The 55,706-nt window shown below is 37.4% G+C and carries 67 protein-coding genes and 2 other annotated features; of the genes, 66 read left to right on the top strand and 1 reads right to left on the bottom strand.

All coding sequences use genetic code 11. From position 1 onward, the window contains the following. Window positions 1-405: 405 nt before the first annotated feature. The 65 genes from ADJ83_RS13140 to rpsI all read left to right on the top strand — a co-directional run bounded on the left by ADJ83_RS13140 (window position 406) and on the right by rpsI (window position 53,382). Window positions 406-870, top strand: a complete 465-nt coding sequence (locus ADJ83_RS13140; RefSeq protein WP_268817845.1) for a CtsR family transcriptional regulator — start codon at window positions 406-408, stop codon at window positions 868-870. Between the two features lie 30 nt (window positions 871-900). Beyond that, the gene (locus ADJ83_RS13135) at window positions 901-1,449 is read left to right on the top strand and encodes a UvrB/UvrC motif-containing protein (RefSeq protein ID WP_031537871.1); all 549 of its coding nucleotides are present in this window, start codon (window positions 901-903) and stop codon (window positions 1,447-1,449) included. Between the two features lies 1 nt (window position 1,450). Continuing rightward, the gene (locus tag ADJ83_RS13130; protein ID WP_031537872.1) at window positions 1,451-2,509 is read left to right on the top strand and encodes a protein arginine kinase; all 1,059 of its coding nucleotides are present in this window, start codon (window positions 1,451-1,453) and stop codon (window positions 2,507-2,509) included. Window positions 2,510-2,531: 22 nt separating this feature from the next. Continuing rightward, complete coding sequence (gene clpC / locus ADJ83_RS13125) at window positions 2,532-4,982, top strand: ATP-dependent protease ATP-binding subunit ClpC (RefSeq protein WP_031537873.1); 2,451 nt, start codon at window positions 2,532-2,534, stop codon at window positions 4,980-4,982. 180 nt (window positions 4,983-5,162) lie between these two features. Continuing rightward, window positions 5,163-6,542, top strand: a complete 1,380-nt coding sequence (gene radA, locus ADJ83_RS13120; protein ID WP_031537874.1) for a DNA repair protein RadA — start codon at window positions 5,163-5,165, stop codon at window positions 6,540-6,542. A gap of 398 nt (window positions 6,543-6,940) precedes the next feature. Beyond that, entirely contained in the window at window positions 6,941-8,014 is a 1,074-nt protein-coding gene (locus tag ADJ83_RS13115; RefSeq protein ID WP_031537875.1) for a PIN/TRAM domain-containing protein, read from the top strand. 17 nt (window positions 8,015-8,031) lie between these two features. Next, the gene (gene ispD, locus ADJ83_RS13110) at window positions 8,032-8,721 is read left to right on the top strand and encodes a 2-C-methyl-D-erythritol 4-phosphate cytidylyltransferase (RefSeq protein WP_031537876.1); all 690 of its coding nucleotides are present in this window, start codon (window positions 8,032-8,034) and stop codon (window positions 8,719-8,721) included. Window positions 8,722-8,771: 50 nt separating this feature from the next. Continuing rightward, window positions 8,772-9,254, top strand: a complete 483-nt coding sequence (ispF, locus tag ADJ83_RS13105; protein ID WP_048717923.1) for a 2-C-methyl-D-erythritol 2,4-cyclodiphosphate synthase — start codon at window positions 8,772-8,774, stop codon at window positions 9,252-9,254. Between the two features lie 92 nt (window positions 9,255-9,346). Beyond that, window positions 9,347-10,804: a glutamate--tRNA ligase gene (gene gltX / locus ADJ83_RS13100; protein WP_048717921.1), complete on the top strand. Its 1,458-nt coding sequence runs from the start codon at window positions 9,347-9,349 to the stop codon at window positions 10,802-10,804. Window positions 10,805-10,846: 42 nt separating this feature from the next. After that, window positions 10,847-11,082: a binding site (T-box leader), on the top strand. 436 nt (window positions 11,083-11,518) lie between these two features. After that, complete coding sequence (cysE, locus tag ADJ83_RS13095; RefSeq protein WP_048717919.1) at window positions 11,519-12,169, top strand: serine O-acetyltransferase; 651 nt, start codon at window positions 11,519-11,521, stop codon at window positions 12,167-12,169. Further along, the gene (gene cysS / locus ADJ83_RS13090) at window positions 12,169-13,569 is read left to right on the top strand and encodes a cysteine--tRNA ligase (protein WP_048717917.1); all 1,401 of its coding nucleotides are present in this window, start codon (window positions 12,169-12,171) and stop codon (window positions 13,567-13,569) included. The genes cysE and cysS overlap by 1 nt, the downstream gene beginning before the upstream one ends. 3 nt (window positions 13,570-13,572) lie before the next feature. Beyond that, the gene (locus ADJ83_RS13085; protein ID WP_048717914.1) at window positions 13,573-13,980 is read left to right on the top strand and encodes a Mini-ribonuclease 3; all 408 of its coding nucleotides are present in this window, start codon (window positions 13,573-13,575) and stop codon (window positions 13,978-13,980) included. A 12-nt stretch (window positions 13,981-13,992) separates the two neighbouring features. Then, window positions 13,993-14,736, top strand: a complete 744-nt coding sequence (rlmB, locus tag ADJ83_RS13080; RefSeq protein ID WP_048717913.1) for a 23S rRNA (guanosine(2251)-2'-O)-methyltransferase RlmB — start codon at window positions 13,993-13,995, stop codon at window positions 14,734-14,736. Between the two features lie 2 nt (window positions 14,737-14,738). Continuing rightward, window positions 14,739-15,248: an NYN domain-containing protein gene (locus tag ADJ83_RS13075; RefSeq protein ID WP_048717912.1), complete on the top strand. Its 510-nt coding sequence runs from the start codon at window positions 14,739-14,741 to the stop codon at window positions 15,246-15,248. A gap of 70 nt (window positions 15,249-15,318) precedes the next feature. Next, complete coding sequence (gene sigH / locus ADJ83_RS13070) at window positions 15,319-15,978, top strand: RNA polymerase sporulation sigma factor SigH (RefSeq protein ID WP_048717910.1); 660 nt, start codon at window positions 15,319-15,321, stop codon at window positions 15,976-15,978. A gap of 107 nt (window positions 15,979-16,085) precedes the next feature. Next, entirely contained in the window at window positions 16,086-16,229 is a 144-nt protein-coding gene (gene rpmG, locus ADJ83_RS24925; RefSeq protein ID WP_081836646.1) for a 50S ribosomal protein L33, read from the top strand. Window positions 16,230-16,276: 47 nt separating this feature from the next. After that, window positions 16,277-16,459 (top strand): preprotein translocase subunit SecE, encoded by a 183-nt coding sequence (gene secE, locus ADJ83_RS13065; RefSeq protein WP_031537887.1) that lies wholly within the window; start codon window positions 16,277-16,279, stop codon window positions 16,457-16,459. Window positions 16,460-16,630: 171 nt separating this feature from the next. After that, a complete protein-coding gene (gene nusG / locus ADJ83_RS13060; RefSeq protein WP_016204544.1) occupies window positions 16,631-17,164 on the top strand; it encodes a transcription termination/antitermination protein NusG in 534 nt (177 codons plus the stop codon). Window positions 17,165-17,331: 167 nt separating this feature from the next. After that, complete coding sequence (rplK, locus tag ADJ83_RS13055) at window positions 17,332-17,757, top strand: 50S ribosomal protein L11 (RefSeq protein ID WP_031537888.1); 426 nt, start codon at window positions 17,332-17,334, stop codon at window positions 17,755-17,757. A 114-nt stretch (window positions 17,758-17,871) separates the two neighbouring features. Further along, entirely contained in the window at window positions 17,872-18,561 is a 690-nt protein-coding gene (rplA, locus tag ADJ83_RS13050) for a 50S ribosomal protein L1 (protein ID WP_031537889.1), read from the top strand. Window positions 18,562-18,617: 56 nt separating this feature from the next. Then, window positions 18,618-18,769, top strand: a sequence feature (ribosomal protein L10 leader region). Window positions 18,770-18,801: 32 nt separating this feature from the next. Beyond that, the gene (rplJ, locus tag ADJ83_RS13045; RefSeq protein WP_031537890.1) at window positions 18,802-19,302 is read left to right on the top strand and encodes a 50S ribosomal protein L10; all 501 of its coding nucleotides are present in this window, start codon (window positions 18,802-18,804) and stop codon (window positions 19,300-19,302) included. 55 nt (window positions 19,303-19,357) lie between these two features. Further along, window positions 19,358-19,717, top strand: a complete 360-nt coding sequence (gene rplL / locus ADJ83_RS13040) for a 50S ribosomal protein L7/L12 (protein WP_016204548.1) — start codon at window positions 19,358-19,360, stop codon at window positions 19,715-19,717. Between the two features lie 283 nt (window positions 19,718-20,000). Continuing rightward, window positions 20,001-20,606: a class I SAM-dependent methyltransferase gene (locus ADJ83_RS13035; protein ID WP_031537891.1), complete on the top strand. Its 606-nt coding sequence runs from the start codon at window positions 20,001-20,003 to the stop codon at window positions 20,604-20,606. Between the two features lie 248 nt (window positions 20,607-20,854). Beyond that, complete coding sequence (gene rpoB, locus ADJ83_RS13030; RefSeq protein WP_048717906.1) at window positions 20,855-24,415, top strand: DNA-directed RNA polymerase subunit beta; 3,561 nt, start codon at window positions 20,855-20,857, stop codon at window positions 24,413-24,415. A gap of 206 nt (window positions 24,416-24,621) precedes the next feature. Next, window positions 24,622-28,221 carry a DNA-directed RNA polymerase subunit beta' gene (gene rpoC / locus ADJ83_RS13025; protein ID WP_048717903.1) on the top strand — a complete coding sequence of 1,200 codons (3,600 nt, stop codon included), beginning with the start codon at window positions 24,622-24,624 and terminating at the stop codon, window positions 28,219-28,221. Between the two features lie 212 nt (window positions 28,222-28,433). Continuing rightward, window positions 28,434-28,682 (top strand): 50S ribosomal protein L7ae-like protein, encoded by a 249-nt coding sequence (locus ADJ83_RS13020; protein ID WP_031537894.1) that lies wholly within the window; start codon window positions 28,434-28,436, stop codon window positions 28,680-28,682. Between the two features lie 100 nt (window positions 28,683-28,782). Next, window positions 28,783-29,205 carry a 30S ribosomal protein S12 gene (gene rpsL / locus ADJ83_RS13015; RefSeq protein WP_016204553.1) on the top strand — a complete coding sequence of 141 codons (423 nt, stop codon included), beginning with the start codon at window positions 28,783-28,785 and terminating at the stop codon, window positions 29,203-29,205. 40 nt (window positions 29,206-29,245) lie between these two features. Next, window positions 29,246-29,716, top strand: coding sequence for a 30S ribosomal protein S7 (gene rpsG, locus ADJ83_RS13010; RefSeq protein WP_031537895.1), 471 nt, complete (start codon window positions 29,246-29,248; stop codon window positions 29,714-29,716). Window positions 29,717-29,763: 47 nt separating this feature from the next. Further along, complete coding sequence (fusA, locus tag ADJ83_RS13005; RefSeq protein ID WP_031537896.1) at window positions 29,764-31,839, top strand: elongation factor G; 2,076 nt, start codon at window positions 29,764-29,766, stop codon at window positions 31,837-31,839. A gap of 118 nt (window positions 31,840-31,957) precedes the next feature. After that, window positions 31,958-33,145 (top strand): elongation factor Tu, encoded by a 1,188-nt coding sequence (gene tuf / locus ADJ83_RS13000; RefSeq protein WP_031537897.1) that lies wholly within the window; start codon window positions 31,958-31,960, stop codon window positions 33,143-33,145. A gap of 557 nt (window positions 33,146-33,702) precedes the next feature. Next, window positions 33,703-34,011, top strand: coding sequence for a 30S ribosomal protein S10 (gene rpsJ, locus ADJ83_RS12995; RefSeq protein ID WP_009336571.1), 309 nt, complete (start codon window positions 33,703-33,705; stop codon window positions 34,009-34,011). 39 nt (window positions 34,012-34,050) lie between these two features. After that, window positions 34,051-34,677, top strand: coding sequence for a 50S ribosomal protein L3 (rplC, locus tag ADJ83_RS12990; RefSeq protein WP_048717899.1), 627 nt, complete (start codon window positions 34,051-34,053; stop codon window positions 34,675-34,677). Between the two features lie 28 nt (window positions 34,678-34,705). Beyond that, the gene (gene rplD, locus ADJ83_RS12985; RefSeq protein ID WP_031537900.1) at window positions 34,706-35,329 is read left to right on the top strand and encodes a 50S ribosomal protein L4; all 624 of its coding nucleotides are present in this window, start codon (window positions 34,706-34,708) and stop codon (window positions 35,327-35,329) included. Then, window positions 35,326-35,613 carry a 50S ribosomal protein L23 gene (gene rplW / locus ADJ83_RS12980; RefSeq protein WP_031537901.1) on the top strand — a complete coding sequence of 96 codons (288 nt, stop codon included), beginning with the start codon at window positions 35,326-35,328 and terminating at the stop codon, window positions 35,611-35,613. The genes rplD and rplW overlap by 4 nt, the downstream gene beginning before the upstream one ends. 30 nt (window positions 35,614-35,643) lie before the next feature. Next, window positions 35,644-36,474, top strand: coding sequence for a 50S ribosomal protein L2 (gene rplB, locus ADJ83_RS12975; protein ID WP_016204561.1), 831 nt, complete (start codon window positions 35,644-35,646; stop codon window positions 36,472-36,474). Window positions 36,475-36,534: 60 nt separating this feature from the next. Then, on the top strand, window positions 36,535-36,813 hold the full coding sequence (gene rpsS / locus ADJ83_RS12970; protein WP_016204562.1) for a 30S ribosomal protein S19: 279 nt from the start codon (window positions 36,535-36,537) through the stop codon (window positions 36,811-36,813). Window positions 36,814-36,831: 18 nt separating this feature from the next. Continuing rightward, on the top strand, window positions 36,832-37,173 hold the full coding sequence (gene rplV / locus ADJ83_RS12965; protein WP_016204563.1) for a 50S ribosomal protein L22: 342 nt from the start codon (window positions 36,832-36,834) through the stop codon (window positions 37,171-37,173). A 3-nt stretch (window positions 37,174-37,176) separates the two neighbouring features. Then, window positions 37,177-37,833, top strand: a complete 657-nt coding sequence (rpsC, locus tag ADJ83_RS12960; RefSeq protein WP_031537903.1) for a 30S ribosomal protein S3 — start codon at window positions 37,177-37,179, stop codon at window positions 37,831-37,833. A 1-nt stretch (window position 37,834) separates the two neighbouring features. Next, window positions 37,835-38,269, top strand: a complete 435-nt coding sequence (gene rplP / locus ADJ83_RS12955) for a 50S ribosomal protein L16 (RefSeq protein WP_031537904.1) — start codon at window positions 37,835-37,837, stop codon at window positions 38,267-38,269. Continuing rightward, window positions 38,259-38,462, top strand: coding sequence for a 50S ribosomal protein L29 (gene rpmC / locus ADJ83_RS12950; protein ID WP_003351417.1), 204 nt, complete (start codon window positions 38,259-38,261; stop codon window positions 38,460-38,462). The genes rplP and rpmC overlap by 11 nt, the downstream gene beginning before the upstream one ends. Window positions 38,463-38,482: 20 nt before the next feature. After that, window positions 38,483-38,746, top strand: a complete 264-nt coding sequence (gene rpsQ / locus ADJ83_RS12945; RefSeq protein WP_031537905.1) for a 30S ribosomal protein S17 — start codon at window positions 38,483-38,485, stop codon at window positions 38,744-38,746. A 38-nt stretch (window positions 38,747-38,784) separates the two neighbouring features. Continuing rightward, complete coding sequence (rplN, locus tag ADJ83_RS12940; protein ID WP_031537906.1) at window positions 38,785-39,153, top strand: 50S ribosomal protein L14; 369 nt, start codon at window positions 38,785-38,787, stop codon at window positions 39,151-39,153. Window positions 39,154-39,189: 36 nt separating this feature from the next. Beyond that, window positions 39,190-39,501 (top strand): 50S ribosomal protein L24, encoded by a 312-nt coding sequence (gene rplX, locus ADJ83_RS12935; RefSeq protein WP_016204568.1) that lies wholly within the window; start codon window positions 39,190-39,192, stop codon window positions 39,499-39,501. A gap of 27 nt (window positions 39,502-39,528) precedes the next feature. Next, the gene (gene rplE, locus ADJ83_RS12930; RefSeq protein WP_031537907.1) at window positions 39,529-40,068 is read left to right on the top strand and encodes a 50S ribosomal protein L5; all 540 of its coding nucleotides are present in this window, start codon (window positions 39,529-39,531) and stop codon (window positions 40,066-40,068) included. A 25-nt stretch (window positions 40,069-40,093) separates the two neighbouring features. Continuing rightward, a complete protein-coding gene (rpsN, locus tag ADJ83_RS12925; protein WP_009499044.1) occupies window positions 40,094-40,279 on the top strand; it encodes a 30S ribosomal protein S14 in 186 nt (61 codons plus the stop codon). 30 nt (window positions 40,280-40,309) lie between these two features. Continuing rightward, complete coding sequence (gene rpsH / locus ADJ83_RS12920; RefSeq protein WP_016204570.1) at window positions 40,310-40,708, top strand: 30S ribosomal protein S8; 399 nt, start codon at window positions 40,310-40,312, stop codon at window positions 40,706-40,708. Window positions 40,709-40,739: 31 nt separating this feature from the next. Continuing rightward, entirely contained in the window at window positions 40,740-41,276 is a 537-nt protein-coding gene (gene rplF / locus ADJ83_RS12915; protein WP_031537908.1) for a 50S ribosomal protein L6, read from the top strand. A gap of 32 nt (window positions 41,277-41,308) precedes the next feature. Then, window positions 41,309-41,671, top strand: coding sequence for a 50S ribosomal protein L18 (gene rplR / locus ADJ83_RS12910; RefSeq protein ID WP_031537909.1), 363 nt, complete (start codon window positions 41,309-41,311; stop codon window positions 41,669-41,671). 24 nt (window positions 41,672-41,695) lie between these two features. Continuing rightward, the gene (rpsE, locus tag ADJ83_RS12905; protein WP_016204573.1) at window positions 41,696-42,196 is read left to right on the top strand and encodes a 30S ribosomal protein S5; all 501 of its coding nucleotides are present in this window, start codon (window positions 41,696-41,698) and stop codon (window positions 42,194-42,196) included. A 13-nt stretch (window positions 42,197-42,209) separates the two neighbouring features. Continuing rightward, the gene (gene rpmD, locus ADJ83_RS12900) at window positions 42,210-42,392 is read left to right on the top strand and encodes a 50S ribosomal protein L30 (protein ID WP_031537910.1); all 183 of its coding nucleotides are present in this window, start codon (window positions 42,210-42,212) and stop codon (window positions 42,390-42,392) included. A gap of 33 nt (window positions 42,393-42,425) precedes the next feature. Then, on the top strand, window positions 42,426-42,866 hold the full coding sequence (rplO, locus tag ADJ83_RS12895) for a 50S ribosomal protein L15 (RefSeq protein ID WP_031537912.1): 441 nt from the start codon (window positions 42,426-42,428) through the stop codon (window positions 42,864-42,866). After that, complete coding sequence (secY, locus tag ADJ83_RS12890) at window positions 42,866-44,161, top strand: preprotein translocase subunit SecY (RefSeq protein WP_031537913.1); 1,296 nt, start codon at window positions 42,866-42,868, stop codon at window positions 44,159-44,161. The genes rplO and secY overlap by 1 nt, the downstream gene beginning before the upstream one ends. Window positions 44,162-44,222: 61 nt before the next feature. After that, window positions 44,223-44,873 carry an adenylate kinase gene (locus ADJ83_RS12885; RefSeq protein WP_031537914.1) on the top strand — a complete coding sequence of 217 codons (651 nt, stop codon included), beginning with the start codon at window positions 44,223-44,225 and terminating at the stop codon, window positions 44,871-44,873. An 832-nt stretch (window positions 44,874-45,705) separates the two neighbouring features. Further along, complete coding sequence (gene infA, locus ADJ83_RS12880) at window positions 45,706-45,924, top strand: translation initiation factor IF-1 (RefSeq protein ID WP_016204578.1); 219 nt, start codon at window positions 45,706-45,708, stop codon at window positions 45,922-45,924. Window positions 45,925-45,961: 37 nt separating this feature from the next. After that, complete coding sequence (gene rpmJ, locus ADJ83_RS12875; RefSeq protein ID WP_000868344.1) at window positions 45,962-46,075, top strand: 50S ribosomal protein L36; 114 nt, start codon at window positions 45,962-45,964, stop codon at window positions 46,073-46,075. A 22-nt stretch (window positions 46,076-46,097) separates the two neighbouring features. Further along, entirely contained in the window at window positions 46,098-46,463 is a 366-nt protein-coding gene (gene rpsM, locus ADJ83_RS12870; RefSeq protein WP_031537915.1) for a 30S ribosomal protein S13, read from the top strand. A gap of 22 nt (window positions 46,464-46,485) precedes the next feature. After that, window positions 46,486-46,875, top strand: coding sequence for a 30S ribosomal protein S11 (gene rpsK, locus ADJ83_RS12865; protein WP_048717891.1), 390 nt, complete (start codon window positions 46,486-46,488; stop codon window positions 46,873-46,875). Between the two features lie 172 nt (window positions 46,876-47,047). Next, the gene (locus ADJ83_RS12860; RefSeq protein WP_048717889.1) at window positions 47,048-47,992 is read left to right on the top strand and encodes a DNA-directed RNA polymerase subunit alpha; all 945 of its coding nucleotides are present in this window, start codon (window positions 47,048-47,050) and stop codon (window positions 47,990-47,992) included. 57 nt (window positions 47,993-48,049) lie between these two features. Then, window positions 48,050-48,412 (top strand): 50S ribosomal protein L17, encoded by a 363-nt coding sequence (gene rplQ, locus ADJ83_RS12855; protein ID WP_048717887.1) that lies wholly within the window; start codon window positions 48,050-48,052, stop codon window positions 48,410-48,412. 581 nt (window positions 48,413-48,993) lie between these two features. Continuing rightward, the gene (locus ADJ83_RS12850; protein WP_048717885.1) at window positions 48,994-49,833 is read left to right on the top strand and encodes an energy-coupling factor ABC transporter ATP-binding protein; all 840 of its coding nucleotides are present in this window, start codon (window positions 48,994-48,996) and stop codon (window positions 49,831-49,833) included. Then, window positions 49,809-50,681, top strand: coding sequence for an energy-coupling factor ABC transporter ATP-binding protein (locus ADJ83_RS12845; RefSeq protein ID WP_031540204.1), 873 nt, complete (start codon window positions 49,809-49,811; stop codon window positions 50,679-50,681). The genes ADJ83_RS12850 and ADJ83_RS12845 overlap by 25 nt, the downstream gene beginning before the upstream one ends. Further along, window positions 50,681-51,475, top strand: a complete 795-nt coding sequence (locus ADJ83_RS12840; RefSeq protein WP_048717883.1) for an energy-coupling factor transporter transmembrane component T family protein — start codon at window positions 50,681-50,683, stop codon at window positions 51,473-51,475. Before ADJ83_RS12845 ends, ADJ83_RS12840 begins: the two co-directional genes overlap by 1 nt. A gap of 11 nt (window positions 51,476-51,486) precedes the next feature. Then, entirely contained in the window at window positions 51,487-52,227 is a 741-nt protein-coding gene (gene truA / locus ADJ83_RS12835; protein WP_048717882.1) for a tRNA pseudouridine(38-40) synthase TruA, read from the top strand. A gap of 302 nt (window positions 52,228-52,529) precedes the next feature. Continuing rightward, a complete protein-coding gene (rplM, locus tag ADJ83_RS12830; RefSeq protein ID WP_016204587.1) occupies window positions 52,530-52,967 on the top strand; it encodes a 50S ribosomal protein L13 in 438 nt (145 codons plus the stop codon). 22 nt (window positions 52,968-52,989) lie between these two features. Then, the gene (rpsI, locus tag ADJ83_RS12825; protein WP_016204588.1) at window positions 52,990-53,382 is read left to right on the top strand and encodes a 30S ribosomal protein S9; all 393 of its coding nucleotides are present in this window, start codon (window positions 52,990-52,992) and stop codon (window positions 53,380-53,382) included. Window positions 53,383-53,500: 118 nt separating this feature from the next. Here the strand turns inward: rpsI and ADJ83_RS12820 are convergent, their stop codons facing one another. Further along, the gene (locus tag ADJ83_RS12820) at window positions 53,501-54,214 is read right to left on the bottom strand and encodes a site-specific integrase (protein WP_053094371.1); all 714 of its coding nucleotides are present in this window, start codon (window positions 54,212-54,214) and stop codon (window positions 53,501-53,503) included. Between the two features lie 155 nt (window positions 54,215-54,369). Here ADJ83_RS12820 and ADJ83_RS12815 point away from each other — a divergent pair, with 155 nt between their 5' ends. Beyond that, window positions 54,370-55,590, top strand: coding sequence for an ISL3 family transposase (locus ADJ83_RS12815; RefSeq protein WP_081836520.1), 1,221 nt, complete (start codon window positions 54,370-54,372; stop codon window positions 55,588-55,590). The last annotated feature ends 116 nt before the right edge of the window (window positions 55,591-55,706 follow it).

Below are 55,706 nucleotides of genomic sequence, written 5' to 3'. Positions count from 1 at the left end.
TAGTTGGGGGTTCTCCCCCTGTGAGAGTAGGACGTCGCCAGGCTGTCAAAAAGTTCTAAAAGCATTATGCTTTTAGGGCTTTTTTTATTTTAATTATCCCTTTTTATATTTACCCCAAATGTTTTAATCTTTTAAGTTTCTTTCGCTTGATAAATATAAATATATATTATTTTTTTATTCAATAAGATAAGCCTCGGCAAATTATTTAAACTTGAAAATTGTGATAAATCAGACTATAGTTAATATAATCTTTATACATACTCTCCTTTCTGGCATGAAAGAATGATGATAGTAGGTTTGGAATCACTAAAAAATGGGAAAATTAATAAAACGTCTTCCTTGCTAAATATTATTTTTATCGTGTATAATTATAGTCAAATATAGTCAAAGTCAGAAGGGGGAGGCTTGGTGAGAAATATTTCGGATATAATTGAGCTTTACTTAAAAGAAGTATTAGAAATGAGCGAAAAATCATTAGTGGAAATAAAGCGAAGTGAAATTGCCGATAAATTTGAGTGTGTCCCATCACAAATTAATTATGTTATTAATACTCGTTTCACTATTGAAAAGGGGTATGTAGTTGAAAGTAAACGTGGTGGCGGTGGTTTCATTCGAATTATGAAGGTTCAAACACATGATCATGCCCATTTAATTGATCAATTACTATCCCTTATTCAAAGTCGGATACCTCAAAACAGTGCGGAAGATTTAATTCTTCGACTAGTAGAAGAAGATGTTATTAATAAGCGAGAAGCAAAGATTATGTTAAGTGTAATCGATCGCTCTGTATTATATTTAGAATTACCTTATCGAGATGAATTAAGAGCAAGATTATTAAAGGCGATGTTAACATCATTAAAATATAAATAACATCCCAGTTTTTAAATTGAGGTGAGAAACATGATGTGTTCTGAATGTAATCAAAGACCAGCTACTTTACATTTTTCAAAAAATATTAATGGGAATAAGACAGAGTTTCATCTCTGCGAGCATTGTGCACAAGAAAATGGTGATATGTTTATGATAAACGGAACAACTGGTTTATCTTTAAACAGTTTATTAGCGGGGTTACTAAATATAGAGCCAAGTTTTCAACACATCACTGAGGATACTTATAAGCGACAACAGCCTTTACAGTGCAAAGAGTGTCAGATGACATTTTCTCAATTCAGGAAAGTTGGTAAATTAGGCTGTCCTCACTGTTATGATACATTTAAAGAACAATTGCTGCCATTCATTAAACGATTGCATGGTGGTAATGTAGAGCATAAAGGGAAAATTCCAGAACGAATAGGTGGTCATTACCTCATTAAAAAGGAAATTGACCAGTTGCGAATAGAGCTCAAAGATCTAATTAATAGGGAAGAGTTTGAAAAAGCAGCAGTTATTCGAGATGAAATAAAGCATAAAGAACAACAGTTAACTTCTTTTAATGAGGGAGGGGAGTAACGTGTCTTTAGAAAAATTTATAAGTAAAGCACGGACTTCATGGATGAGTTCCGAGGGACCTGACTCTGAAATTGTGCTTACCTCTCGGATTCGATTAGCTAGGAATATACAGAACGTGAATTTTCCTCTTTTATTTTCAAAAGAAGAAGCTGATAATGTGATTCAGCAGGTGGAGGATTCTCTATTAAAGCAATTCAATCAAGAACTAGAATTGCTTGCAATGAGTGAGTTAAACACATTAGAGAAAAGAGTTCTAGTAGAAAAGCATCTCATTAGTCCTCAGCTTGCTGACCAATCTCCTAATGGAGCTGTAATATTATCAGAAGATGAAGAGTTAAGCATAATGATTAACGAAGAAGATCATATTCGAATTCAGTGTATAAAGCCTGGTCTCCAAATAGATGAAGCATTTAAAGAAGCTGATTCAATGGATGATTTAATAGAAAAAAAGATAAATTATGCTTATCATACAGAAATGGGATATTTAACAAGCTGTCCGACTAATATAGGAACAGGTTTAAGAGCTTCTGTAATGATGCATTTGCCAGGAATGGTGTTAACGCAACAAATGAGTCGAATTATTCCGGCTATTCAACAGCTTGGCTTAGTGGTTAGAGGTATTTATGGAGAAGGTAGTGAGGCACTTGGAAATATTTTTCAGATATCCAATCAAATAACATTAGGAAGATCTGAAAAAGACATCATGGAGGAACTAAAAAGTGTCGTTATGCAGTTGATTGAGCAAGAAAAAGGAGCAAGAAATGCATTAGCACAAACCTCCAACATACAATTAGAAGATAGAGTTTTCCGCTCCTATGGAATATTATGCAATAGTCGTATTATGGAAACAAAGGAAGCAGCTAAATGCCTTTCCGATGTTCGATTAGGTATTGATATGGGATATATCAAAAATATATCAAAAAGTATCCTTAATGAATTAATGATTCTTACCCAGCCAGGGTTTTTACAACTTTACGCTGGAGAACAAATGAATCCAACTGATCGCGATATTCGTCGTGCATCCTTAATAAGAGAAAGATTAAAATTGGAAACAGAATAAAGATTCTAAGGAGGATGAAAGTATGATGTTTGGCCGATTTACAGAAAGAGCGCAGAAGGTATTGGCACTTTCCCAGGAAGAAGCAATTCGCTTAGGTCATAATAATATTGGTACAGAGCATATTTTACTTGGGTTAGTTCGTGAAGGGGAAGGAATCGCAGCAAAGGCTTTACAGGCGCTTGGATTAGGTGCAGAAAAAATTCAAGAGGAAGTAGAAAACTTGATCGGCCGTGGGCAAGATGCAGCACAAACTATTCATTATACACCAAGAGCTAAAAAAGTAATAGAACTGTCGATGGATGAAGCAAGGAAATTAGGTCATTCATATGTAGGTACAGAACATATCCTTTTAGGGTTAATAAGAGAAGGAGAAGGGGTTGCTGCTAGAGTATTAAATAATTTAGGTGTAAGCCTAAATAAAGCTCGCCAACAAGTACTTCAATTACTTGGAAGTAGTGAGTCTGGCAACCATCCAGGTGGATCGGCAGCTAGTGCTAATACCCCAACTCTAGATAGTTTAGCTCGTGATTTAACAGCTATTGCAAGAGAAGGAAGCCTAGATCCGGTTATTGGTAGAAGCAAGGAAATCCAACGTGTTATTGAAGTGTTAAGCAGACGAACAAAAAATAACCCTGTATTAATTGGGGAACCTGGTGTTGGTAAAACAGCTATTGCTGAAGGCCTTGCACAACAAATTGTTCAAAATGAAGTTCCGGAAATATTAAGGGATAAACGTGTTATGACATTAGATATGGGGACAGTTGTGGCTGGTACGAAATACCGTGGTGAATTTGAAGACCGTTTAAAGAAGGTAATGGATGAAATTCGCCAAGCTGGTAATATTATTCTATTCATCGATGAGTTGCATACGTTAATTGGTGCTGGTGGAGCAGAAGGTGCAATTGATGCTTCCAATATTTTGAAACCATCTCTAGCGCGTGGGGAGCTTCAATGTATTGGTGCTACTACATTAGATGAATATCGTAAATATATTGAAAAAGATGCGGCATTAGAAAGAAGATTCCAGCCTATTACAGTAGATGAACCTACAAGTGAAGAATCTATTCAAATTTTAAAAGGTTTAAGAGATCGCTATGAGGCACATCATCGTGTTTCAATTACAGATGAAGCAATTGATGCAGCTGTAAAATTATCTGATCGCTATATTTCTGATCGCTTCTTACCAGATAAAGCAATTGACTTGATTGATGAGGCTGGTTCTAAGGTCCGTTTAAGATCTTATACAACTCCTCCTAACTTAAAAGAGTTGGAAGTAAAGTTAGAGGAAGTACGCAAAGAAAAGGATGCTTCTGTTCAAAGTCAAGAATTCGAGAAGGCGGCATCTTTACGTGATACGGAACAAAGATTGAGAGAACAGTTAGAAGAGACGAAGAAGAATTGGAAAGAAAAGCAAGGACAAGAGAATACAGAAGTGACAGTGGAAGATATTGCGAGTGTTGTTTCTAGCTGGACTGGAATCCCTGTATCTAAGCTTGCACAAACAGAAACAGATAAGTTATTAAACATGGAAAATATTCTTCACAATCGAGTAATTGGTCAAGAAGAAGCAGTAATTGCGATTTCTAAAGCAGTAAGACGTGCTAGAGCTGGATTAAAAGATCCAAAGAGACCAATTGGTTCCTTTATTTTCCTTGGTCCTACTGGGGTGGGTAAGACGGAGCTTGCTCGTGCCCTTGCGGAGTCTATGTTTGGGGATGAAGATGCGATGATTCGTATCGATATGTCTGAATACATGGAGAAGCACTCTACTTCAAGGCTAGTAGGATCTCCTCCAGGGTATGTCGGATATGAAGAAGGCGGACAATTAACGGAGAAAGTAAGAAGAAAACCATACTCTGTCGTGCTTTTAGATGAAATTGAGAAGGCACATCCAGATGTATTCAATATCTTACTTCAAGTTCTAGAAGATGGTCGACTTACAGACTCAAAAGGAAGAACGGTTGATTTCCGTAATACTGTCTTAATAATGACATCTAATGTTGGTGCTTCTGCGTTGAAACAAAATAAATATGTTGGTTTCAATGTTCAGGATGGAGACCAAGATTATAAAGATATGAAGGGTAAAGTAATGGAAGAGCTGAAAAGAGCATTCCGTCCAGAGTTTTTAAATCGTATCGATGAGACAATTGTTTTCCATGCATTAGAGAAAAAGCATTTAAAAGAAATCGTTACTTTAATGGCAGATCAATTAGTTAAACGCCTAGTAGAACAGGACATTCAACTATCTATTACAGAAGCGGCAAAAGAAAAAATAGCGGAAGAAGGCTATGATCCAGAGTATGGAGCAAGACCACTTCGTCGTGCGATACAAAGACATGTAGAGGACCGATTATCGGAAGAGCTTCTAAAAGGAACCGTATTAACTGGTCAACAGATTGAGTTAGATGTAGAGAATGGTGAGTTCACAGTAAAGGTCAATGGAGCAGAGCCAGCAGTAAATTTACAAAAATAATAAACGAGTAAATGAATATAAGTGACACACGTATTACAGCTTCCTGCGTGTGTCCTTTCTTTATTTAATAAAATATAGGTGTAAGATTACCATCTAAGTATTTTCGTATAGCAACATACCGGGAATACATATCATTAAGGTAGAAGAAGAAATGAGTATACAAGGAAAAGGGTGCTGAATATGGCCAAAAGGAAAACAAAATTTCTTTGTCAGGATTGCGGATATGAATCTGCAAAATGGATGGGGAAATGTCCAGGATGTGGCAACTGGAATACCATGGTGGAAGAAGTAGAGAAAAGCGCTGTTCAAAGAAAAGGAGCGTTTGCCCACACAGCTACCAGTACGATTGCTGCAAAACCGATTCCTATAACAAGCATTGAAACTGTTAATGAACCTAGAATTTATACAGATTTAATCGAATTAAATCGTGTGCTTGGAGGAGGAATAGTTCGAGGTTCACTCGTATTAATAGGGGGCGATCCAGGGATAGGGAAGTCTACGCTTTTATTACAAGTTTCTTCTCAATTGGCACAGAAGAAGCATTCCGTTTTATACGTATCTGGGGAGGAATCTCAGAAGCAAACAAAATTAAGAGCAGATCGGTTAGGTGTAGTTTCAGACCATTTGCTTGTTTATTCGGAAACCAATCTAGAAGAAATAAGTAGAACGATTGAAAATACGAATGTAGAGTTTGTTGTTATTGATTCGATTCAAACAATCTATCATCCCGAAGTTACTTCTGCACCTGGAAGTGTTTCTCAAGTTAGAGAATGTACAGCGGAATTGATGCGAATTGGAAAAACAAAAGGAATAGCAATTTTTATTGTAGGACATGTTACAAAAGAAGGATCTATAGCAGGTCCAAGATTGTTAGAACATATGGTGGACACTGTTTTATATTTCGAGGGAGAAAGACATCATACATATCGCATTTTGCGGGCAGTAAAGAATCGATTTGGGTCTACCAATGAGATGGGCATTTTTGAAATGAAAGAATTTGGTCTTGAAGAAGTAGAGAATCCATCTGAAATTTTCCTAGAAGAGCGTTCACAAGGTGCCGCGGGTTCAACAGTTGTAGCATCAATGGAAGGGACGAGACCTGTTCTTGTTGAAATCCAAGCATTGATTTCACCGACGAGCTTTGGTAATCCAAGGAGGATGGCGACTGGGATTGATCATAATAGAGTCCCGCTTTTAATGGCAGTGTTAGAAAAAAGAGTAGGAATGTTATTACAGAATCAGGATGCTTATTTAAAGGTAGCTGGTGGGGTAAAACTGGATGAGCCTGCTATTGATTTAGCAATCGCAGTAAGTATTGCGTCAAGCTTTAGAGATAAACCAACTAAAGCTACGGATTGCATTATAGGAGAAGTTGGATTAACTGGGGAAGTTAGAAGAGTTTCTCGTATTGAGCAAAGAGTACAGGAGGCTGCAAAACTTGGGTTTGAACGTGTTATTATTCCAAGCAATAATTTAAGCGGTCTAAAGGCACCAGAGGGAATAAAGGTTGTGGGAGTTAGTTCAGTGGCAGAGGCATTAACAGCCGCTTTTGGGGACTAATTAAGAAAAAATACATTGATGTGAATTTTTAGTTGTGTTAAAATGGAGTATTTAATTATTTGACAGCGATTTATTTTTAATGCTAATCTAGTTTTATCAAATAAAATAGATATTTATCTCTCTGTCTGTGTTATCTTTTCAATTTACAGTTGGGAATTATATGTTTTTCTATGTATCTTCCTTTATCAATAATTTTTATAGATAGATACGAAGGAAGTATTTACAGTATATTATTATTTCCCGCGCAATGTATAAGGATTGCATCAAAATTAACACTAGTATTTGGCATAGTCATCATATCTATAAAAATAACTTTTTCATTACAAATAAAAAATTCCTGTAATATTAGGTTTCAAATCTGGGAATTTGTTTATAATGTGAAAGAGGAGGTGGAAGTATTGTTAAAACGCATTGTTCAAATTTGTTTTTTAATTATTGGAGGAACAATAGGATTTTTATTCATTCCTGATTTATTCTCCATAATGTCTATTGATCATAATCTTATTAATAACGCATATGTGTCAGCAATACTTGGTGCCATTATTTTTTATCTTATTACTTTTTGGGCGATTGATTATATTGTTAACTTTATCAAGTTCTTGGAAGAATCGATTGTAAAGGCTCCAATAACAGATATTATTTTTGGTAGTGTTGGAATAGGATTTGGGTTAACTTTGGCCTTTTTAGTAGGGTATGCGTTAACATCTGTTCCTGTGCTTAATAATGTCGCGCCAATTCTTTTGTCATTACTTTTTGGATATTTAGGTTTTCAAGTTGGCTTTAAGAAGAGAGATGAACTGTTAACGCTCTTCACAGCAAGAAAGAAAAAAGTAGTGGAAGAAGAACCCTTAAAAGTTGAAAAAAGTAATTTAAAAATATTGGATACTAGTGTTATTATTGATGGGAGAATTGCGGATATTTGCCAAACAGGGTTCCTAGAGGGCACCATTGTTATTCCGCAATTTGTTCTTGGAGAGCTTCAGCATATAGCAGATTCATCAGATGCGCTTAAACGTAATCGAGGAAGAAGAGGGTTAGATATTCTTAATCGGATACAAAAAGAGTTAGCGATTAAAGTGGAAATTTACGAAGGTGATTTTGAAGATATCACAGAAGTAGATAGTAAACTAGTTAAATTAGCTAAATTGACTAATGGTGTTGTTGTAACGAATGATTTTAACCTAAATAAAGTTTGTGAACTGCAGAAGGTTGCTGTTCTTAATATTAACGACTTGGCAAATGCCGTAAAACCGGTTGTTCTTCCTGGAGAAGAGATGAAAATCCAAATTATCAAAGACGGGAAAGAACATAATCAAGGTGTTGCATATCTAGATGATGGAACAATGATTGTTGTGGAAGAAGGACGCAATTATATTGGAAAACATATAGATGTTCTTGTAACAAGTGTCTTGCAGACGTCTGCGGGTCGAATGATTTTTGCTAAACCAAAGTTATTAGAAAAAGCATTGTAAGAATAGGGGTTAGTAACATGGCTTATGAAGTCATTATTCCGGCAGCTGGACAAGGGAAACGAATGGGATTAGGAAAGAACAAACTGTTTCTTGAGTTAGACCATTTACCAGTATTTATTCATACCTTACTTGTTTTCGAAAATGATCCAAACTGTAATGGAATTTGGTTGGTAGTTAGTTCAGACGATAAAAAACAAATGAGTGAACTAGTAAAGAAATATGCAATTATGAAAGTTGCTGCACTAATTGAGGGTGGTAGTGAAAGACAACACAGTGTCTACCATGCAGTAAAGGAAATATCGGATGATACGATCGTTCTTGTTCATGATGCGGCTAGACCTTTTATTCAAACAGATCAAATAGCTAGATTGACAAAGGTTGCAGAGGAAAGTGGCGCAGCTGTTTTAGCAGTACCAATTAAAGATACTGTCAAAAGGGTTGATGGTGATTTGGTAGTGGAAACAGTTGAGCGTTCAAGCTTGTGGGCTATTCAGACCCCACAAGCTTTTCGCATTTCCATTTTAAAAGAGGCACATGAAAAGGCGGTTGTAGATACATATATAGGTACAGACGATGCTAGTTTGGTGGAGAGATTTGGACAAGCTGTTCACATTGTTGAAGGAAACTATGACAATATTAAATTGACGACACCGGAAGATTTATACTTTGCTGAAGCAATAGTAGCGAAGCGAAAAATAAAGAACTAGCGAGAGAGTAATATTTTTTAATAAGGGAAAAAGACTGGAGGATTTTTAAGATGTTTCGGATTGGACAAGGTTTTGATGTTCATCAATTAGTAGTCGGCAGGCCGCTTATTATCGGTGGGATAGAAATACCGCATGAAAAGGGACTGCTCGGACACTCTGATGCAGATGTTTTACTACATACGATTGCGGATGCCTGTTTAGGAGCTATTGGAGAAGGAGATATTGGAAAGCATTTTCCAGATACGGATGATGCATTTAAAGATGCTGATTCAGCAAAACTATTGCAGCATGTATGGCAAATAGTGAAGGAAAAAGGCTATAAATTAGTAAATGCTGATTGTACGATTATGGCACAGCAACCTAAAATGGCACCCCATATTCAGGCAATGCAAGCAAGGATTGCGGAGTTGCTCGAAACAGAACAGGAAAATGTAAATGTAAAAGCGACTACTACAGAGAAATTAGGGTTTACTGGAAGAGGAGAAGGAATTGCATCACAAGCGGTTGTATTACTCCAAAAAAGAAATGGATAAATGATAGGTAATTAAGGACGAAACCTTTTAAAGGAAAAAGCAAAGTGATAGAATAGATTAGAAAAAGCGTAAGTAATCAAGGAGGCACAAGCATGTCTAACGAAATTCGTGTTCGTTATGCTCCAAGTCCAACGGGACATCTGCATATTGGGAATGCGCGTACAGCATTATTTAATTATTTATTTGCACGTAGTAAAGGCGGAAAGTTTATTATCCGCATTGAAGATACTGATAAAAAAAGAAATATTCAAGGTGGAGAAGAAAGCCAGCTGAAATATTTAAAATGGCTTGGAATGGACTGGGATGAAAGTACGGATGTTGGTGGTGAATATGGCCCGTATCGTCAGTCTGAAAGAAATGATATTTACAAAAAGTACTACACAGAATTATTGGAAAAAGGACTTGCTTATAAATGTTATTGTACGGAAGAGGAAATTGAAGCAGAAAGAGAAGAACAAGTAAGCAAAGGAGAAACACCTAAGTATTCAGGCAAATGTCGCCATTTAACAAAAGAACAACAGGGGAAATTAGAAGCTGAGGGAAGACAGCCTAGTATTCGAATTCGTGTTCCTGAAAATGTTGTTTATGAATTTAATGATATGGTTAAAGGGGAAGTTTCTTTTGAATCAGAAACAATTGGCGATTATGTCATTGTTAAAAAGGACGGGACTCCAACATATAACTTTGCTGTGTCTATTGATGATCATTTAATGGATATCACCCATGTTTTACGTGGAGATGATCATATTACCAATACACCAAAACAATTGATGCTCTATGATGCATTTGGTTGGGAAAGACCGATATTTGGGCATATGACATTAATTGTCAATGAAAGCAGAAAGAAATTGAGTAAGCGTGATGAATCAATTATTCAATTTATTGAGCAATATGAAGAACTAGGCTATTTACCTGAAGCGTTATTCAATTTTATTGCTTTATTAGGCTGGTCTCCAGAAGGCGAAGAGGAATTATTCTCTATTGAAGAATTTATTCGTATTTTTGATCCAGCGAGATTGTCTAAATCTCCTGCGCTATTTGATCAAAATAAATTGGCATGGATGAATAATCAATATATTAAAAAGGCAAATATAGAAACTGTTGTGCGTCTAGCTGTTCCACATTTAGAAAAAGCTGGCTTAGTGAATGAAAATCGTTCTGCTGAAGAAGAGGCATGGGTAAATAATTTGGTTGCTTTATACCAAGAACAAATGAGCTGTGGAGCAGATATTGTAGACTTATCTACTTTGTTCTTCAGTGACGAAATTCATTATGATGAAGAAGCAAAAGAAGTTTTAGCTGGGGAACAAGTTCCTGCAGTAGTACAAGCCTTTAAAGAAGCATTAGCTGAAATGTCGGAATGGAGTGCTGATCAGATAAAGGCTTCCATTAAAGCAGTTCAAAAGGCTACCGGTCAAAAGGGTAAAAACTTATTTATGCCAATTCGAGTTGCTACAACAGGACAAACGCATGGACCAGATTTACCAAAAGCCATTGAGCTTCTAGGAAGAGAAAAAATTGATGCAAGATTAACAGCATTAATTAGTTAACATTTCTAGGGAAATGTAATATAGTAATAGGAAAGCTATATAGAAAAATCGTAGATGAGGAAAAGTAAAAAAGGAGAAGCTTATTAGAGAGAATCATCACCCGGCTGAAAGTGATTCAAGTAACCTCTTTTTTGAAGTGCGCCTCAGAGTCCTATATCGAAAAAATGTTTTAGTAGATAGAGGCGGAACCTATCCGTTAACAGGGATTGAGTGGAGATTATCGTTTACGAGCGATAGTCTAAACAGAGTGGAACCGCGCCTCAAAAAGCGTCTCTGTCTTTTTTAGACAGAGACGCTTTTTTTATGGATTTATCCCATTCTTAATGGACAGTAATTCTCCTAAAAGCTTATGGAAAATAAGAAGATAAGTGGGAGGTTAACTTTCCGTAAAGGTCCCATTGGTTCAACAAACCATCGGGAGAGGGCCCTCGACTAATGAAGGTTTCTTTATTCATTAAAGGTAAGAGCGAACTTGCTATTTGGAGGGAGTACGTTTACCTTGTGGTGATAGATTTGTTTTTAGAGTATTGTCTGTATGGAGAGTCGGGAGAATTTCTAAGTTCTAATTTTATATTAACAATAATGGTATTAAACTGATGTATCTTTTGCATAAAAATAATTATTTTAGGAAATGAAGCGAAAGAACAACGATCCATTTTTAAGGAGTATGACTGTTAGAAAGCAGAATATAGTTGCAAATGGGGGGAGATTAGTATGTTTCGGCGCATAAAAGAGGATGTTGCAGTTGTGTTTGAACAAGATCCTGCTGCAAGAAGCTCAATAGAGGTTATCTTAACCTACTCAGGGTTGCATGCCATATGGTTTCATCGAATTGCTCATTTTTTATATAGACATAAAAGGTTCTTCCTAGCTAGGGTCATCTCACAATTTTGCCGCTTTTTGACAGGTATTGAAATACACCCAGGAGCAAAGATCGGAAATCGACTATTTATTGATCACGGAATGGGCGTTGTCATAGGGGAGACGTGTGAAATTGGGGATAATGTCACCATTTTTCAGGGAGTAACGCTTGGGGGAACAGGGAAAGAAAAAGGAAAAAGACATCCGACTGTTAAGGATAATGCGCTGATTGCCTCCGGAGCCAAAGTATTAGGATCAATTGTTATTGGGGAAAATGCGAAAATCGGTGCTGGTTCCGTTGTGCTTAGAGACGTACCAGCAAATTCAACGGTTGTAGGTATTCCGGGGAGAGTAAAGGTACAAGATGGTATTAAAATAAAGAAAGACTTAAATCATTGTGATTTACCAGATCCAGTTGCTGATCGACTAAAAGAAATGGAAATGGAAATTACTCAATTAAAAGAACAACTAAAAGAATTACAGGATGAAAGGAGTTATAAGTAATGTCTATTCAAATATATAACACTTTATCAAGAGTAAAGGAGGACTTTGTTCCACTTGAAGAGGGAAAGGTAAAAATGTATGTGTGTGGACCAACAGTCTATAATTATATCCATATTGGTAATGCTCGTCCTGCTATTATTTTTGACACAGTTCGTCGCTATCTAGAATTCCGTGGTTATGATGTACAATACGTATCCAACTTCACTGATGTGGATGATAAATTGATTAAAGCAGCAAATGAACTTGGAGAAACAGTACCGGTTATTGCTGACCGCTTTATCCATGCATACTTTGAGGATGTTTCCGCATTGGGCTGCAAAAAAGCTGATTCGCATCCCCGTGTAACAGAGAATATGGATATTATTATCGATTTTATTGCTGCATTAATTGAAAAGGGCATTGCCTATGAGTCAGAAGGTGATGTCTATTATCATACAAGAGCTTTTAATGGATATGGTAAGCTCTCTCATCAATCCATTGATGAACTGCGCTCAGGTGCTAGAATTGCAGTAGGAGAGAAAAAACAAGATTCATTAGATTTCGCTCTATGGAAGAAGGCGAAAGATGGAGAGATTTTCTGGGAAAGTCCTTGGGGGCAAGGGCGTCCGGGGTGGCATATCGAATGCTCTGCAATGGTCCGCAAATATTTGGGTGATACCATTGATATCCATGCAGGCGGGCAGGATTTGGCATTTCCCCATCACGAAAATGAAATTGCTCAGTCTGAAGCATTAACTGGAAAGACTTTTGCTAATTATTGGATGCATAATGGATATATTAATATTGATAATGAGAAGATGTCTAAGTCGCTTGGGAATTTTATTACGGTAAACGATATTATTAAAATTCATGATCCACAAGTGTTAAGATTCTTTATGCTATCTGTTCATTATCGCAATCCAATTAACTATAGTGAAGAGGTATTGGAAAAGACAAGAGCTGGTTTAGAAAGAATTCGGACTTCTTATGAAAACTTAAAGCATCGCAGTACAGCAAGTACAGATCTTACTGATACAAATGACGAATGGATTGCTAAAATTGCTGATCTTCGAAAACAATTTGTTGAAAGTATGGATGATGATTTTAATACAGCGAACGGAATATCTGTTCTATTTGAATTATCGAAGCAAGCAAACTATTACCTACTTGAAAAGACAACATCACCTGCTGTTATTCATGCTTTTATGAATGAATTTGAAGAATTATTTGGAGTGCTTGGTCTATCCCTATCTCTTGATGAGGAATTATTAGATGAAGAAATAGAAGCACTGATTGAAAAAAGAACACAAGCAAGAAAGGATAGAAATTTTGCCCTTGCTGATCAAATTAGAGATCAATTAAAGGCAATGAATATCATTTTAGAGGACACAGCACAAGGTATACGATGGAAAAGAGGGTAAAAGATGCTTCTCTATGAAAAAAAAGTAGATGAAAAGCAATTGAACAGCCTTGCCCTTGCCTATATGGGTGATGCTGTTCTTGAAATATATGTAAGAAGACATTTGTTATATAGCGGAAAAGTGAAGCCAAATCAGCTTCATAGGGAAGCTACCAGATATGTATCAGCTAAAGGACAGGCAAAAGTAGTGCATCACCTCCTTGAAAAGGAATTTTTTTCGGAAGAGGAAATAGCAGTATTAAAGAGGGGAAGAAATGCAAAATCGGGTACGGTCCCTAAAAATACGGATGTACAGACATATCGATATAGTACTGGTTTTGAAGCGGTATTAGGATATTTATATTTAGCGATGAAAGAAGAGCGACTTGAGGAAATAATCCAAGCGGCTTTTTCTATCATTGAAAGCAAATAGGAGGAGCAAAAAGTGTCTAGTGACTTTATTGTTGGAAAAAATGCAGTAATTGAAGCATTAAAATCAGAAAGAGATGTAAATAAAATACTTATTGCCGAAGGATCCCAAAAGGGCCAAATGCAAACAGTAATCGGTTTAGCTAAACAGGAAAATGTACTCGTTCAATTCGTTCCCAAAAAAAAATTAGATAGCTTGGTAGATGCGAATCATCAAGGGGTTGTAGCGCAAGTGGCTGCCTATCAGTATGCAGAAATAGATGATTTGTTTGCATTAGCAGAAAAGAAGCAAGAAACACCCTTTTTCTTGTTGCTTGATGAAATTGAGGATCCGCATAATTTAGGATCTATCATGAGAACGGCTGATGCAGTAGGTGCGCACGGCATTATTATTCCTCGGAGACGGGCAGTAGGTTTAACGGCAACTGTAGCCAAAGCTTCCACAGGTGCTATTGAGCATATTCCTGTTGTACGTGTGACAAATATGGCAAGGACGATAGAGGAACTTAAGACGAGAGGAATATGGATTGCAGGAACAGATGCAAAAGGAAGTGAAGATTATCGGAGATTCGATGGAACGATGCCATTAGGATTAGTGATTGGTAGTGAAGGAAAAGGCATGGGAAGGCTGATTAAGGATAAATGTGATTTCCTTATTCATTTACCTATGGCTGGAGCTGTCACTTCGTTAAATGCTTCTGTTGCAGCCGCACTTTTAATGTATGAGGTATATCGGAAACGCCATCCACTTGAGGGATAAAAATGGATATTCTTATCGTCGATGGATATAACATTATTGGAGCTTGGCCAGAATTAAATGCGCTAAAACATAAAGATCTTGCAGCAGCAAGGGATGCTTTGGTTAGTAAAATGGCGGAGTATCAGGGATATTCAGGATATCGAGTAATAGTTGTATTTGATGCCTATTATGTGAAGGGGACAGAGAAAAAGTATAAAGATTACAAGGTGGAAGTCATTTTTACTCGGGAAAACGAAACAGCTGATGAACGGATTGAAAAGCTTGCTATTGAGCTAAATAACAGAAAAACACAAATACATGTTGCGACATCAGATTTTACGGAACAGTGGGCGATTTTTGGACAAGGTGCCCTGCGAAAATCAGCCCGGGAATTGTGGATAGAGATGGGTGGCATGGAGCAGGAAATAGGGAAAAAAGTAAAAAAAATAAAAGAAAAAAAGCCTGTTGCTAAGATTCCGCTTTCGAGAGAAATAGAAGAAATTTTCGAAAAATGGCGCCGTGGAGAGAAATGAGTTGTTGACGCTCAAAAAAAAGCTAGAGTATAATGGATTTATCCATGATTGCACGGTCGGGGGGATCTGTATGAGTACTGACAACTGGACTAAGAGTAACGAATATATTAGAAATTATATGGAACTTGAAGATGAAGTGTTAGTGGAATTGGTGCACAAAGGGGAAAGTGATGCTTTAGATTACTTAATTCAAAAGTATCGTAACTTTGTGCGAGCTAAAGCCAGATCCTATTTCTTAATCGGAGCAGACAAAGAAGATATTGTACAAGAAGGAATGATTGGTCTTTATAAGGCGATTCGTGACTTTAAAGAGGACAAACTCTCCTCATTTAAAGCTTTTGCAGAACTATGTATAACACGCCAGATTATAACTGCTATTAAAACGGCAACTAGGCAAAAGCATATTCCTTTAAATTCTTATGTTTCTTTGGACAAGCCTATCTATGATGAAGAATCTGATCGAACATTAATGGATATTATATCTGGTGCAAAGGTTCTTGATCCAGAAGAATTAATCATTAATCAGGAAGAATATGATCATATCGAGATAAAAATGTCTGAATTATTGAGTGATTTAGAAAGAAAAGTATTGTCTCTATATCTTGATGGTCAATCTTATCAGGAAATTTCTGAAGAATTAAATAGACATGTAAAGTCTATTGATAATGCTCTACAACGAGTGAAGAGAAAGTTAGAGCGATATTTAGAAATAAGAGAATTTTCGCTTTAAGCATCAATGTTTTTTTGAAATAGCAAATATTTACTGATATTGACATCTTATGCGTGTCCATGATACAGTTTGAGAAGATATAAAGGACGTAGTAGGTGTAATGTGAAATGAGAAAAAAGCTTGTGTTAGCATGTGAAAAATGTGGGTCAAGAAATTATTCTACTGTGAGTAACAATGGAACAGACCGTTTGGAGATAAAGAAATTTTGTCAAAATTGTAATGCTCACACCGTTCATAAAGAAACAAAATAACGATTTTTTAGAATAAATTACCCGCACTTAAAGATGGAGGTAACAAAATGCAAAGTGCTGTTAAGTATTTTCGCGAAGTTGGTAGAGAGTTAAGAAAGGTTAGTTGGCCAAGAAAGAAAGAGTTAACTAATTATACGCTCACAGTTCTTGTAACTGTTGTCTTTTTTGCTATCTTCTTTGCGGTTGTTGATTTAGGAATTTCTGAACTTATTCGTTTAATACTTGAATAACAGTTGTCTACTCATGGTATAATGGTAAAACGATAGGAAACATTTACAAAAGCCCGGTAACGGGTTTTTTCATTTGCTGAAAAATAAATGAATTGTTCCTTACAGATACTATAAAAAAACAGCACGAAAAAATAAAGTTACAGGGAGGGACGGACGAAAAAGTCCTCTTTTATGGAAAAAAACTGGTATGTAGTGCATACGTACTCCGGATATGAAAATAAGGTGAAAGCCAATTTAGAAAAAAGGGTAGAAACAATGGCGATGCAAGATAAAATTTTCCGCGTTGTGGTACCTGAAGAAGAAGAAACCGATATTAGAAATGGTAAAACAAAAGTAGTAAAAAGAAAAGTTTTCCCAGGTTATGTGTTGGTAGAAATTGTTATGACAGATGATTCTTGGTATGTAGTTCGTAATACCCCTGGTGTAACTGGGTTCGTAGGCTCTGCTGGATCGGGCTCGAAACCAACTCCGCTTTTGCCGGAAGAAGTCCAAGTGATTCTGAAGAGAATGGGTGTCGAGGAACAAAGAATTGAAATTGAGTTCGAATTAGGGGAAACAGTGAAGGTGAATGAAGGTCCATTTGCTAACTTTACTGGGACTGTTGAGGAAATTGATAAGGATAAGGCAAAGGTTAAAGTACTAGTAAATATGTTTGGAAGAGATACCCCTGTGGAACTCGATTTTACACAAATTGAAAAATTTTAACTAGAAAACTTGAAATGATATTAAAAAAGTGTTACTATTTCATAGGTCAGTATATCTCATAAAGAGATAGGATATTGTCAAATTTCTTTATTTCATATAAAGACGAAAAGTTGAGTGGGAGGGGAAACCCCTATTACCACATCACGGACTTTAAGGAGGTGTGTCTCGTGGCTAAAAAAGTAATTAAAGTTGTTAAATTGCAAATCCCAGCAGCTAAAGCGAATCCGGCACCACCAGTTGGTCCTGCATTGGGTCAAGCTGGCGTAAACATCATGGGATTCTGTAAGGAGTTTAACGCTCGTACAGCTGAACAAGCTGGTTTAATAATTCCTGTTGAGATTACGGTTTTCGAAGACCGTTCATTTACATTTATTACAAAAACTCCACCTGCTGCAGTTTTACTTAAAAAAGCAGCTGGTATCGAGTCTGGTTCTGGTGAACCAAATCGTAATAAAGTAGCAACTGTTAAGCGTGATAAAGTACGCGAGATTGCTGAAACAAAAATGCCCGATCTAAATGCAGCTAGCGTTGAATCCGCTATGCGCATGGTTGAAGGTACTGCCCGCAGCATGGGTATTGTTATTGAAGACTAAACCTATATATGGTTAGTGTTGATTAAGGTTGTGACGACGGTAAATCTTTAGTCGCAACCTTTATTCGTGGGAGGTAATTCCGCTAAAACCACAATTCAAGGAGGAAATAAAGTTATGGCTAAAAAAGGTAAGAAGTATTTAGAAGCTATCAAACTTGTTGATCGTACTAAAGCTTACCCAATTCAAGAAGCAATTGAATTAGTAAGAAAAACTAGCACTACAAAATTTGATGCATCTGTTGAGGTTGCTTTCCGTCTAGGCGTTGACCCTAAGAAAGCTGACCAACAAATCCGTGGAGCAGTAGTTCTTCCAAACGGAACTGGTAAAACTCAACGCGTTTTAGTTTTCGCTAAAGGTGAAAAATTAAAAGAAGCTGAAGCAGCAGGAGCAGACTATGTAGGCGATGCTGAATATATAAATAAAATCCAACAAGGTTGGTTTGATTTCGACGTAATCGTTGCAACACCAGACATGATGGGTGAAGTTGGTAAACTTGGTCGTGTATTAGGACCTAAAGGTTTAATGCCAAACCCTAAAACTGGAACAGTTACATTTGATGTAACGAAAGCAGTTAACGAAATTAAGGCTGGTAAAGTAGAATACCGTGTAGATAAAGCTGGTAACGTACATGTTCCAATCGGTAAAGTATCATTTGATGATGCTAAACTAGTTGAAAACTTCCAAACTATCTTTGATACAATGTCAAAAGCAAAACCAGCAGCTGCAAAAGGAACTTACATGAAGAACGTTTCTGTTACTTCAACAATGGGTCCTGGCGTAAAAGTAGATCCTTCTACTGTTTGATAAAAATTGGTATTTGACAAAATGAGATGGATATCATATACTTCATCTTGTTGAAAAAATAAATAACATTTGTACCGTAGACAGTAGGTGCTAAAATTTTAGCTTAATGTCCTGCCGAGGTAATACGATAGATTATTTGATCAGTTGTGAGAACGACTATTGTATACACCTCCATGTCTAAATGATATGGAGGATTTTATTTGTCGGTATAAATGTAGAAATTCTACAGGAGGTGTAAAGATGAGCAGCGTAATCGAACAAAAGCAACAAATAGTATCTGATATTGCTGAAAAATTCAAAGCGAGTAAATCAACAATCGTTGTTGACTACCGTGGTTTGACTGTTTCAGAAGTAACTGAACTTCGTAAACAACTTCGTGAAGCAGGAGTAGAGTTCAAAGTTTTCAAAAACTCTTTAACTCGCCGTGCTGCAGAATCTGTTGAATTAGCAGGTTTAAACGAATCTCTAACTGGTCCTAACGCTATTGCGTTCAGTACAGAGGATGTTGTTGCACCAGCAAAAATTTTAAACGACTTCGCAAAAAAACACGAAGCGTTAGAAATTAAAGCAGGAGTAATCGAAGGAAACTTAGCAACAGTTGAAGAAGTGAAAGCTCTTGCTGAACTTCCATCACGCGAAGGTTTACTTTCTATGTTACTCAGCGTTCTTCAAGCACCAATCCGCAACCTTGCTCTTGCTACAAAAGCAGTTGCAGATCAAAAAGAAGAACAAGGCGCTTAATATTTTATACGGAAACGTATCATAAAAAACCCAAAATACAAGGAGGAAAAATATAATGTCTAAAGAACAAATCTTAGAAGCAGTTAAAAATATGACTGTTTTAGAATTAAACGATTTAGTAAAAGCAATTGAAGAAGAATTTGGAGTAACTGCTGCAGCTCCTGTAGCTGTAGTTGCAGGTGGCGGAGAAGCTGCTGCAGAAAAAACTGAGTTTGATGTAGTTCTTGCATCTGCTGGAGATCAAAAAATCAAAGTTATCAAAGTTGTACGTGAAATCACAGGTCTTGGTCTTAAAGAAGCAAAAGAACTTGTTGACAACACTCCAAAAGCAGTTAAAGAAGGAGCTTCTAAAGAAGAAGCTGAAGAAATCAAAGCTAAACTTGAAGAAGTTGGAGCTAACGTTGAAGTTAAGTAATGTTAGTTAAAAAAAGAAGCTCGCTATAATAGCGGGCTTTTTTTTCCTAAAGTGTATGAGGCTTAAGAAGCATCTAGTTACAATCAGTCCAGTAGGAAATGGCTTTTTTTGAAACCATCTTTTGTTAGGTTAATTATGTGAGAAGATTTGGTGGGGTCAGCTAACTGTATGTGATAGCTTAAAAGTCATCTACGCTTTTTTTAATTCATTGCAAGAATAGCTTGCTTTGCAATTAATCCTCAAGTAGTCTTCCTTATATAAATTCTCCTAAGGAGGTGTTCGTATGACAGAACATTATTATTCCCGAACCCAGAATGTAAATAGCGATCCAAATTACTGGAATTTTACACTTAAAGGTAATACAATACGTTTTAAAACAGATAATGGGGTTTTCTCCAAAAGAGAAGTTGATTTTGGCTCTAGGCTATTAATTGAAACCTATACATTTCCAAAAATAGATGGAGATATTTTAGATGTGGGTTGTGGTTATGGTCCATTAGGTCTTTCTATTGCAAAAGCAAATCCAGATAGAATGGTTCATATGGTAGATGTTAATTTAAGAGCGATTGAATTAGCACAAGAAAATGCGCAACAAAATAGTATTGAAAATGTTCAAATTTATGAAAGTGATCGACTTCTTGATGTGAAAGGGACTAAGTTTGCGTCTATCTTAACAAATCCTCCGATTAGAGCAGGAAAAAAAGTAGTCCATGATATTTTTGAACAAAGCTATGAACATTTAGCAGCAAATGGTGAGCTTTGGGTAGTGATTCAAAAGAAGCAAGGAGCTCCATCGGCGATTGCAAAGTTAGAAGCGTTTTTTAAAGAGGTAAATATAGTAGAAAAGAAAAAAGGGTATTTTATAATTCAAGCAAAAAAGATTGACTAGTCCTTTTTGTTGTGATAGCATTGTATAATGCCAATATAATATTTTTCTGAAACTCACAATTTTATCCATCTTATTGTATAAAATTGGTGTAAGAAGGAAAAACTAACAGAATAATATTAGAAATATGAAAATGTGGTTTTTTGATTGGAAAACCCTTTTTCTTTTTGTCTTATAAAAACAGGCTTTTAAGCCTATTTTATAAGATGTTAATAGATGTACTATAACGTTTGATTTGAGGGGTGAATCAGTTGACAGGTCAACTTGTTCAGTATGGACGACACCGCCAGCGGAGAAGCTACGCACGTATTAGTGAGGTTTTAGAATTACCAAATCTTATTGAAATCCAAACCTCTTCCTATCAATGGTTTTTAGATGAGGGATTGCGAGAAATGTTCCAGGACATTTCACCTATTGAAGATTTTACTGGCAATTTATCACTTGATTTCATTGATTACAGCTTAGGTGATCCTAAGTATTCAGTGGAAGAATCGAAAGAGCGAGATGTTACATATTCTGCACCTTTGCGTGTGAAGGTCCGTCTTGTGAATAAAGAAACAGGAGAAGTAAAAGACCAAGATGTATTCATGGGTGATTTCCCGCTTATGACTGAAACTGGTACTTTTGTTATTAATGGTGCGGAACGTGTTATCGTTTCTCAGTTAGTACGTTCTCCAAGTGTATATTATAATGGGAAACTCGATAAAAACGGGAAAAAAGGATTTACCGCAACGGTTATTCCTAACCGTGGAGCATGGCTAGAGTATGAAACAGATGCAAAGGATGTTGTATATGTACGTATTGACCGTACACGTAAACTTCCGGTTACTGTTCTGTTGCGTGCATTAGGATTCGGTTCTGATCAGGAGATTCTTGAACTGATTGGTGACAACGAATATTTACGCAATACTTTAGAAAAGGATAACACTGAAGGAACAGACAAAGCGCTACTAGAAATTTATGAGCGTCTGCGTCCTGGTGAACCGCCTACTGTTGAAAACGCAAAAAGTCTATTGGTATCAAGATTCTTTGATCCAAAAAGATATGATCTTGCAAATGTAGGACGCTATAAAATTAATAAAAAGCTTCATATAAAAAATAGATTGTTTGGTCAACGCCTGGCAGAAACACTAGTGGACCCTGAAACAGGAGAAATCATTGCTGAAAAAGGAACACTTCTAGATCGCCGTGCACTTGATCGTATTATTCCAAATCTAGAAAACAATATCGGATTTAAAAAACTAAGCCCTTATGGTGGTGTTTTAGAGGATGATGTTGTTGTTCAATCGGTAAAAATTTACTCACCATTGGATGAGGGAGATAAAGAAATTAATGTTATTAGTAATGCATATGTAGAAGAAGCTGTGAAAAACATCTCTCCTGCAGATATTATTGCTTCCATCAGTTATTTCTTTAACTTATTACATGGTGTTGGTTTAACAGATGATATTGACCATTTAGGTAACAGACGTTTACGCTCTGTAGGTGAATTGTTACAAAACCAATTCCGTATTGGTTTATCTAGAATGGAGCGTGTTGTTCGCGAAAGAATGTCTATTCAAGATACGAATACGATTACGCCGCAACAACTAATCAACATTAGACCTGTTATTGCATCCATTAAAGAATTCTTTGGAAGCTCTCAGCTTTCTCAATTTATGGACCAAACAAATCCATTGGCTGAATTGACCCATAAACGTCGTCTTTCTGCCTTAGGACCTGGTGGTTTAACAAGAGAACGCGCAGGAATGGAAGTTCGTGACGTTCACTATTCTCACTATGGCCGTATGTGTCCGATTGAAACACCTGAGGGACCAAATATTGGTTTGATTAACTCTTTATCTTCTTATGCAAAAGTGAATAGATTCGGGTTTATTGAAACACCATATCGACGTGTTGATCCTGAAACAGGTAAAGTATCATCAAGAATTGATTATTTAACTGCTGATGAACAAGATAACTACGTTGTTGCCCAAGCAAACTCTCGTTTAGGAGAAGATGGTTCTTTCTTAGATGAAGATGTAGTTGCACGTTTCCGTGATGAGAACGTTGTTGTTAAGCGTGAGCGTATAGACTATATGGACGTTTCTCCAAAGCAGGTTGTATCTGCTGCGACAGCATGTATCCCATTCTTAGAAAACGATGACTCTAACCGTGCCTTGATGGGTGCGAACATGCAACGTCAAGCAGTACCTTTAATGCAACCAGAAGCTCCAAGAGTAGGAACTGGAATGGAGTACGTTTCAGGAAAAGACTCTGGTGCAGCGGTTATCTGTAAGCATCCTGGTATTGTTGAACATGTAGAAGCACGTGAAGTTTGGGTTAGACGTATTTCGGAAGTAGATGGTCAAGAGGTTAAAGGAAATCTTGATAAATATAAAATGCTTAAATTTGTTCGTTCAAACCAAGGTACATGCTATAACCAACGCCCAATTGTTGCTGTTGGAAACAAAGTAACAAAAGGGGAAGTTCTAGCAGATGGACCTTCTATGGAGCTTGGTGAATTAGCACTTGGTCGTAACGTATTAGTTGCCTTTATGACATGGGACGGATACAACTACGAGGATGCTATTATCATGAGCGAACGCTTAGTAAAAGATGATGTATATACTTCTATTCATATTGAAGAATATGAATCAGAATCTCGTGATACAAAGTTAGGGCCGGAAGAAATTACACGTGATATCCCGAATGTCGGGGAAGATGCATTACGCAACTTAGATGATCGCGGTATTATTCGCATCGGTGCAGAAGTGAAAGATGGAGATTTACTAGTTGGTAAAGTTACACCTAAAGGGGTAACAGAATTAACAGCTGAAGAACGTTTATTACATGCTATTTTTGGTGAAAAGGCTCGTGAAGTTCGTGATACAAGCTTACGTGTTCCGCATGGCGGTGGCGGTATAGTTCATGATGTTAAAGTCTTCAATAGAGAAGATGGAGACGAATTGCCACCAGGCGTTAACCAATTGGTACGTGTATATATTGTTCAAAAACGTAAAATCCATGAAGGCGATAAGATGGCTGGGCGTCACGGTAACAAAGGGGTTATCTCCCGTATTTTACCTGAAGAAGATATGCCATATTTACCAGACGGAACACCAGTTGATATCATGTTAAACCCACTAGGTGTTCCATCACGTATGAACATCGGTCAAGTATTAGAATTGCATCTTGGAATGGCTGCCAGAAGCCTGAACATCCATGTTGCATCCCCTGTATTTGATGGTGCTCGTGAGGAAGACGTATGGGAAACAATTAGAGAAGCTGGAATGGCACAAGATGCGAAAACAGTACTATATGACGGACGTTCAGGTGAACCTTTTGATAACCGTGTATCCGTTGGTGTTATGTATATGATTAAACTTGCCCACATGGTTGATGATAAACTACATGCTCGTTCTACTGGACCATATTCTTTAGTAACGCAACAACCACTAGGAGGAAAAGCTCAATTTGGTGGTCAGCGTTTTGGAGAGATGGAGGTTTGGGCGCTTGAAGCTTATGGAGCAGCTTATACTTTACAAGAAATTCTTACTGTTAAATCAGATGATGTTGTTGGTCGTGTGAAAACATATGAAGCAATTGTTAAAGGAGAGAACGTTCCAGAACCAGGTGTGCCAGAATCATTCCGCGTGTTAATGAAAGAGCTACAAAGCTTAGGGCTAGATGTAAAAATCTTATCTAGCACAGAAGAAGAAATCGAAATGAGAGACACAGAGGATGATGATGATATTCATCAAGCAGAATCTCTAACTATTGTTTCGGAAACGCAAGAGCCTGAGTCAGAAAAGGTAGGCATGCAAGAATAATAAAGTAATGTACATGGCCTGTCTAAAAACGAAAGGGTCAGACTCCACTACGAAGACATCTAGATAGAAGATCCTTTTATATCTTTTATAAATAGATTATTCACGTGAGGTCAGACCCTTTTGTGACGGCCTGTCTTTGATTATAAATGTTTTTAAGAAGTTCTAAGTAAGGCAAAAGCCTGAAGATCGAAAGGGAGGTAGGACCCTTGTTGGATGTTAATAATTTTGAATATATGAAAATAGGTCTAGCTTCACCAGACAAAATCCGTTCTTGGTCATTTGGTGAAGTCAAAAAGCCAGAAACAATTAACTATCGTACTTTAAAACCGGAAAAAGATGGCTTGTTCTGTGAGCGTATTTTTGGTCCTACAAAAGACTGGGAATGTCACTGTGGTAAATACAAGCGTGTTAGATATAAAGGCGTAGTTTGTGATCGATGTGGAGTGGAAGTTACTCGTGCAAAAGTTCGTCGTGAGCGTATGGGTCACATCGAATTAGCAGCTCCAGTTTCACATATTTGGTATTTTAAAGGAATCCCTAGCCGTATGGGACTTGTTTTAGATATGTCTCCACGTGCATTGGAAGAAGTTATTTATTTTGCTTCTTATGTAGTAACAGATCCAGGCGATACTGCTTTAGAGAAAAAACAACTTCTATCTGAAAAGGAATATAGAGCATACCGCGATAAATATGGTGTGAAATTCCAAGCTTCTATGGGAGCTGAAGCAATCAAAAAGCTACTATCTGATATTGATTTAAATAAAGATGTAGATGCACTAAAAGAAGAATTGAAAACTGCGCAAGGTCAAAGAAGAACTCGTGCCATTAAAAGACTAGAAGTATTAGAAGCGTTCCGTGGTTCTGGTAATGAGCCTTCTTGGATGATTCTTGATGTACTTCCAGTAATTCCTCCAGAATTGCGTCCAATGGTTCAATTGGATGGTGGACGTTTTGCAACATCTGACTTAAATGATTTATATCGTCGTGTTATTAACCGTAATAACCGTTTAAAAAGATTATTAGATTTAGGAGCACCAAGCATTATCGTTCAAAACGAAAAACGTATGCTTCAAGAAGCTGTTGATGCGTTAATCGATAATGGTCGTCGTGGACGTCCGGTAACTGGTCCTGGTAACAGACCGCTTAAATCTCTATCTCACATGCTAAAAGGGAAGCAAGGACGTTTCCGTCAAAACTTATTAGGAAAACGTGTTGACTATTCTGGACGTTCTGTTATTGTCGTTGGTCCTAACTTAAAGATGTATCAATGTGGCCTTCCTAGAGAAATGGCAATTGAATTGTTTAAGCCTTTTGTAATGAAAGAGTTAGTAGAAAAAGGAATTGCTCATAATATTAAATCTGCAAAGAGAAAAATCGAAAGACTTCAGCCTGAAGTGTGGGATGTGCTTGAAGAAGTAATTAAAGAGCATCCAGTATTGCTTAACCGTGCCCCAACTCTACATAGATTGGGAATCCAAGCGTTTGAACCAACTTTAGTAGAAGGCCGTGCGATTCGTCTTCATCCGCTAGTATGTACAGCATACAACGCTGACTTTGACGGAGACCAAATGGCTGTTCACGTTCCTTTATCTTCTGAAGCTCAAGCGGAAGCTCGTTTACTTATGCTTGCAGCTCAAAACATCTTGAACCCTAAAGATGGTAAACCAGTTGTTACTCCTTCTCAGGATATGGTATTAGGAAACTATTATCTAACATTAGAACGTGAAGGTGCAGTTGGAGAAGGTATGATCTTCAATGATACGAACGAAGCTGTTTTGGCATATCAAAATGGTTATGTACATTTACACACACGTGTAGCAGTACGCGCTAGCTCTTTAAACAATGAAACATTCACGGAAGAGCAAAATAAGCAATTGTTATTAACAACTGTTGGTAAGCTAGTATTCAATGAAATTTTACCAAAATCTTTCCCGTATATTAACGAACCAACTAAAACAAACTTAGAAGAAAAAACTCCTGAACGATACTTTGTAGAGCCAGGTGTAGATGTGCCAGCTGCTATTAAAGAGTTGCCAATCATAGAACCGTTTAAAAAGAAAATTTTAGGGAATATAATCGCTGAAGTATTTAAACGTTTCAAGATTACGGAAACTTCTAAGATGTTGGATAGAATGAAGGATCTAGGATTTAAGCATTCTACCAAAGCTGGTATTACTGTTGGTGTGGCCGACATCGTTGTATTAGGTGAAAAACAAGAAATTATCGATGAAGCACAAGGTAAAGTCGATAATGTCATGAAGCAATTTAGACGTGGATTAATCACAGAGGAAGAGCGTTATGATCGCGTAATTTCTATCTGGAGCGCAGCGAAAGATACAATTCAAGCGAAGCTAATGAAATCCTTAGATAAACGAAATCCTATCTTTATGATGAGTGACTCTGGTGCCCGTGGTAACGCATCTAACTTTACACAGCTTGCTGGTATGCGTGGTTTGATGGCCAACCCGGCTGGTAGAATTATTGAGTTACCGATTATTTCAAGTTTCCGTGAAGGATTAACGGTATTAGAGTACTTTATCTCTACTCACGGAGCACGTAAAGGTCTTGCTGATACAGCGTTAAAAACAGCAGACTCTGGTTACTTAACTCGTCGTCTAGTAGATGTAGCACAAGATGTCATTGTACGCGAAGATGATTGCGGCACAGATAGAGGATTGTTAGTTGCTGCTCTTAAAGAGGGTACAGAAATTATCGAATCTCTTGATGAGCGTTTAATTGGTAGATATGCAAGAAAATCAATTAAACATCCAGAAACGAATGAAGTTATTGTTCCTGAAAATGGACTTATCACAGAAGACTTAGCAGTAGAAATTGTAGAGGCGAATATCGAAGAAGTATGGATTCGTTCTGCATTTACATGTAATACACGTCATGGTGTATGTAAAAAATGTTATGGTCGCAACCTAGCAACAGGCCAAGAGGTGGAAGTAGGAGAAGCTGTTGGTATTATAGCGGCACAATCTATCGGGGAACCAGGTACACAGTTAACAATGCGTACATTCCATACAGGTGGAGTTGCAGGGGACGATATCACACAAGGTTTACCTCGTATTCAGGAGATATTTGAAGCTCGTAATCCAAAAGGGCAAGCAGTTATTACTGAAATGGCAGGGGTAATTGTTGGTATCAATGAAGGCAGAGACCGTCAACATGAAATTGTTGTTCAAGGTGAATTAGAAACTAGAACATATACTGCTCCTTACACAGCAAGATTGAAAGTTAAGATCGATGATGTTGTAGAACAAGGACAAGAATTAACAGAGGGTTCTATTGATCCGAAAGAATTAATTAAAGTGAAAAACGTTACAGCAGTACAAGAGTATCTACTTCGCGAAGTACAAAAAGTATATCGTATGCAAGGGGTAGAAATTGGGGATAAACACGTAGAAGTAATGGTTCGCCAAATGTTACGTAAAATCAGAGTAGTGGATGCTGGTGAGACAGATGTATTACCAGGTACACTATTAGATATTCACCAATTTACTGATGCTAACGCAAAAGCTTTAAGAGAAGGTAAGCTTCCAGCAACAGGTAGACCAGTATTGCTTGGTATTACAAAAGCATCTCTTGAAACTGATTCATTCTTATCGGCTGCATCGTTCCAAGAAACTACAAGAGTTCTGACAGATGCTGCTATTAAAGGAAAACGTGATGAATTACTAGGATTAAAAGAGAATGTAATTATTGGTAAATTAGTTCCAGCTGGAACTGGTATGCCAAGATACAGACATGCTGAACCTATTACAGCAGAAGAACTAACAGAAGAGTCAATTACTGTAGAGTAATTAGCGATAAAGCATTTATTTTAGAAAAAAGAAAGTGGTTAATACGAGGATTATCGATTCTATCATTTAGGAAAGAGTCGATAATCCTCGTAAACCATAACTTTTAGGAATATCTATTAAAGTTTTTCAGGAAAATAATTGACATCTAATTTTATAGATGATACTATATCAAAGGTGCTCCTATTTCACCTGTTGCTTTGGAGGATATAAAAATGTCTTATGAAAAAGTACTACAGGCAAGTAAGATAGTAGTAGGAACAAAGCAAACAGTAAAAGCGTTAAAAAAAGGAATAGCGACAGAGGTTATTGTTGCTGAAGATGCTGATCCAATATTAATTAGAAAAGTATCTGAAATAGCCAAAGAAGTTAATGTTCCCATTATACTTGTTGAATCCATGAAGAAGCTAGGCGAATCATGTGGAATAGAAGTAGGCGCAGCAACTGTTGCCATAATTAATTAAAACTGTTTTTATGGAAAATACCATGAAAACTTTGTTTTTGCCCTAATATGAACCACCTGGATGTGTGGGCTTCAAACATAAAGGAAGGGAGGAAAAAGAAATGCCTACAATTAACCAATTAGTACGCAAACCTCGTCAATCTGCTGAAGAGAAGTCGAAGTCTCCTGCGTTAAACAAAGGTTATAACAGTTTCAAAAAAGCACAAACAAACGTATCTTCACCTCAAAAACGTGGGGTATGTACTCGTGTTGGTACAATGACACCGAAAAAACCAAACTCTGCATTACGTAAATATGCACGTGTTCGTTTAACAAATGGTATCGAAGTAACAGCATACATTCCTGGTATTGGTCACAACCTACAAGAACACAGTGTTGTACTAATCCGTGGAGGACGTGTAAAAGACTTACCGGGGGTACGTTATCATATCGTACGCGGTGCTCTAGATACTGCTGGTGTTAACAACCGTATGCAAGGTCGTTCTAAATACGGTACTAAAAAACCAAAAGCAGCTAAAAAATAATAAATTTGATTTTATAGCATAATTGAAAGGAGGAAATCAAATGCCACGTAAAGGTCCTGTAGCAAAAAGAGACGTGTTACCAGATCCGATATACAATTCTAAGCTTGTATCTCGTTTAATCAATAAAATGATGATCGATGGTAAAAGAGGAAAAGCACAAGCTATTCTATATTCAGCATTCGAAATCGTTGCTGAGCGTTCTGGAAAAGAAGCGATTGAAGTATTTGATCAAGCATTAAAGAATATCATGCCAGTTCTTGAAGTAAGAGCACGCCGTGTTGGTGGTTCTAACTATCAAGTTCCAGTGGAGGTTCGTCCTGAAAGACGTACAACTTTAGGTCTTCGCTGGTTAGTTAACTATGCTCGTCTTCGCGGTGAGAAAACAATGGAAGAGAGACTAGCTAACGAAATCCTAGATGCAGCAAACAACACTGGTGCATCTGTGAAAAAGCGTGAAGATACACACAAAATGGCTGAAGCAAACAAAGCGTTTGCTCACTATCGTTGGTAAGATTATAATTCATAAAAATACTTTCAATATGAAAGGAGAAAGACCAAATGGCAAGAGAGTTCTCCTTAGAAAACACTCGTAATATTGGTATCATGGCACATATCGATGCTGGTAAAACGACTACAACTGAGCGTGTACTTTATTACACTGGTCGTATCCACAAAATTGGTGAAACTCACGAAGGTGCATCTCAAATGGACTGGATGGAGCAAGAACAAGAGCGTGGAATTACCATTACATCAGCTGCAACAACTGCACAATGGAAAGGTAACCGTGTAAACATTATCGATACTCCAGGGCACGTAGACTTCACAGTTGAAGTTGAACGTTCTCTACGTGTACTTGATGGTGCTGTTGCAGTACTTGATGCTCAATCAGGTGTTGAGCCACAAACAGAAACAGTTTGGCGTCAAGCAACAACTTACGGTGTACCTCGTGTAGTATTCGTAAACAAAATGGATAAAATTGGGGCAGACTTCCTTTATTCATTAAAAACTTTACATGATCGTTTACAAGCAAACGCTCATGCAATCCAACTACCGATTGGTGCTGAAGATCAATTCGAAGGTATCATTGATTTAGTTGAAATGAAAGCGACTTTCTACGGAAATGACCTTGGTACAGATATTCAAGAACGTGAAATTCCAGAAGAGTACAAAGAGTTAGCTGATGAATACCATGAGAAATTGGTTGAAGCAGTAGCTGAACTTGATGAAGAACTTATGGAAAAATATCTTGGTGGTGAAGAAATCACTACTGATGAGTTAAAGGCTGCTATCCGTAAAGGTACAGTTAACGTTGAATTCTATCCAGTAATCTGTGGATCTGCTTTCAAAAACAAAGGTGTTCAAAAAATGCTTGATGCTGTAATCGAGTACTTACCATCACCATTAGATGTACCTGCAATTAAAGGTACAGCTCCTGATTCTGATGAAGTAATTGAAAAGCATTCAAGTGATGATGAACCATTTGCAGCTCTTGCGTTTAAAGTAATGACAGACCCATTTGTTGGTAAACTGACATTTTTCCGTGTATATTCTGGTACATTGAGCTCAGGTTCATATGTACAAAACTCTACAAAAGGCAAACGTGAGCGTGTAGGACGTATCCTACAGATGCATGCAAACAGCCGTCAAGAGATTACAGAAGTATATGCTGGTGATATCGCAGCAGCTGTAGGTTTAAAAGATACTACAACTGGAGATACTCTATGTGATGAAAAAGATTTAGTAATCTTAGAGTCCATGGAATTCCCAGAACCAGTTATCGAATTGTCTATCGAGCCAAAATCAAAAGCTGACCAAGACAAAATGACAACTGCTCTACAAAAATTACAAGAAGAAGATCCAACATTCCGTGCACATACTAACCAGGAAACTGGTCAGGTTATCATTGCAGGTATGGGTGAACTTCACTTAGATATTCTTGTAGACCGTATGCGTCGTGAATTCAAGGTTGAGGCTAATGTTGGTGCTCCTCAGGTTGCTTATCGTGAAACATTCCGTTCTTCTGCAGCAGTTGAAGGGAAATTCACTCGTCAATCTGGTGGTCGTGGACAATATGGTCACGTTTGGATTGAGTTTGCACCAAACGAAGAAGGTAAAGGATTCGAATTTGAAAATGCTATCGTCGGTGGTGTTGTTCCTCGTGAATACATTGCTCCAGTTCAAGCTGGTCTAGAAGATGCATTACAAAGAGGAGTACTTGCTGGTTATCCATTGGTAGATATCAAAGCTAAATTATTTGATGGATCATACCATGATGTTGACTCATCTGAAATGGCGTTCAAAATCGCTGCTTCAATGGCATTGAAAAATGCAGCATCTAAATGTAATCCTGTAATTCTTGAGCCTGTTATGAAAGTAGAAGTTATCATTCCGGAAGAATACATGGGTGATATCATGGGTAACATTACTTCACGTCGTGGACGTGTTGAAGGTATGGAAGCTCGTGGTAACGCACAAGTAGTTCGTGCAATGGTTCCACTTTCTGAAATGTTTGGTTATGCTACGACATTACGTTCAAGCACGCAAGGTCGTGGGGTATTCTCAATGGTGTTCGATCATTATGAAGAAGTACCAAAATCAATCTCTGAAGAGATCATCAAAAAAAATAAAGGGTAATTGTTGATTTTACCTTTTTAATGAAGTATAACTACTATGTAAGCAATAAAGCTGTGATGAATATTCACAGCTCTATAAAAATACTTAATTTTTTTAAAATCAAAGGAGGATTTTCCTAATGGCAAAAGCTAAATACGATCGTTCTAAGCCACACGTAAATATTGGAACTATTGGTCACGTTGACCATGGTAAAACTACATTAACAGCTGCTATCACAACTGTACTTTCTAAAGTGGGTGGCGGTGAAGCACGCGGATATGATCAAATCGACGCTGCTCCAGAAGAGCGCGAGCGTGGAATTACAATCTCAACTGCACACGTTGAGTATGAAACAGCTACTCGTCACTATGCACACGTTGACTGCCCAGGACATGCTGACTATGTTAAAAACATGATCACTGGTGCTGCTCAAATGGATGGCGGTATCTTAGTAGTATCAGCTACTGATGGTCCTATGCCACAAACTCGTGAGCACATTCTTCTTTCTCGTCAAGTTGGTGTACCTCACTTAGTAGTATTCTTAAACAAATGTGATATGGTTGATGATGAAGAACTATTAGAATTAGTAGAAATGGAAGTACGTGACCTATTATCAGAATATGAATTCCCTGGTGATGATATTCCTGTAATCAAAGGTTCAGCTCTTAAAGCTCTTGAAGGTGAAGCTGCTTGGGAAGAAAAAATCACTGAGCTTATGGCTGCAGTTGACGAATATATCCCAACACCAACTCGTGATACTGACAAACCATTCATGATGCCAGTTGAGGATGTATTCTCTATCACTGGTCGTGGTACAGTTGCTACTGGTCGTGTTGAGCGTGGACAAGTTAAAGTTGGTGACGTTGTAGACATCATCGGTTTAGCTGAAGAGAAAAAATCAACTACTGTAACTGGTGTTGAAATGTTCCGTAAATTACTTGATTATGCTGAAGCTGGAGATAACATCGGTGCACTTCTTCGTGGGGTTGCTCGTGAAGATATCCAACGTGGTCAAGTATTAGCAAAACCAGGTACTATTACTCCACACGTAAAATTCAAAGCTGAAGTTTACGTATTATCAAAAGAAGAAGGTGGACGTCATACTCCATTCTTCACAAACTACCGTCCTCAGTTCTACTTCCGTACAACTGACGTAACTGGTATTTGTAACTTACCTGAAGGTGTAGAAATGGTTATGCCTGGCGATAACATCGAAATGGATGTTGAATTAATTTCTTCTATCGCTATTGAAGAAGGAACTAAATTCTCAATCCGTGAAGGTGGACGTACAGTAGGCGCTGGTGTAGTTGCTACTATCGTTGAGTAATAACATTTAAAAAAACAAGCTGATTCGTCAGCTTGTTTTTTTGCGCTTAAAAGTAAGTAATCTATGAAAAGAATACTAGGATCAAATAAGTAAGTTAAACAACTCCTTTATTAGAATGAAAGGTATTTAATGTAATAATAAGTATAAGTGTTTACTATTGAAATAATTAGCTATAATAGATAAAAGTATTTATATAGAAGGAAATAGATTTTCCATAATCTTTCTATTTAAACAGCAATCCATTTTTGTTAGAATAAAAAAGTCGCAAAATGATTGGTTCGATTGAAAGATCATTAGCGTCTAATTGACTGACTATTGTACATTGGGTTGAAATATCAGCTTAGAATATGTATAATAATCTGAGTGTACTAAAACGAAAGAAAAATAATAAATGTTGTTGCTTTTCTAGGCGTTTTTATGTATAATAGACAATGTTGGTCTTTGACTGCGATGATGCGGGAGGTTGCTGACACACCCGGCCGCTTTGCCATGGCGAGTGTGTGGGAAATTCCTGCGGAGAATGTCTATTCTAAAATAGGCGAAAAGGAGGGAAAATAATGGCAAAACAAAAAATTCGTATTCGTTTAAAAGCGTATGATCATAGAATTTTAGATCAATCAGCAGAGAAAATCGTTGAAACTGCAAAACGTTCTGGTGCTGCTGTATCTGGACCGATTCCGTTACCAACAGAAAAGTCTATATACACTATCCTACGTGCGGTTCATAAATATAAAGATTCTCGTGAACAATTTGAAATGCGTACGCATAAACGTCTAATCGACATCGTGAACCCAACTCCACAAACAGTTGATTCACTAATGCGTCTGGATTTACCATCAGGTGTAGATATCGAAATTAAATTATAATTGAAATAAACATTTAAACTATCAGGAGGTGTGACTTAAATGACCAAAGGAATCTTAGGAAGAAAAATAGGTATGACTCAAGTATTTGCTGAAAATGGCAACCTTATCCCTGTAACAGTAGTTGAAGCTGCTGAGAATATTGTTCTTCAAAAGAAAACTGTTGAAGCTGATGGCTATACAGCAGTTCAAATCGGTTTTGAAAACAAACGTGAAAAGTTAGCTAATAAACCTGAACAAGGGCATGTTGCTAAAGCAAGTACTGCTCCTAAGCGCTTCGTTCGTGAATTCAGAGATGTTAGCGTGGATGAGTATGAGGTTGGTCAAGAAGTCAAAGTAAGTATTTTCGCAGAAGGCGATGTAGTAGATGTAACAGGTATCTCTAAAGGGAAAGGTTTCCAAGGTTCAATCAAGCGCCATGGACAATCACGTGGACCAATGGCTCACGGATCTCGTTATCATCGTCGCCCAGGTTCAATGGGACCTGTTGCACCAAACCGTGTATTTAAAGGGAAAGCATTACCTGGTCGTATGGGTGGAGAACAAATCACAGTTCAAAACTTAGAAATCGTTAAAGTAGATACAGAACGCAATCTTCTATTAATTAAAGGTAATGTACCTGGAGCAAGAAAAGCTTTATTAAAAATCAAAACTGCTGTTAAAGCATAATTATTAATCTGGAAAGGAGGAAATAAGAATGCCTAAAGTTGCATTATTCAACCAAGACGGTACGCAAGCTGGAGATATCGAATTAAATGAATCAGTATTTGGTATCGAGCCTAACAATCATGTTTTATTTGAAGCTGTTGTTATGCAAAGAGCTTCATTACGTCAAGGAACTCATAAAACTAAAATTCGTTCTGAGGTTGCTGGTGGTGGACGTAAGCCATGGCGCCAAAAGGGTACAGGACGTGCACGTCAAGGATCTATCAGATCTCCACAATGGCGTGGTGGTGGAACAGTATTTGGACCAGTTCCACGTAGCTATAGCTACAAACTACCTAAAAAGGTTCGTAGACTAGCAATTAAATCTGCATTATCTGCTAAAGTATTAGAAGAAAATATTTTAGTATTACAAAGCCTTGCTTTTGATGCACCTAAAACGAAAGAATTCAAAGCGGTACTAGGTAATCTTTCTGTTGAAAAGAAAGCATTAATCGTTACAGCTGATCTTGATGAGAACGTAGCATTATCTGCTCGTAACATCCCGGGGGTAACAGTTGTTACTGCTACTGGAATTACAGTTTTAGATGTTTTAAACCATGATAAATTAATCATGACAAAAGCAGCGGTTGAAAAAGTAGAGGAGGTGCTTGCATAATGGATGCACGCGATACGATTAAGCGCCCCGTTATCACTGAACGTTCTACTGATTTAATGGTTGACAAAAAATACACGTTTGAAGTTGATGTAAGAGCTAATAAAACTCAAGTTAAAGATGCAGTTGAAGAAATCTTTGGCGTTAAAGTTGAAAAAGTAAACATCATGAACTATAAAGGTAAATTCAAACGTATGGGACGTTTTGGTGGATACACAAACAAACGTCGTAAGGCAATTGTTAAATTAACAGCTGACAGCAAAGAAATCGAATTCTTTGAAGCTTAATAATAATATTTAGAAGAGGAGGGAACACAAATGGCGATTAAAAAATATAAACCTACCTCCAATGGTCGACGTAACATGACGTCTTCTGACTTTAGTGAAATCACTACAAGTACTCCAGAAAAGTCATTGCTTGCTCCTTTACACAGAAAAGGCGGCCGTAATAACCAAGGTAAGTTAACTGTTCGTCATCAAGGTGGAGGTCATAAGCGTCAATATCGTGTTATCGATTTTAAACGTGACAAAGATGGCATTCCAGGACGCGTTGCTACAATTGAGTATGATCCAAACAGATCTGCTAACATCGCGCTAATCAATTATGTAGATGGTGAAAAACGCTACATTCTTGCACCTAAAAATTTAGAAGTTGGATTAGAAGTTATGTCAGGACCTGAGGCTGATATCAAGCCGGGTAATGCATTACCACTTGCTAACATTCCAGTTGGTACAGTAATCCACAACATCGAGTTAAAGCCAGGTAAAGGTGGACAATTAGTTCGCTCTGCTGGAACAAGCGCTCAAGTGCTTGGTAAAGAAGGTAAATACGTACTTGTACGTTTAAACTCTGGTGAAGTTCGTTTAATCCTTGCTACATGCCGTGCTTCTATCGGTCAAGTTGGTAATGAACAACACGAACTAATCAACATTGGTAAAGCAGGTCGTAATCGTTGGTTAGGTAAACGCCCAACTGTACGTGGATCTGTAATGAACCCTAATGACCATCCACATGGTGGTGGTGAAGGACGCGCTCCAATCGGACGTAAATCACCAATGTCTCCTTGGGGTAAACCAACACTTGGTTACAAAACGCGTAGCAAGAAGAATAAATCTGATAAATTTATTGTACGTAGCCGTAAAAAATAACGGGGTTGAACTACGGTTCAATGATAGAACCGTAGAACAATCACGAAGGGAGGTTCCATTATGGGTCGCAGCTTAAAAAAAGGACCTTTTGTTGATGATCATTTACTAACAAAGATCGAAAAATTAAGTGATAGTGATAAGAAGCAAGTTGTTAAAACTTGGTCTCGTCGTTCTACGATCTTCCCACAATTCATCGGTCAAACAATCGCTGTTTATGATGGTCGTAAACATGTGCCAGTTTATGTTACTGAAGACATGGTAGGTCACAAACTTGGAGAATTTGCTCCAACTCGTACTTACAAAGGTCATGCAAGTGACGATAAGAAAACAAGACGTTAATGAGAGGAGGGCATTCCAATGCAAGCAAAAGCTGTTGCAAATACAGTTCGTATTGCTCCTCGTAAAGCTCGTTTAGTCGTAGATTTAATTCGAGGAAAGCAAGTTGGTGAAGCGGTAGCTATTTTGAAGTTAACTCCAAAGGCAGCTTCTCCAATCGTAGAGAAAGTTCTAAAATCTGCTGTTGCTAATGCAGAGCATAACTACGAAATGGATATTAATAACCTAGTGGTTGAGCAAGCATATGTTAATGAGGGACCAACTCTAAAGAGATTTCGTCCACGTGCACAAGGTCGTGCAAGTCAAATTAACAAACGCACTAGCCATATTACTATCGTTTTATCAGAAAAGAAGGAGGGGTAATTAGTGGGTCAAAAAGTAAATCCAGTCGGTTTACGTGTTGGGATCATTCGTGACTGGGAATCTAAATGGTTCGCAGGTAAAGACTATGCTGATCTTTTACACGAAGACCTAAAGGTACGTGAGTATATTACAAAACGCCTAAGCGATGCTTCTGTTTCTAAAGTAGAAATCGAGCGTGCAGCAAACCGCTTAAATGTTACTATCCACACTGCTAAACCAGGTATGGTTATTGGTAAAGGTGGTACAGAAGTTGAAGCTTTACGTAAAGCTCTTAACTCACTTACTGGCAAACGTGTACACATCAATATCTTAGAAATTAAAAGAGCAGACATGGATGCTAAACTAGTTGCTGAGAACATTGCTCGTCAATTAGAAAATCGTGTTTCCTTCCGTCGTGCTCAAAAACAAGCGATCCAACGCTCAATGCGCTCTGGAGCTAAAGGTATTAAAACAATGGTATCAGGTCGTCTAGGTGGCGCAGATATCGCACGTTCAGAGTCTTATAGCGAAGGAACTGTTCCATTGCACACTCTACGCGCAGATATCGATTATGCAACTGCTGAAGCTGATACAACTTATGGTAAATTAGGTGTAAAAGTTTGGATCTATCGTGGAGAGATCCTTCCAACGAAGAAGAAAACTGAGGAAGGAGGCAAATAATATGTTACTACCTAAACGTGTAAAATATCGTCGTGTACACCGTGGTAAAATGCGTGGTCAAGCAAAAGGTGGTACAGAAGTTGCATTCGGTGAATATGGTCTACAATCTTTAGAAGCTTCTTGGATTACAAACCGTCAAATCGAATCTGCTCGTATTGCAATGACACGTTATATGAAACGTGGCGGTAAAGTTTGGATTAAAATTTTCCCACATAAGCCTTACACTGCTAAGCCTCTAGAAGTCCGAATGGGTTCCGGTAAGGGTGCTCCTGAAGGTTGGGTTGCAGTAGTTAAGCCTGGAAAAATATTGTTCGAAGTTGCTGGTGTATCTGAAGAGATCGCTCGTGAAGCACTTCGTCTTGCAGCGCACAAACTTCCTGTTAAATGTAAGTTTGTAAAACGTGAAGAAATTGGTGGTGAAACTAATGAAAGCTAATGAAATTCGTGACCTTACCACTGCTGAAATTGAACAAAAAGTTAAATCCTTAAAAGAAGAGCTTTTCAACCTTCGCTTTCAATTAGCGACTGGACAACTTGAAAATACAGCTCGCATTCGTGAAGTACGCAAAGCGATCGCTCGAATGAAAACTGTCATTCGTGAGAGAGAAATCGGCGTCAATAATCGATAAGTTGAGAGGAGGTTCGTAGAATGAGCGAACGCAATCAACGCAAAGTCTATACTGGTCGTGTTGTATCTGATAAAATGGATAAAACCATTACAGTTGTTGTTGAAACATACAAAAAACACCCACTATACGGCAAACGCGTGAAATACTCTAAGAAGTATAAAGCTCATGATGAGCAAAACACAGCAAAAACTGGCGATATCGTACGTATTATGGAAACTCGCCCATTATCAGCTACAAAACGTTTCCGTCTTGTAGAAGTAGTAGAAAAAGCAGTTATTATATAATTGTTCGGAATTAAGCATCCCGAAGGGAGGTTACACACATGATTCAACAAGAATCACGTTTGAAAGTTGCTGACAACTCTGGTGCTCGTGAAGTACTTACTATTAAAGTTCTTGGTGGTTCAGGACGTAAAACTGCAAACATCGGTGATATCATCGTTGTTACTGTGAAACAAGCAACACCAGGTGGCGTTGTTAAAAAAGGTGAAGTAGTAAAAGCAGTAGTCGTTAGAACTAAAAGTGGTGTTCGTCGTGCTGACGGTACTTACATTCGTTTCGATGAAAACGCATGTGTAATTATCCGTGATGATAAGAGTCCACGTGGAACACGTATCTTTGGACCAGTTGCACGCGAACTTCGCGACAATAACTTTATGAAGATTGTATCATTAGCTCCAGAAGTACTATAATATAAATTTTAATTGCCTTTAAGGAGGTGCGAAAAGATGCATGTAAAAAAAGGTGACAAAGTAATGGTCATCTCTGGTAAGGATAAAGGTAAAACAGGTGTTGTTCTTGCTGCATTCCCTAAGAAAGATCGTGTGATCGTTGAAGGGATTAATATTGTTAAGAAGCACTCTAAGCCATCCCAGTTGAATCCACAAGGTGGAATCAATGACCAGGAAGCCGCTATTCATGTATCCAACGTTATGCCTATCGACCCTAAAACTGGTGAACCTACTCGTGTAGGATCAAAAACGGTTGATGGTAAAAAAGTTCGCGTAGCGAAAAAATCCGGTGAAATTCTAGATAAATAGTTCAAATGAAGAAGGGAGGTACAATGAATGAACCGCCTAAAAGAAAAATTTGTTAAAGAAACTACTCCTGCTCTTATGAGCAAGTTCAATTATAAATCAGTTATGGAAGTTCCAAAACTGGAAAAAATCGTGGTTAACATGGGCGTTGGTGATGCTGTAGCGAATGCTAAAGCATTAGACGTTGCTGTTGAAGAATTAGCACAAATTACTGGTCAAAAACCATTAATCACTCGTGCGAAAAAATCAATCGCAGGTTTCCGTCTACGTGAAGGAATGCCAATCGGAGCAAAAGTTACTCTTCGTGGAGAACGCATGTATCAATTCCTTGATAAACTTGTATCTGTTTCTCTTCCACGTGTACGTGACTTCCGTGGTGTATCTAAAAAATCATTTGATGGTCGCGGTAACTACACTTTAGGTGTAAAAGAACAATTAATTTTCCCTGAAATTGATTACGATAAAGTAAACAAAGTAAGAGGAATGGATATTGTTATTGTTACAACTGCAAACACAGATGAAGAAGCTCGTGAACTGTTAACTCAATTTGGAATGCCGTTCCAAAAGTAATCTCTAATTAGAGGGAGGCGAAGATGTGGCTAAGAAGTCAATGATTGCGAAACAAAAACGCACGCCTAAATATAAAGTACAAGAATACACACGTTGCGAACGTTGTGGTCGTCCACATTCTGTGTACCGTAAATTTAAGCTTTGCCGTATTTGTTTCCGCGAATTAGCGTATAAGGGACAAATTCCTGGTGTGAAAAAAGCTAGCTGGTAAAACCCGATATTGGGAAGGAGGTAAATACAAATGGTTATGACAGATCCAATTGCAGATTTGCTTACAAGAATCCGTAATGCGAATATGGTTCGTCACGAAAAATTAGAAGTTCCTGCTTCTAACATCAAAAAAGAGATCGCCGAAATTTTAAAGCGTGAAGGTTTTGTACGTGATGTAGAATATATCGAAGACAACAAACAAGGTATTATCCGCATTTTCTTAAAATACGGTTCAAGCAACGAGCGTGTAATAACTGGACTTAAAAGAATTAGTAAACCTGGTCTTCGTGTTTATGCGAAAGCAACAGAAGTACCTCGTGTATTAAACGGTCTTGGAATTGCATTAGTTTCTACTTCTCAAGGAGTACTTACTGATAAAGAAGCTCGTGCGAAACAAGTTGGCGGAGAAGTATTAGCATACGTTTGGTAATAATAGGTTTAATGAATGGAGGTGCAACTAAATGTCTCGTGTAGGTAAAAAACCAATCGAAGTACCAGCAGGCGTTACAGTTACTATTGATAAAAGTACTGTAACGGTGAAAGGTCCTAAAGGTGAATTAACTCGTACTTTTAATTCTGATATTGCGATCAACTTAGAAGAAAACGTGATTAATGTAACTCGTCCTTCAGATGTGAAGGAACATCGTGCATTACATGGAACAACTCGCGCATTGTTATCAAACATGGTTGAGGGTGTTTCAAAAGGCTTTGAAAGAGGTCTTGAATTAATCGGTGTCGGGTACCGTGCTCAAAAACAAGGAAGCAAACTTGTGTTGAACGTAGGTTACTCTCATCCAGTAGAAATCGAACCAGAAGCTGGTATTGAAATCGAAGTACCATCTGCTACGAAAGTAGTTGTAAAAGGAACTAGTAAAGAGCGTGTTGGAGCACTTGCTGCTAACATCCGTGATGTTCGCCCACCAGAACCTTATAAAGGTAAAGGTATCCGTTATGAAGGCGAATATGTACGTAGAAAAGAAGGTAAAACTGGTAAGTAATGCCGCATAGGTAAACGAAAGGAGTGACCTAAATGATTACGAAGGCTGATAAAAATCAAGTCCGTAGAAAAAGACACGCACGTGTGCGTTCTAAACTTAGCGGAACTGAAGCTCGTCCTCGTTTAAATGTGTTCCGTTCAAACAAACACATTTACGCTCAACTAATTGATGATGTTAAAGGTGTAACAATCGCAAGTGCATCTTCATTAGATAAAGAGCTTAACCTTGAATCTACTGGTAATTTAGAAGCTGCAGTTAAGATCGGTGAATTAGTAGCGAAACGTGCAGTAGAAAAAGGAATTAAATCAGTAGTATTTGACCGCGGAGGATATTTATATCATGGTCGCGTTAAAGCTTTAGCTGATGCTGCTCGTGAGAACGGCCTAGAATTTTAATAGACAAAGGAGGGACATAAAAAGATGCGTCGTATTGATCCAAACAAACTTGAACTTGAAGAACGCGTAGTTACAGTTAACCGTGTAGCGAAAGTTGTTAAAGGTGGACGTCGTTTTCGTTTCTCTGCTCTAGTAGTAGTTGGGGACAAAAATGGTAACGTTGGTTTTGGTACTGGTAAAGCTCAAGAAGTACCAGATGCTATTCGCAAAGCGGTTGAAGATGCGAAGAAAAATCTTATTGAAGTACCAATGGTTGGTACAACAATTCCACACGAAATTATCGGACATTTCGGAGCTGGTGAAATCCTATTAAAGCCTGCTTCAGAAGGTACTGGGGTTATCGCTGGTGGTCCAGTACGTGCTGTGCTTGAACTAGCTGGTGTAGCTGATATCTTATCTAAGTCATTAGGTACAAACACACCAATTAACATGGTTCGTGCTACTTTAGACGGTTTAAAACAATTAAAACGTGCTGAAGACGTAGCAAAGTTACGTGGAAAATCAGTAGAAGAACTGTTAGGATAAGGAGGGAAATTAGATGGCAAACAAACTGGAAATTACCCTCACTAAAAGCGTAATTGGTCGTCCGCAAGACCAACGCGAAACAGTTAAAGCTTTAGGATTACGTAAAGTAAATCAAACAGTTGTTCAACAAGATAATGCTGCTATTCGCGGTATGATCAATAAAGTATCACATCTTGTAACTGTATCAGAAAATTAAAAATCATTCTTCTTCAAATAAGGAGGTGCCAAAATGAAACTTCATGAATTAAAACCTGCAGAAGGTTCTCGTCAAGAACGCAAACGCAAAGGGCGCGGTATCGGTTCAGGTAATGGTAAAACTGCTGGTAAAGGTCATAAAGGTCAAAATGCACGTTCAGGTGGGGGTGTAAGACCAGGATTCGAAGGTGGTCAAACTCCTTTATTCCGTCGTTTACCAAAACGTGGTTTTACTAATATCAACCGTAAAGAATACGCTATTGTTAATTTAGATACTCTAAATCGTTTTGAAGATGGAACTGAAGTAACTCCAGAACTTCTTATCGAAACAGGAGTTGTTAGTAACGAGAGAGCAGGAATTAAAATTCTTGCAAAAGGCAACGTAGAGAAAAAGCTTACTGTTAAAGCTCACAAATTCTCCTCTGCTGCTAAGGAAGCTATTGAAGCTGCCGGCGGTCAAACAGAGGTGATCTGATGTTTAAGACAATCTCCAATTTTATGCGCGTGGGTGAAATAAGACGAAAAATCATATTCACCCTATTAATGTTGATTATATTTCGTTTAGGTACTTTTATTCCTGTACCTTATGTAAATGCAGACTTCTTAAAAGCACAAGATGCTTTCAGTGCCTTCGGAATTTTAAATACTTTCGGTGGTGGGGCACTTAAAAACTTTTCTATTCTTGCAATGGGGATCATGCCATATATTACAGCATCCATTATTGTAAGCTTATTACAAATGGATGTTGTTCCAAAATTTACGGAATGGTCAAAGCAGGGTGAGGCTGGGCGTAGAAAGCTGACACAATTTACGCGTTACTTTACAATCGTTCTAGCTCTTATCCAAGGCTTTGGTATGTCATATGGTTTTAATAATCTTGCAGGTGGTGCACTGATTACAAAACCTGGATTTGCATCCTATCTAGTTATTTCTATTGTATTAACAGCAGGAACTGCCTTTTTAATGTGGTTAGGTGAACTAATTACTTCTAAAGGTGTTGGAAATGGTATATCTATTATCATTTTTGCTGGTATTGCTGCAGGAATTCCTTCAATGGCTAATCAAATCTATGCACAGCAGTTTGACAATCCAGGTGATCAATTATTTCTCAATATTGTAAAGCTAGCTTTAATTATTATAGCTGTCGTTGCAATTGTAGTTGGGGTAATTTTTATCCAGCAAGCTCTTAGAAAGATACCGATTCAATATGCAAAAAGAATGGTAAATGGTAATAGCAGCGCAGGCGGACAATCAACACATTTACCGTTGAAAGTAAACTCTGCTGGTGTTATTCCAGTTATCTTTGCAGTTTCCTTCTTGGTAACTCCAAGAACAATTGCATCGTTCTTACCGCAAAATGACGTTACTTCCTGGATACAAAGAGTATTTGATTATACTCATCCAATAGGAATGATTATATATACAGTGTTAATTATTGCGTTTACTTATTTCTATGCTTTCATTCAGGTGAACCCAGAACAAGTTTCTGAAAACCTGAAGAAACAAGGTGGATATATCCCAGGTATTCGTCCTGGTAAAAGTACGCAAGAATATTTGTCACGTGTTCTATCTCGTTTAACATTAGTTGGAGCTCTATTCTTAGCCATTATTGCTATACTACCTGTATTTTTTATTAATATTGCAGGACTTCCACAATCTGCACAGATCGGTGGAACAAGTATTATAATTGTGGTTGGGGTTGCATTGGAGACAATGAAGCAATTAGAATCTCAACTAGTTAAACGACACTATAAAGGTTTTATTAAATAGTATAATTTAGGGGACGTTTGTCCCTTGAATTTTATGTAAGAGAACTTGAGGGGGAATACGCATGAATTTAGTCTTAATGGGGCTCCCTGGCGCAGGTAAAGGTACTCAAGCTGAGAAGATTGTCGAGAAATATGACATCCCTCATATCTCAACTGGCGACATGTTCCGTGCGGCTATGAAAGACGAAACAGAACTTGGACTTAAGGCAAAATCTTTTATGGATAAAGGTGAACTTGTACCTGATGAAGTTACAATCGGTATTGTTCGCGAAAGACTTAGCAAGGATGACTGTGAAAAAGGCTTTCTTTTAGATGGTTTTCCTCGTACTGTTCCTCAAGCAGAAGCTTTAGAAAATATTTTGTCTGATTTAAATAAGAAATTAGACTTTTGTATCAATGTTCAAGTGGATAAAGAGATCTTAATGGAGCGTTTAACAGGACGCCGCATTTGTAAAAGCTGTGGTGCAACCTATCATTTAGTATTTAATCCGCCATCTAAGCCAGATACTTGTGATCGTTGTGGCGGCGAATTATACCAACGTGCTGATGATAATGAAGCAACTGTTAAAAATCGCTTAGAAGTTAATATTAAGCAATCTAAACCATTACTTGATTTCTATGAGTCAAAAGGCTATCTTCGTAACATTAATGGTCAACAAGATATTAATAAAGTTTTCGTAGATCTTGATGCACTACTAAGTACTTTAAAATAAAAGTGACTTTTGCTTTGACTAATCTGTTATCTAGCATGGAAATGAATCAGAGATAATAAATAGAAGAATTGGGATGAAATGGCTGAGGAGTTTATTCCTAAACATGATGCATTTCCTTTTTTCAAAAGGTATAATAATTTTCATGGTTATATCTGTAACAAAAAAAGCATAACCGTGTTATTTTGACATGTTTATCTTCGTTAAAAGATTAATCAATTTAGATAATTGGTGCAGAGTATTTTGGATTTCATGGTAACTCCGCTTAAATTGCTTTTTTATCTAGTAGTGAAGAAGGTAATGTAACTATTATTCTTTCTATTATGACGATTGGTATTAGACCAGGTGTGCAAGTTGTCGAACGCTCTACGAAATCCTTTAAATACGAAATCTATGTGGCTTTTCAAGTGAAAACAAGTATGTAGTGGAAGATTTAAGGCTAGACTTTTGAAGGTGATTTATTTTTCTTGGAATTGTCTATACGTTGCATGCTTACTTCTATACGATAAGACACAAGCTGTTGATAGAATGTTCGTAAATCAAAGGAAAGATCATTTCTTTTCTATTAATGAATGATCTACCAAAGCTAAGTTTAGTTGGTAGCATTAAACTTATTATTATTTCTTCCCTATAAATATATTTTTTTATAATTAATAGCGGACGAAGTACCTATTCTTATGATATAATCAATTAGTTGCAGTTTAATGCAGTTTTATTATATTATAGGAGCAGTTCAGAGTAGTTTAATGTGCACGATCGTGTGACAAGAAGAGCTACACTTTGCTATATTAGTTAAGATGGATCTCGTATTTTTTATGGAAAGGAGAGATATTCGATGGCTAAAGACGATGTAATCGAAATTGAAGGCACAATCACTGAAACTTTGCCGAACGCCATGTTTAAGGTAGAATTAGAAAATGGTCATACTGTATTGGCTCACGTTTCTGGTAAAATCCGCATGCATTTCATCCGTATTTTACCTGGTGATAAAGTAACGGTTGAGTTATCTCCATATGACTTAACTCGCGGAAGAATTACTTACCGCTTTAAATAATCTGATTGCACTCCGTACTATCAAGGAGGTTAGGATAATGAAAGTTAGACCATCTGTTAAACCAATCTGCGAAAAATGTAAAGTTATCCGCAGACGTGGAAAAGTTATGGTTATCTGTGAAAACCCTAAACACAAACAAAAACAAGGTTAATAACAAGGAGGTGCGCATATAGATGGCACGTATTGCTGGTGTGGATATTCCACGTGAAAAACGTGTAGTAATATCTTTAACATACATTTACGGTATTGGAAAAAATACTGCACAACAAGTATTAGCAGAAGCAGGTGTTTCTGAAGATACACGCGTTCGTGATTTAACAGAAGATGAATTAAATAAAATTCGTGATATTATCGACCGCTTAAAAGTTGAAGGAGATCTACGTCGTGAGATTTCTCTAAACATTAAGCGTCTAATGGAAATTGGTTGTTACCGTGGTCTTCGTCACCGTCGTGGCTTACCAGTTCGCGGACAAAATACGAAAAACAACGCTCGTACACGCAAAGGTCCTCGTAAGACTGTAGCTAATAAGAAAAAATAATCGGTAAAGGAGGTACAATATAATGGCACGTAAAACTAATACACGTAAACGTCGTGTTAAAAAGAATATTGAGGCTGGTGTAGCTCATATTCGTTCTACTTTCAACAATACTATCGTAACTATTACAGACGTTCATGGAAATGCTCTTGCTTGGTCAAGCGCAGGCGCACTTGGATTCAGAGGTTCTCGTAAATCTACTCCATTCGCTGCTCAAATGGCTGCAGAAACTGCTGCGAAAGCATCTATTGAACATGGTATGAAAACTTTAGAAGTAACAGTTAAAGGACCAGGTGCAGGTCGTGAAGCAGCAATTCGCTCTCTTCAAGCTGCAGGTCTTGAAGTTACAGCAATTAGAGATGTAACTCCAGTTCCTCATAACGGTTGTCGACCACCTAAACGTCGCCGAGTTTAATTTTTCTGTATAAATTTTGTATCCTTGTCTATAATGGGATATGACTAAAACTTTTAGAACCCGTACAGATTTATTAACTAACCCAGTTGTTGTGCACAAGCGGGAACGTAAACATGGGGAATTTCGGTAAACCATACCGAGGTTTCGACGTTTTGAAGGAGGGTATATCTTGATGATCGAAATAGAAAAACCAAAAATCGAAACGGTTGAGATCAACGATGATGCCAAATATGGTAAATTCGTCGTAGAGCCACTTGAGCGTGGATATGGTACTACTTTGGGTAACTCCTTACGTCGTATTCTACTATCCTCACTGCCAGGTGCCGCTGTCACATCCATTCAAATTGATGGGGTACTTCATGAGTTCTCAACAATTGAAGGCGTCGTAGAAGATGTTACAGCTATCATATTAAATATCAAAAAACTAGCATTGAAGATATACTCTGATGATGAAAAAACTTTAGAGATTGATATGCAAGGTGCAGGGGTAGTCACAGCAGCTGATATTACACATGATAGTGATGTAGAGATCTTAAATCCAGATCTTCATATCGCAACTTTAGGCAGCAACGGAAACTTCCGTATGCGTTTAACAGCAAAGCGTGGTCGTGGGTACACACCAGCTGAGCAAAATAAGCGTGAAGATCAGCCTATTGGTGTAATTCCTATTGACTCTATCTTTACACCAGTATCTCGTGTTTCTTATCAAGTAGAGAATACTCGTGTTGGTCAAATGACTAATTATGATAAGTTAACTTTTGACGTTTGGACTGACGGTAGTACAGGTCCTCAAGATGCTGTTGCACTTGGTGCAAAGATTTTAACTGAGCATTTAAATATCTTTGTTGGTTTAACTGATGAAGCACAAAATGCTGAGATTATGGTAGAAAAAGAAGAAGATCAAAAAGAAAAAGTTCTTGAGATGACAATCGAAGAATTAGATCTTTCTGTTCGTTCTTATAACTGCTTAAAGCGTGCTGGTATTAATACCGTACAAGAATTAGCAAATAAGACGGAAGAAGATATGATGAAAGTTCGAAACTTAGGTAGAAAATCTCTAGAAGAAGTAAAACATAAATTAGAAGAGCTTGGATTAGGCTTAAGAAAAGATGACTGATTAGTCTCTTGACTATGTCTATAAAGCTTGTACTTTAACAAAAGGAGGGAATCTCACATGGGTTACAGAAAGTTAGGACGCACAAGCGCACAACGTAAAGCAATGTTACGTGACTTAACTACAGACTTAATCATCAATGAGCGCATTGAAACAACTGAAGCTCGTGCAAAAGAACTTCGTTCTGTTGTAGAAAAAATGATTACACTTGGTAAACGTGGAGATCTACATGCACGTCGCCAAGCAGCTGCTTATGTACGTCACGAGGTAGCTAACGCTGAAACAAAACAAGATGCTGTACAAAAATTGTTCAGTGATGTTGCTGCTCGTTATACTGATCGTCAAGGTGGTTACACTCGTATCATGAAAATGGGACCTCGTCGTGGAGACGGAGCACCAATGGTAATTATCGAGTTAGTGTAATAGGATTTAAAAGAAACTTAGGGTGCGGGACAGTTTATAATGTTATGAAACTTGTTCAAGTGCCCTTTTTCTTTAATTCTCGCTTTTTGATCAAGCCAAAATAGAGTGTTACGATGAGCATTTATTTTTATTAATGACTCGTCTAGCTCGTGCGCCTCTTCTTTCGATTCATCGTTCGAATGAGGTGCGGGCTTTTTTCATTTTTAATTAGGACTGCAGGGTGCTAAGAAGTGGAATACCATAAGATATATTTTAACAAGCATAGAAATAGGATATCAAAGATTATACAAATAATCTTATGTTAAACCAATTCAAAGCTCGCCCAATTGGCGAGTTTATTTTTTTATTATCTATGGTTTATGGTTAGTGAGAGTATCACCTCTTGCTTATGAAATTTCGTGAAAGATAGGTGGGAAATCTACTGTCCGTTTAGGTACGATTGCTTCAACTAATCATCAGTGAGGCTGTAGGAACTGCCCACTGATGTAAGTTTCATTTTATGTAACAATTTGTACTTTGATTATAAAGGTTTTATATATTATATTATCGATAATATCTAGTAAGTAAATGGTGGGGTTGTAATGGACCAAAAGATTTTAGTAAAGGTAGAAGATGTATCCTTTAAATATGAGGAGCAATTAGAGAACGCCCTTGATCATGTTTCTTTTCATGTTAATAGGGGGGAATGGGTTGCTATAGTTGGGCATAATGGTTCCGGTAAGTCTACGCTAGCTAAGTTATTAAATGGATTACAATTCTCTAATGAAGGTTCAATTATAATAGATAGTATTCCGATAACGGAAGATTCTGTGTGGGATATTAGAAAAAAGGTTGGAATGGTATTCCAGAATCCCGATAACCAGTTTGTTGGTACAACGGTTAAGGATGATGTGGCTTTTGGTTTAGAAAATAACGCAGTTCCAAGGAATGAGATGGTAACAAGAGTAGAAAGTTCTTTAGAAAAAGTTAAGATGTTATCTTTTCTTGATCAAGAGCCACATCATCTATCTGGTGGACAAAAGCAGAGAGTCGCTATTGCAGGAATTATTGCATTGAAACCTGAAATTATTATATTAGATGAGGCTACCTCTATGCTTGATCCGCAAGGAAGAGAAGAAGTTTTTGAAATCATGAGAGATTTACAAAAGGAAAATATGACGATTATCTCCATTACCCATGATTTAGATGAGGCTGCTAAAGCAGACCGTATCATCGTAATGAATAAGGGGAAAGTGTATAAAGAAGGAAGTCCTAAAGAAATTTTTAAGCTTCAGAAGGAACTTGTAGATATTGGTTTAGACATCCCTTTTACAATTAAATTAAGAGAAAGTTTAATGAACAAGGGGATTTCATTAGAAGAAGTATATTTAACAGAAGAAGAGTTGGTGACAGGCATATGGACATCTCACTTCAAAAAGTAGAGTATCGTTACCAGGAAAATTCGCCGTTTGAACGTTTAGCGATAGAGGATGTAAACTTTGACATTCCATCAGGAAGCTATGTAGCAATTATTGGCCACACTGGATCTGGCAAATCGACTATTTTACAGCATCTTAATGCTCTTATAACACCAACTAAAGGAACGGTCGTAATAGGTGACCGTAAAATTGAAGGTGGACAAAAGCACAAGAACCTGCGGAGTATACGGCAAAAAGTAGGTATTGTTTTTCAGTTTCCAGAACAGCAGCTGTTTGAAGAAACGGTTGAAAAGGATATTTGTTTTGGTCCTCTTAATTTTGGGATTTCAGAGTCGGAGGCAAAGAAAAGAGCAGAAAAGGCATTAGGAGAAGTGGGATTATCAAAAGAGTTCCTCCTAAAGTCTCCTTTTGATTTATCTGGTGGTCAGATGAGAAGAATTGCCATTGCGGGTGTTTTAGCAATGGAGCCGGATGTACTTGTTTTAGATGAGCCGACAGCTGGTTTAGATCCAAGAGGCAGACGAGAAATAATGGATATGTTTTACAAGCTTCATAAGGAGCGAAATTTAACGACCATTTTAGTTACGCATAGTATGGAAGATGCAGCACATTATGCTGATCAAATTGTTATTATGAATAAAGGGAAAGTTCATCGCCAGGGAACTCCGCTTGAGATATTTAGGGATGCAGAAGATTTGGCCACTATTGGGTTGAATGAGCCTGAGGTGGTTCGATTTCAAAAAAAAATAGAAGAAAAATTTGGAATAAAAATGGGACAAGTACATTTAAAGATGGAAGACTTCACAGAAGAGCTGGCAGTGTATTTAAAAAAGAAAGTAGGGAGTAGTTAATGGGAAAAATGATTATTGGCCGTTTTATTCCCGTTGATTCGCTATTGCATAGAATGGACCCCCGTTCAAAATTACTGCTTGTTTTTCTATTTATTTGCATTGTGTTTTTAGCTAACAATATTTGGAGCTATTCTTTATTAATTATATATGTAGGTACGTTAGTAGCTATATCTAATGTACCGATAAAGTATATTTATTTAGGATTAAGACCCATTTTTTGGCTAATTATCTTTACGTTTATCTTGCATTTATTTTTCACGAAGAATGGAGAGCTATTGTTTGAATGGGGATGGATTACCATTTATGAAGAAGGAGTGAGAATGGGAATTCTGATTTCGATTCGATTCTTCCTGCTTATTATTATGACATCCTTGCTTACGTTAACAACTACACCAATTGAGTTAACAGATGCAATTGAAACACTGTTAGGGCCGTTAAAGAAAGTGAAATTTCCAGTTCATGAATTGGCACTTATGATGTCTATTTCTTTGCGATTCATTCCAACTTTAATGGATGAAACAGAGAAAATTATGAAGGCTCAGATGGCAAGAGGAGTAGAATTTTCGAGTGGTTCTATTAAAAGCCGGATTCAAGCAATTATTCCTTTATTGATTCCTTTATTTGTTAACTCCTTTAAACGGGCGGAGGAGCTCGCTATTGCGATGGAAGCACGCGGTTATCAAGGTGGAGAAGGAAGAACAAAGTATCGTCAATTAGTATGGAATCCAATCGATACAATCATGATTATTATTTTGATTCTAGTAACAGCTTTGCTGTTTTTATTAAGAACATAGTGGAGAATAAGATGCAACGATACAAATGTACAATAAGCTATGATGGTTCAAATTATAGTGGTTTTCAGATTCAACCAAAGGATCGAACGGTGCAAGGTGAAATCGAAAAGGCTTTAAGAAAGCTTCATAAAGGGTTAGAGATAAAGATTCAGGCATCAGGTAGGACAGATGCTGGTGTTCATGCGAAGGGACAAGTCATTCATTTTGATAGCTCGCTTGATATTCCAGCAGAAAAATGGCCTATTGCACTAAATACCTTGTTGCCCCATGATATAGTAGTTGCTGATGCTGTGAGAGTGTCTGAAGCCTTTCATGCAAGATATAATGTAACAGCAAAAGAATACCGTTACTTTATTCAATTAGGGGAGCGGAGAGATCCATTTAAACGCCATTATGCCTATTATTATCCATATTCTCTAAATGTAGAGGCAATGAGAGAGGCACTTACCTATTTTATTGGAGAATATGATTTTACTAGTTTCTGCTCTGCTAAGACAGATAAAGAAAGAAAAGTAAGAACTGTAACTGGGGTAAAGTTAATAGAGGAAGAAAATATGCTAATATTTTCCTTCCGAGGGAATGGGTTCCTTTATAATATGGTGCGCATTATGGTTGGAACATTACTAGATGTTGGAAGAGGAAAGAAATCCCCACAGGATATCCCTGTGATTATTGAGAAAAAGGATAGAAAAGCGGCCGGGAAAACCGCTTCTGCGAATGGATTGTATCTTTGGAAAGTAATGTATGAATGAATGCCGTATATGTCCAGCCACAATTATAATTTCTATGAAGTTGGAATGCCAAAATAGCTTATTTATATGTAAAAATCATTATTTAGTAAGTGAAAATAAATAGAAAGATAATTTTTTTCTCATAACAACTAAACCTGGTGTAACATTCCCTTGACATATACTAGTCTAGGATATATCATAATATGGTATGTATTTTAATCCCACATTAAGCCCCGGAACTTAATTGTGTGAACATATAGACGTAAGAACAGAACATTCGTAATTTAAAAAAATTATAATTAAACATTTCAGGAGGGAAACTCATGCGTACAACGTTTATGGCTAATTCAAACACTGTTGATCGTAAATGGTACGTGATTGATGCTGAAGGCAAAACTTTAGGTCGTCTTGCTAGTGAAGTAGCATCAATTCTACGTGGTAAACATAAACCAACTTTCACACCTCATGTGGATACTGGTGATCATGTTATTCTTTTAAATGCTTCAAAAATCGAATTGACTGGTAAAAAATTAACTGACAAAATTTACTACCGTCACTCTATGCACCCAGGTGGATTAAAACAAAGAACAGCTTTAGAAATGCGTACTAACTATCCAGAGCAAATGTTAGAACTTGCAATCAAAGGTATGCTTCCAAAGAATTCTCTTGGTCGTCAAATGTATAGAAAATTACATGTATATGCTGGTAGCGAACATCCGCACCAAGCTCAACAACCAGAAGTTTACGAACTTCGTGGATAATTAATTAAGGGAGGTAAAACAAATGGCACAGGTTCAATATATCGGTACTGGTCGTCGTAAAAGCTCTGTTGCTCGTGTACGTTTAGTTCCAGGTGACGGACAAATCATCATCAATGGTCGTGAAATCGAAAGTTATATCCCGTTTGCAGCTTTACGCGAAGTTGTTAAACAACCATTAGTAGCTACTGAAACTACTGGAAGCTACAATATTTTAGTAAATGTTAACGGTGGAGGTTATACTGGTCAAGCTGGCGCTATCCGTCATGGTATCGCTCGTGCTTTACTTCAAGTGGATCCTGAATACCGTCCAACATTAAAGCGTGCAGGATTATTAACTCGTGACGCTCGTATGAAAGAACGTAAAAAATACGGTCTTAAAGGCGCTCGTCGTGCACCTCAGTTCTCAAAACGTTAATTTGTGGCGTTTCAAAGGCTCTTTCCATATTTATGGAGAGGGTCTTTTTTTATGTCTGAAAAGTGCTTTTGACCACACTTTGACCACGAAAATATTTTTGACCACATCTGACCACATCTCATAACTCAATATATCTTTGAAACTTTTGTGCAGTTTGCTCTTTTAGCGTATCTGTTACGTGTGTATAGATGTTCATCGTCATTTGTATATCAGAGTGGCCTAACCGCTCCTGAACCTCTTTTATACTGGCTCCTGCTTCGAATAAAAGGGAAGCATGAGTATGACGTAAACCATGTATTGTAATTTTGTGTAGGTTATGTTTTTTGATTAAAGCGGCCAGCTTTTCGTTTGGATAGGCTAACCGCATCGGAGAGCCATCATCCCTGTCAAAAACCACCTTGTTATTATTCAAATAACCTTTCCCGGCTAAATAAGCTTCATTTTGCTTTATACGCCATTTATTAAGCAGAGAGAGGGTTAGAGGATCCAAGCTAATTAAACGCTTAGATTCCCTTGTTTTGGACGTTTGGAAGATGAATTTACCATCATGATGAAATAACGTTTTGTTTAACCGTATGGAGCCAGCTTCGAAATCAATATCATCCCATGTAAGGGCTAAAATTTCTCCCTTGCGTGCACCGGTATAGATTAACAGATGAAAAAGTACATGATCTCGAAAATCTAATTCATGTTTCGTTATTGAAAGGAAATTACGTATCTCATCCTTTTTCCAATAATTCCGCTCATCCGTTTCATTATCCTCATTAATAATTTCATTTTGCTGTCTTGGTATGGTGACATGCTCTAATGGATTCCTTTCAATAATCTCCATTTTTAAAGCATATTTGAATACTTGGTTAGCCTGTATTTTTAGGCTCTATAATATTTGTTGGGGTTGTCCTACAATTTGTATGCAAAAAAATACACGCATACATCCAATTCTTTTATACTTGAATTGTCGAGAAACAAGTAAAGAAATGGAGATGCGTGTATATGAATTTTAACATTTCTATTCCAGGATTAAAAGATGTGCTGGTAAAAAACGTAGAAGAAGTAGGAGAATATATTCATGTTTATGTAGAGATGGAGCGTAAACCGCACTGTTGTCCAAAGTGTGGCAGTCAAACCAATCGAATTCATGATTATCGCATTCAAAAAATCAAACATTTGAAGTGGTTTGAACGAAAAACGCTGTTGTTCTATAAAAGAAGAAGATATGTTTGTGCTTGCGGAAAGCGATTCTCTGAAATGAACACGTTTGTAGAGTGTTATCAGCGTAGTACGATCGAATGGAACCAGGCAATTGCAATCAAAGCAATAAAAGGAAAAACATATAAAGAGACGGCAGAAGTTTATGGAACATCCCCAACAACAGTTGTTCGTCGTTTCGATCAAATAGCCAAAGAAGCAATTCATCCGGTCACAGAGCTGCCAAAAGTGATAGCTATTGATGAGTACAAAGGCGATACCAAGGAAGGGAAATATCAATTAATTATAGCTAATGGAATCACAAGAGAACCAATTGACATTCTTCCAAATCGGTATAAAAAAACGATTAAACGGTACCTTCAAAAACATGGAGCGCAAGTACAAATCGTAATCATGGATATGAGTCCATCCTTTAAAGCAGCTGTACAAGAAGCTCTGGGTAAACCAGTTATTGTAGCGGACAGGTTTCATTTTTGTCGATATATTTATTGGGCATTAGATAAGGTTAGGCGACGTGTCCAACAAAACTTTCATGCGTATGATCGTAAGAAGTGTAAGAGAATGAAACATGTCTTTCATAAAGCAAAAGATAAGTTAAATAATGAAGAACGTTGGCTTCTAGAGAGATATCTATCTATGTCGGAAGAATTAAAGCAGGCCTATGAACTGAAAGAAGCCTTTCGAGCATGGTTTACAAGGGCTAAAGAAATTGGAAGCACACAAATTAAGAAGGTCAAATATGAACTCGAACAACTTTTAATAAGATTTAAAACCGAAGGTATTTTAGAGATGTCTGATGTAATAAAGACATTCAAGAATTGGCAGACGGAGATACTCAACAGCTTTGTGTACAATTACTCAAATGGTTTTCTTGAGGGGATTAACAATTCCACCAAAGTAATCAAACGAAACGCATTTGGATTTAGAAGTTTTGAGCGCTTTCGTGCCAAGATATTATTAACACATCAATTTAAGGGAATTGGAATACATGTTGGATAAAAACTAGAGAATGAACATTTGTATGTTTGGAGGGTCTAAGACCTTCCAAACATACAAATGCCACCAAGCTTAAGCGCGGTAGCCTAGTATTTTACCCCAACAATTGACTTAGAACC

The sequence above is a fragment of the Bacillus sp. 522_BSPC genome (assembly GCF_001076885.1).
GTDB classification, from domain to species: Bacteria; Bacillota; Bacilli; order Bacillales; family Cytobacillaceae; genus Niallia; species Niallia hominis.
The sequence above is the reverse complement of the archived record's forward strand: the minus strand, read 5'-3'. Positions and strand labels throughout refer to the sequence as shown.

What these genes read in the sequence shown, in the direction of transcription:
- ADJ83_RS13135 (WP_031537871.1), top strand. Translation starts at nt 901, where the DNA reads ATGATGTGTTCTGAATGTAATCAAAGACCAGCTACTTTACATTTTTCA.
- clpC (WP_031537873.1), top strand. Translation starts at nt 2,532, where the DNA reads ATGATGTTTGGCCGATTTACAGAAAGAGCGCAGAAGGTATTGGCACTT.
- radA (WP_031537874.1), top strand. Translation starts at nt 5,163, where the DNA reads ATGGCCAAAAGGAAAACAAAATTTCTTTGTCAGGATTGCGGATATGAA.
- ispD (WP_031537876.1), top strand. Translation starts at nt 8,032, where the DNA reads ATGGCTTATGAAGTCATTATTCCGGCAGCTGGACAAGGGAAACGAATG.
- ispF (WP_048717923.1), top strand. Translation starts at nt 8,772, where the DNA reads ATGTTTCGGATTGGACAAGGTTTTGATGTTCATCAATTAGTAGTCGGC.
- gltX (WP_048717921.1), top strand. Translation starts at nt 9,347, where the DNA reads ATGTCTAACGAAATTCGTGTTCGTTATGCTCCAAGTCCAACGGGACAT.
- cysE (WP_048717919.1), top strand. Translation starts at nt 11,519, where the DNA reads ATGTTTCGGCGCATAAAAGAGGATGTTGCAGTTGTGTTTGAACAAGAT.
- cysS (WP_048717917.1), top strand. Translation starts at nt 12,169, where the DNA reads ATGTCTATTCAAATATATAACACTTTATCAAGAGTAAAGGAGGACTTT.
- ADJ83_RS13085 (WP_048717914.1), top strand. Translation starts at nt 13,573, where the DNA reads ATGCTTCTCTATGAAAAAAAAGTAGATGAAAAGCAATTGAACAGCCTT.
- ADJ83_RS13075 (WP_048717912.1), top strand. Translation starts at nt 14,739, where the DNA reads ATGGATATTCTTATCGTCGATGGATATAACATTATTGGAGCTTGGCCA.
- sigH (WP_048717910.1), top strand. Translation starts at nt 15,319, where the DNA reads ATGAGTACTGACAACTGGACTAAGAGTAACGAATATATTAGAAATTAT.
- rpmG (WP_081836646.1), top strand. Translation starts at nt 16,086, where the DNA reads ATGAGAAAAAAGCTTGTGTTAGCATGTGAAAAATGTGGGTCAAGAAAT.
- secE (WP_031537887.1), top strand. Translation starts at nt 16,277, where the DNA reads ATGCAAAGTGCTGTTAAGTATTTTCGCGAAGTTGGTAGAGAGTTAAGA.
- nusG (WP_016204544.1), top strand. Translation starts at nt 16,631, where the DNA reads ATGGAAAAAAACTGGTATGTAGTGCATACGTACTCCGGATATGAAAAT.
- rplA (WP_031537889.1), top strand. Translation starts at nt 17,872, where the DNA reads ATGGCTAAAAAAGGTAAGAAGTATTTAGAAGCTATCAAACTTGTTGAT.
- rplJ (WP_031537890.1), top strand. Translation starts at nt 18,802, where the DNA reads ATGAGCAGCGTAATCGAACAAAAGCAACAAATAGTATCTGATATTGCT.
- rplL (WP_016204548.1), top strand. Translation starts at nt 19,358, where the DNA reads ATGTCTAAAGAACAAATCTTAGAAGCAGTTAAAAATATGACTGTTTTA.
- ADJ83_RS13035 (WP_031537891.1), top strand. Translation starts at nt 20,001, where the DNA reads ATGACAGAACATTATTATTCCCGAACCCAGAATGTAAATAGCGATCCA.
- ADJ83_RS13020 (WP_031537894.1), top strand. Translation starts at nt 28,434, where the DNA reads ATGTCTTATGAAAAAGTACTACAGGCAAGTAAGATAGTAGTAGGAACA.
- rpsL (WP_016204553.1), top strand. Translation starts at nt 28,783, where the DNA reads ATGCCTACAATTAACCAATTAGTACGCAAACCTCGTCAATCTGCTGAA.
- rpsG (WP_031537895.1), top strand. Translation starts at nt 29,246, where the DNA reads ATGCCACGTAAAGGTCCTGTAGCAAAAAGAGACGTGTTACCAGATCCG.
- fusA (WP_031537896.1), top strand. Translation starts at nt 29,764, where the DNA reads ATGGCAAGAGAGTTCTCCTTAGAAAACACTCGTAATATTGGTATCATG.
- tuf (WP_031537897.1), top strand. Translation starts at nt 31,958, where the DNA reads ATGGCAAAAGCTAAATACGATCGTTCTAAGCCACACGTAAATATTGGA.
- rpsJ (WP_009336571.1), top strand. Translation starts at nt 33,703, where the DNA reads ATGGCAAAACAAAAAATTCGTATTCGTTTAAAAGCGTATGATCATAGA.
- rplC (WP_048717899.1), top strand. Translation starts at nt 34,051, where the DNA reads ATGACCAAAGGAATCTTAGGAAGAAAAATAGGTATGACTCAAGTATTT.
- rplD (WP_031537900.1), top strand. Translation starts at nt 34,706, where the DNA reads ATGCCTAAAGTTGCATTATTCAACCAAGACGGTACGCAAGCTGGAGAT.
- rplB (WP_016204561.1), top strand. Translation starts at nt 35,644, where the DNA reads ATGGCGATTAAAAAATATAAACCTACCTCCAATGGTCGACGTAACATG.
- rpsS (WP_016204562.1), top strand. Translation starts at nt 36,535, where the DNA reads ATGGGTCGCAGCTTAAAAAAAGGACCTTTTGTTGATGATCATTTACTA.
- rplV (WP_016204563.1), top strand. Translation starts at nt 36,832, where the DNA reads ATGCAAGCAAAAGCTGTTGCAAATACAGTTCGTATTGCTCCTCGTAAA.
- rplP (WP_031537904.1), top strand. Translation starts at nt 37,835, where the DNA reads ATGTTACTACCTAAACGTGTAAAATATCGTCGTGTACACCGTGGTAAA.
- rpmC (WP_003351417.1), top strand. Translation starts at nt 38,259, where the DNA reads ATGAAAGCTAATGAAATTCGTGACCTTACCACTGCTGAAATTGAACAA.
- rpsQ (WP_031537905.1), top strand. Translation starts at nt 38,483, where the DNA reads ATGAGCGAACGCAATCAACGCAAAGTCTATACTGGTCGTGTTGTATCT.
- rplN (WP_031537906.1), top strand. Translation starts at nt 38,785, where the DNA reads ATGATTCAACAAGAATCACGTTTGAAAGTTGCTGACAACTCTGGTGCT.
- rplX (WP_016204568.1), top strand. Translation starts at nt 39,190, where the DNA reads ATGCATGTAAAAAAAGGTGACAAAGTAATGGTCATCTCTGGTAAGGAT.
- rplE (WP_031537907.1), top strand. Translation starts at nt 39,529, where the DNA reads ATGAACCGCCTAAAAGAAAAATTTGTTAAAGAAACTACTCCTGCTCTT.
- rpsH (WP_016204570.1), top strand. Translation starts at nt 40,310, where the DNA reads ATGGTTATGACAGATCCAATTGCAGATTTGCTTACAAGAATCCGTAAT.
- rplF (WP_031537908.1), top strand. Translation starts at nt 40,740, where the DNA reads ATGTCTCGTGTAGGTAAAAAACCAATCGAAGTACCAGCAGGCGTTACA.
- rplR (WP_031537909.1), top strand. Translation starts at nt 41,309, where the DNA reads ATGATTACGAAGGCTGATAAAAATCAAGTCCGTAGAAAAAGACACGCA.
- rpsE (WP_016204573.1), top strand. Translation starts at nt 41,696, where the DNA reads ATGCGTCGTATTGATCCAAACAAACTTGAACTTGAAGAACGCGTAGTT.
- rpmD (WP_031537910.1), top strand. Translation starts at nt 42,210, where the DNA reads ATGGCAAACAAACTGGAAATTACCCTCACTAAAAGCGTAATTGGTCGT.
- rplO (WP_031537912.1), top strand. Translation starts at nt 42,426, where the DNA reads ATGAAACTTCATGAATTAAAACCTGCAGAAGGTTCTCGTCAAGAACGC.
- secY (WP_031537913.1), top strand. Translation starts at nt 42,866, where the DNA reads ATGTTTAAGACAATCTCCAATTTTATGCGCGTGGGTGAAATAAGACGA.
- ADJ83_RS12885 (WP_031537914.1), top strand. Translation starts at nt 44,223, where the DNA reads ATGAATTTAGTCTTAATGGGGCTCCCTGGCGCAGGTAAAGGTACTCAA.
- infA (WP_016204578.1), top strand. Translation starts at nt 45,706, where the DNA reads ATGGCTAAAGACGATGTAATCGAAATTGAAGGCACAATCACTGAAACT.
- rpmJ (WP_000868344.1), top strand. Translation starts at nt 45,962, where the DNA reads ATGAAAGTTAGACCATCTGTTAAACCAATCTGCGAAAAATGTAAAGTT.
- rpsM (WP_031537915.1), top strand. Translation starts at nt 46,098, where the DNA reads ATGGCACGTATTGCTGGTGTGGATATTCCACGTGAAAAACGTGTAGTA.
- rpsK (WP_048717891.1), top strand. Translation starts at nt 46,486, where the DNA reads ATGGCACGTAAAACTAATACACGTAAACGTCGTGTTAAAAAGAATATT.
- ADJ83_RS12860 (WP_048717889.1), top strand. Translation starts at nt 47,048, where the DNA reads ATGATCGAAATAGAAAAACCAAAAATCGAAACGGTTGAGATCAACGAT.
- rplQ (WP_048717887.1), top strand. Translation starts at nt 48,050, where the DNA reads ATGGGTTACAGAAAGTTAGGACGCACAAGCGCACAACGTAAAGCAATG.
- ADJ83_RS12850 (WP_048717885.1), top strand. Translation starts at nt 48,994, where the DNA reads ATGGACCAAAAGATTTTAGTAAAGGTAGAAGATGTATCCTTTAAATAT.
- ADJ83_RS12845 (WP_031540204.1), top strand. Translation starts at nt 49,809, where the DNA reads ATGGACATCTCACTTCAAAAAGTAGAGTATCGTTACCAGGAAAATTCG.
- ADJ83_RS12840 (WP_048717883.1), top strand. Translation starts at nt 50,681, where the DNA reads ATGGGAAAAATGATTATTGGCCGTTTTATTCCCGTTGATTCGCTATTG.
- truA (WP_048717882.1), top strand. Translation starts at nt 51,487, where the DNA reads ATGCAACGATACAAATGTACAATAAGCTATGATGGTTCAAATTATAGT.
- rplM (WP_016204587.1), top strand. Translation starts at nt 52,530, where the DNA reads ATGCGTACAACGTTTATGGCTAATTCAAACACTGTTGATCGTAAATGG.
- rpsI (WP_016204588.1), top strand. Translation starts at nt 52,990, where the DNA reads ATGGCACAGGTTCAATATATCGGTACTGGTCGTCGTAAAAGCTCTGTT.
- ADJ83_RS12820 (WP_053094371.1), bottom strand. Translation starts at nt 54,214, where the DNA reads ATGGAGATTATTGAAAGGAATCCATTAGAGCATGTCACCATACCAAGA.